The organism is Chondromyces crocatus, from assembly GCF_001189295.1.
GTDB classification, from domain to species: Bacteria; Myxococcota_A; Polyangia; order Polyangiales; family Polyangiaceae; genus Chondromyces; species Chondromyces crocatus.
Window position 1 is genome coordinate 4,316,076 of sequence record NZ_CP012159.1, and the last position, 57,671, is coordinate 4,373,746.

Genomic DNA, 57,671 nt, shown 5'->3' on the forward strand with positions numbered 1-57,671 from the left:
AGATCCCGGTCCCCCTGGCTGGTGAGGTCGCCCGCGCCGAGCTCGATGGTGTTGAAGAACATCCCCGCCACCACGGCGTCGTTCCCGTGCGCCGCGACGGCGCTCCCGAGCTGCTCTCCGGCCCCGCCGACGGTCCACGGGCACACGAATTCCCCCGCCGCGTTCATCCGCACCAGGAACATGTCGTGATCCATCGAGCCATCGAGCTCCATGGTCTCGAAGCCCAGCTCTCCTCGGTAGGTCCCGGTCAGGATCGCGCCCCCCTGGCTGTCCACCGCGACGCCGTACGCCCGCTGCTCCCCGGCTCCTCCGATGCGCCGGCCCCAGAGCAGCGCCCCGCTCGGGTCCAGCTTGAGCACGTAGGCGTCGCGCTCGCCCTCCGAGGTCAGGACCACCACCCCGTCGAGCTTCAGCTCCCCCTCGAAGGTCCCGGCCACGAACACGTTGCCGCTCCCGTCCACGGCCACCGCCGGCGGCGGCGTGTCGTCCGCGTCGTCCGTCAGCGCCCGCCCCCAGAGCACCTCTCCGGTCGCCGGCGTCCCCCCTTCGCCTCCCTGACCGCCACCTCCCACACCCGGGCTCGACCCGCCCGCGGCGCCGGCGCCCGGACCCATCCCCCCTGGCCCGGCCATCCCGGTCCCCGTATCGCCGCCCCTGGGATCGAACGCATCCCAGTCATGGCCGCACGCCGCGATGATCAAGGCGCCCACCACGGCGCCGCTCCAGGATGCGCAGGAAGGGAACGTTCGCATCGGACGCCGGCATGCTATCAGGCCCCATGACCGCGAAGCACGACGTGGTGGGCGCCAAGGGCCGGACCACGACGATTTTGACGCTCGGGCTTCCGGTGATCGGCGGCATGGTCTCGCAGAACGTGCTGAACCTGGTCGACACGGCCTTCGTCGGCACGCTCGGCAACGCCGCCCTCGCGGCCGTGGGCACGGGCAGCTTCGCCTTCTTCATGACGACCGCCTTCGTCACGGGCCTCTCCGCGGGCGTGCAGGCCATCGCCGCCCGCCGCCACGGCGAAGGCCGCATGGACGAGACCGCCGTCCCCTTGAACGGTGGCCTCCTCCTCGCCATCGCCCTCGCCTTGCCCCTGACGTCCATCGCGTGGCTCGTCGCCCCCGCCCTGTTCCACGTGCTGAACCCCGACCCCGCCGTGATCGAACTCGGCGTCCCCTTCCTGCGCGTCCGCCTCCTCAGCGCCGTGTTCCTCGGGTGTAACTTCGCCTTCCGGGGCTACTGGAACGGCATCAACCGACCTGGCAACTACCTCCGCACCCTCGTGCTGATGCACGCGGTCAACATCGCCCTCTGCTGGCTGCTCATCTTCGGCAACCTCGGCGCCCCGCGCCTCGGCACCCTGGGCGCTGGCATCGCCAACTGCGTCGCCACCGGCGTCGGCACCCTCTACTACATGGGCCAGGGCCTCCGCTTCGCCCGCCCCGCCGGCTTCCTCCGCAAGCTCCCGGACGCCACCGCCCTCCGGACCATGCTCCGCATCTCGGTCCCGGCCGGCATCCAGCAGCTCCTCTACGCCGCGGGCCTCACCACCCTCTTCGCCATCGTCGGCCACGTCGGCACCGCGGAGGCTGCTGCTGCCAGCGTGCTCACCAACGTGATGCTCGTCGCCATCCTCCCGGGCCTCGCCTTCGGGATCGTCTCCGCCTCCCTCGTCGGCCAGTCCCTCGGCCGCAAGGATCGAGACGAAGCGCACCGCTGGGGCTGGGACGTGGTGAAGGTCGCCACCGTGGCCATGACGGTGCTCGGGCTGCCGATGCTCTTCCTCCCCGGGCCCGTGCTCTCCATCTTCATCCACGATCCCGAGACCCTCGCGCTGGCGGAGCCCGCCCTCCAGGTCTTCGGCGGGACCATCGCCGCCGAGTCCGTGGGCATGGTGCTGATGAACGCCCTGCTCGGCGCGGGCGCCGGCAAGCTCACGATGATGGTGAGCGTGGGCATGCAGTGGCTGGTGTTCCTGCCCATCGCCTGGCTGATCGGCCCGGTGCTCGGCTACGGCCTGCTCGGCATCTGGATCGCCCAGTCGGCCTACCGCTCCGTGCAAGCGCTGATCTACGCCGCGCTCTGGCAGCGTCGGGCCTGGGCGCGGGTCGAGGTGTAGCTGCGGCCACGCGGCCGGGGGGTCGGCCGGCTCCGACGCAACCCGCGCTTTCGTGGAGGCGACCCGCGCTTCCGTGGAGGTGGCGGGAGCAAGAGGGGGCGCGTGTGAGCGAGGTCACGAGGGCGTCTTCGCCGGGCGTCCCAGGCAGGCCCCCCAGCCAGTCGCTGGGTGCGCAGTCACCGTCGCGGGCTCGAAAACGCGTTGAGAGATGTGGGAATGGCGCGGGAACGGGTTGGGTGAGCGTTGAGAGATGTGGGAATGGCGCGGGAACGGGTTGGGTGACCGTTGAGAGATGTGGAAACGGCGTGGGAACGGGTTGGGTGACCGTTGAGAGATGTGGAAACGGCGTGGGAACGGGCTGGGTGAGCGTTGAGAGATGTGGAAACGGCGCGGGAACGGGTTGGGTGACCGTTGAGAGATGTGGGAATGGCGCGGGAACGGGTTGGGTGAGCGTTGAGAGATGTGGAAACGCGTTTTTCGGCGAGCGGCGACCCCTCCGCGCCGGCGGAGTGCGGTTTCCAGCAGGAGCGGAGCGCCCTGAAGTCGTCGGAGAGGGGTCCTGAGCGGGTTCGGCGCGCTTCGAAGTTGTCGGAGAGGTCGCTCCAGCGGGCTCAGTGCGCTCCGAAGTTGTCGGAGAGGTCGCTCCAGCAGGTTGGGTGCGCTCCGAAGTTGTCGGAGAGGTCGCTCCAGCAGGTTGGGTGCGCTCCGAAGTTGTCGGAGAGGTCGCTCCAGCAGGTTCGGCGCGCTTCGAACTTGTCGGAGAGGTCGCTCCAGCAGGCGCGGTGCGCTCCGAAGTTGCTGTACAGGGTGATCGCGCAGAGCCGAACACCTTGGACAGGGAGAACGGAATGCTGGAGACGCTCTGGGATCGGTACACGGCCTCGGGACTCGACGCCGCTGCCAGCGTGGAGGGGCTGACGCCCGAAGGCCTCTTCTACCTGGCGTTCCTCGCCTTCGCCGATGAGCGCTACGCCGAGGCAGAGGGCTTCGCGCGCCGCGCTGCGGCCGAGGCGCCAGGGGACGCGCTCTTCCGAGCGGGCGTGATGTACCTGGCTCGGGTCGTGCGCGAGGGGAAGCACCAGGTGTATGTGTCACCCGAGGGCTTCGGCGCATTCATCCGCGGCGGGGGGAACGTGGGGCTGTACGAGGCGACGAGCGCGGCGCTCGCGCGACACTACCCCGAGGCGGCGTTCGACCTCCTGGACGTGGGGCCAGGCGACGGGCTGGCGCTGCTGCCCGCGCTGACGCCCGCGGTGCGGAAGGTGAGCCTGGTGGAGCCCGCAGCGCCGCTGCTCGCGCAGTGTACGGAGGCGCTCGCGGCGCGCAGCGTGGCCTTCGAGGCGTTCAATGGGTCCGGTCAGGCGTTCGTCGCCGATCCGGCGGTGGCGTCACGGCGCTGGGGGATCGTGCAGGCGACGTTCAGCTTGCACGCGGTCCCGCCGGCCGAGCGCGTGGCGCTGCTGCGCTGGCTGCGGGAGCACGGAGAAGCGCTGCTCGTGGCGGAGTTCGACGCGCCGTCCATGGAGGCGCCGCTCTCGCCCGCGATCGTGCGCTACGTGCTGGATCACTACCGGAAGGGGATCGCCGAGTACGAGGGCGCCACATACGACACGGTGGTGCAGGGCTTCCTGATGCCGGTGATGTTCGGGTACGTGGACCGCGGCGTCACGCGGGTGACGTTCGAGGAGCCCATCGGGGCGTGGGAGGCGGTGCTGCGCGAGGCAGGGTTCGCCCAGGTGCAGCGCGTGCCGCTGTACCCGTACTGGTGGGCGGACGCGCACCTCCTGGTCGCGCGCTGAGGCGCCTCAGCCCGCGGATCTTTCGGTCGCGCGGGCGGCGAGGGCCTCGTGGTAGAGGCGCTCGGCTTCGGCGGCTCCAGCGGCGTCGCCGGTGGCGCGCAGGGCGAAGCGGAGGACGTCGAACGGACCTTCGTTGAGGGCGGCGAGGTTGCGGAAGCCGATGCGCTTCACCTTGCGGCCTTCGCCCATGAAGTGGCCCATGGGGATGGCGAGCCGGGCCCAGTAGACGGCTTGCTCGGCGCGGCCGGCCTTCCAGGAGGCGAAGGCGGCGAGCCAGGGCAGCTCGGCGATGCCGGCGTGGAGGGCCATGCCCGAGGCGCAGGTGTCGACGGCGTCGGTGTAGCGGCCGATGGTGATGAGGCACTCGGCGGCGCGGTAGCAGGCCCAGGCGGACTCTTCGTTCCAGCCGCGCAGGGCCGCGCAGGACTTGTAGGCGCGGATGGCCTCTTCGTAGCGCTTGAGGTTCTGGAGGGCGTCGCCGAGGTAGTAGAACCAGCGGGGATCGCGGGGGTGCGCTTTGGTGTGGCGGCGGAGGATGTCGGCGTCGCGCTCGAACTTGCGCTGGTAGGCGTCCGGGGTCTTGGCCAGCTCCGTGAAGCGGGCCTTCTCCAGGGTACGGGTGCCGACCTGGTACGAGGGGAAGGACTCGTGGGTGGGGCCGTTGAAGCGGGCCTTGGCCGGGAGGCGGAAGAAGCGTTCCTTGGCGTAGGTGCCCGACCCGTCCATGACCATGAGCACGCCTTCGGTGGCGGTCTCGAGGAGGGCGCGGAGGTCCTCGCCGCGGAGGTCGATGCGCTCGTCGGTGTCGAGGGTGAGCGCCCAGTCGCCCTGGATCTCGTGGGCCGCGTCGAGGGCGAAGTTGCGCGCCGCCGCGAAGTCGTTGACCCAGCGGAACGTGCGCAGGACGAGCTTGTCGCCGGCGATCTCGCGGGCGATCTCCAGGCTGCGGTCGGTGACGCCGGTGTCGATGACGAGGCAGGCGTCGACCCAGTCGACGACGCTGCGGAGGGCGTCGGCGAGGATGGCTTCGTTGTTTCCCGTGAGGGTGGTGGAGACGAGCTTCATGGCGCGCTGCGGTGGAGGGGGCGTGGAGCCCTCCGAGGTCCTAGCGCGTCAGGGGGACTGGCGGCAACAGAGCTTGGCAGGGTCCGTGGGCGCGACCGCGCCGCTGCCCTGGCCGCCGGTGCAGGTGACGTCGCCCGTCACGGTGGCGGCCTCGGAGCGGAAGGAAAAGGATTGGCCGAGAATCGACGTGATGTCGACACACTGATTGCTGTCGATGGTGATGGAGGAGCCGTTGCAGTTGGAGAAATCGTAGGCGCGGAACCCGCCACCGATGCACCCGAGCGCGCCGAGGTCACAGCCGCAGGCAGCGCATGCGCGTGTGTCGACGCCGGTCTCGAAGATCTGTTGTTCGAGATCGGTCCACCCCGCTGGGCAAGCCTCGTTTCCTGGCTTGAGCACGCAGGCCAGGTCCCCGAAGGCGGGGTCGTCATTCGTCCTGGGGAGGCACTCATGGCCGTCATCGCAGTGGCCACCATCGCGTGACGTGCCCGTACAGACGCGGATCACCTGGGCCCACGGCGAGGTTTGGAGCTGGCCACCGTCGGGCGCTGCGCTGCATTCTCCTCGGCGGCGGAGCGATGCGCCGTCCGTGATTCGGCACGACACGCTGTTCGGAACGCCGGTGATGAAGGACTCGCAGACGTTTCCTCGGTAATTGGGCCGCTCCGACGTGGGATTGCCGCTGCAGTCCGTGTTCGAGCTGGTTGACGAGTGGCAGCTGAGTGTGGGGGCGAAGCACTCGGCTTCATCGCGGTTCCAGGCGCAGCCGTCGCAGCTGCTGCACACGGCCTCGGTGGCGGGGCCGGCGAAGTAGTCGTGGGCTTCGGTGCCACCGGGACAGGCTGGAAGCGTGCTCGCCATCGCATGGTCGACGATGGCGACGCGGACGTTACGCGACCATCCAGAGGGCGCCGCGGGTACACACTCGTAATCGGCCGGCGAGCAGTCCTCGATGTCCTCGCAGTCGATCAGCCCGTCACCATCATTGTCGAGGCCATCCGTGCAGTCTTCGCTGGACGGGGAGCCTGTCCCTCCTGCACCCCCGCTGGTGCCTCCTGCACCCCCGCTGGTGCCTCCTGCACCCCCGCTGGTCTCCGCGGAGCTGGTCTCCACCTGGAACCCATCCAGGCCAGTGAGCTGCGCGCAACTCACCACGAGGGCCGTGGCGAAGAGTAATCCACCAGCACCGAAACTTGCTTGCGAGGAGGATCGAGCCATGTGTCATGGAGTACATGCTCGGCGCCTGGGCTGGCAACCTGGCCGCCAGCATCGAAGGACGCTTCCAGCGGCCGGAGCGCTCTCCTCGGAAGAGTTCATGCGCATCGGAGGAACTCACGCGAGCGGTCCAGATCGAGGTGCGCGAGCATCATCGACGCGTGGACGCAGCCGATTCAGTCGCTCGCGCGGCCCATCGACAGGCAGCAGAGCTTGGCAGGGCCCTCGGGGATCACGGCGCCGCTGCCCTCGCCGCCGGTGCAGGTGACGTCACCCGTCACGGTGGCGGCCTCGGTGCGGAAGGCGAAATTCTGGCCGAGCAGCGGCGTGATGTCGACGCACTGGGTGCTGTCGATGGTGACGTACGTGCCGCTGCATCCGGCCAGATCGTAGGCGAGGAACCCGCCACCGGTGCATCCGAGCGCGTCGAGGTCACAGCCGCAGGGAGCACAGGTGCGCGTGTCGACGCCGGTCTCGAAGAGCTGTCGCTCGAGATCGGTCCAGCCCGCTGGGCACGCGTCGTATCCAGGCTGGAGCACGCAGGCCCAGCCCTCGAACGCGGCGTCGTCGTTCGACCTGGGGAGGCACTGCCCGCCGTCGTCGCAGTGGCCACCGAGGCGTGGCGCGCCGATGCAGACGCGGGTCACCTGGCTCCATGGAGAGGTCTGGAGCTGGCCACCGTCGGGCGCGGCGTCGCAGGTCCCTCGGGTGCGCAGGGTGGCAGGTTGCGTGAGGCGGCACGAGGCGCTGTTCGGGATGCTGGAGGTGAGCGACTCGCAGGTGCCACCGAGGCGATCGGCGCGCTCGGAGGTGGGGTTGCCGTTGCAGGTCGTGTTCCCGTTGCCCGACGAGTGGCACGCGAGCGTGGGGGCGAAGCACGCGGCGGTGGCGCGGTCCCAGGTGCAGCCGTCGCAGGGCGTGCACTCGGCCTCGATGGCGGGGCCGGCGAAGTAGTCGAAGGTCTCGGTTCCGGCAGGACACGGCGGCAGTGTGTCGGCTGCCGCGTGGTCGACGATGGCGACGCGGACGTCACCCGTCCACCCGGGGGGCGTCGCCGGCACACAGACGTGATCGGTGGGAGCGCAGTCCTCGACGTCGGCGCAATCGATCAGGCCGTCGTCGTCATTGTCGAGGCCATCGGTGCAGTCTTCGCCGGAGGAGGGCCCCATCCCTCCGGAGCCCACGGTGGTCCCGGAGGAGCCGCTCCCCACCTCGAACCCATCCAGGCCGGTGAGCTGGGCGCAGCTCACCAGGAGGGTCGTGGCCAGGGTCAGTCCACTGGCGCCGAGTCTTGCTTGCCGACGGGATCGGGCCATGGGTCATGAGGTGCGGGCACGGTGTCTCTGGAGGCAGTCCGGCGACCGGTCGTCGAGCGATGCATTCGGCGTTCCGAGGCTCCCCTCGGGCGACTCCTGCGAGCGGTTCAGAGCGAGGTGGGTGGTGACGGTCGGCTCAGTTGCCGCCCGTCGACCGACAGCAGAGTTTGGCAGGGCCCGTGGGCGTGACCGCACCGCTGCCCTGGCCGCCGGTGCAGGCGACGTCACCGGTCACGGTGGCGGCCATGGCGCGGAAGGAGAAGGACTGGCCGAGAACCGGCGTGATGTCGACGCACTGGTTGCTGTCGATGGTGATGGAGGAGCCGTTGCAGTTGGAGAAATCGTGGGCGCGGAACCCTCCACCGTCGCACCCGAGCGCGCCGAGGTCGCAGCCGCAGGCGGCACAAGTGCGCGTGTCGTCGCCGCTCTGGAAGATCTGTTGTTCGAGATCGGTCCACCCCGCAGGGCAAGCCTCGTCTCCTGGCGTGAGCACGCAAGCCAGACCTCCGAACGCGGGGTCGTCATTCGTTTTGGGGAGGCACTGGCGGCCGTCATCGCAGTGGCCGCCCTCGCGTGGAGCGCCCGTACAGACGCGGATCGCCTGGGCCCACGGCGCGTTCTGGAGCTGGCCGCCGTCGGGCGCTGCGGTGCATTCCCCGCGGCGGCGGAGCGACGCGCCGCTCGTGATGCGGCACGAGACACTGTTCGGGACGCCGGTGATGAAGGACTCGCAGACGTTGCCGCGGTAATTGGGCCGAGCCGACGTGGGAGCGCCGCTGCAGTTCGTGTTCGAGCTGTTGGACGAGTAGCAGCTGAGCGTGGGCGCGTAGCACTCGGCGTCGTCGCGGTTCCAGGTGCAGCCGTCGCAGTTGCTGCACGCGGCTTCGGTGGCGGGGCCCGCGAAGTAGTCGGACGTCTCGGTGCCCTCAGGACATGCCGGGAGCGTGTCCGCAGCCGCGAAGTCGACGATGGCGACGCGGACGTTACCCGTCCATCCGGCGGGGACTGCGGGCGCGCACTCGTAGCTGGCGGGGGCGCAGTCCTCGACGTCGGCGCAGTCGATCAAGCCGTCGCCGTCGTTGTCGATGCCGTCGAGGCAGTCCTCGGTGCCGGGGTTCGTCTGCCCTCCCTGGCCGCCGATGCCGCCCGTGGGCTGGCTCAAGGTGCCCTCGGTGTCGAGGACGCAGGAGACGGGTACGAGTCCGATCGCTGCCATCCCACAGAGGGCGAAGAAGAACGTCGTCCTGGAGCGCTGGGGGGCGCGCAATCGTTCACTCATCCCGTGCAGGGTAGGCGGCTCAAGTGGAACCTGCCAGGGCCAGGAAGTGCAAGACCATGGAGATTTCAGCCTGGAAGTGAAGCTATCTGCCGACAGCAGAGCGTCACGGGGTTCCTGGTCGTCCTGGTACTCTGGTTCTCACGGCCGGTGTCGTGGATGCCAACGGAGCAGACGGTGGCGCGTCGTGCGGGGAGACGGTGGCGCAAGCGAAGGTTGGTGACGCGGGAGACATGCCGGCACCCTCGCATCTGTTGGAAGCCGCACAGGTGTGGCGTCGAAGGGCGAGGTCGGCTCTGGCGTCGGGTGGGCATGCGCAGGGACTGCACACGCGAGGCCTCGCCGGCGAGGAAGGCTTCCTCTGCCATGAAGGTGCGACTGCCATGAAGGTACGACCCGATGACAGCAGCGCTTGGCCCGGTCAGGTGCGAGTGCCGTCGTGCGGCGCGGTCAGCGGCGAAGAGAGGCCACCTGCCGGCAGCAGAGCTTCGTCGGGCCCTCGGTCACGACGGCCCCCTGGCCTTCGCCGCCAGTGCAGGTGACGTTGCCAGACAAGGTGCCCGGCGTGCCGCGGAAGCCGAGCGAGTCCCAGTCGCGGAGATCGGTGATGTTGGTGCAGCCAGAGGAGGACACGCTCCTGTTGTCGCCGGTGCAGTCGAGGTTGTCGTAGGCCTGCACGTTGCCACCCGTGCAGGTGATCGCGTCGAGGTTGCAGCCACACGCGGCGCAGCTCCGCCCGTCCTCACCGCTGACGTAGAGCTGCAGGTCGATGGTGGTCCAACCGGGTTCACAGGCGTCGGTGCCTTCCTTGAGGATGCAGGTCGTGGTGTCGTCGATGGCGGGGGTCCCGTCGACGACAGGGGGACGCGCGGCGCAGACGTGGTCCGGCTGGGCGCAGCCGAGGCCGGTGGGGAGGCTGCTGGTGCAGGTGCGCACCGTGTGCCTCCAGGGGCGCGCGTCGACGAGCTGAGCTCCCTCGCTGACGGCGCAGGTGCCGCGGTTGCGTACTCCGGGCGGGGCTGCGAGGCGACACGACAGTGGGTTCGGGGTGTTGCTCACGTTGGTGCACTGGTCGGTCAGCGTGGCGTAGGTGACGGACGAGGTGCCTGCACTGCAGTTGGCGCTGTTGTAGCAAGTGACGGTGGGCGCGTAGCAGGAGGCGCCGCTGGTGTCGTGAGAGCATGCGCAGGGGGTGCAGGTGGCATCACTTGGCTCTGCGACGAAGTCGCGCTCCGTGGTGCCCTCGGGGCAGCCGGGCGGCGCGTCGGTGCTGCCGAAGTCGCCGATCAGCGCGTGGATGTTGCCCGTCCAGCCGTCGGGTGGCGTCGGGATGCAGGCGTAGTCGGCGGGCGCGCAGTCTTCCACGTCGGCGCAGTCGACGAGGCCATCGAGGTCGTTGTCGATGCCGTCGAGGCAGTTCTCGGGCTCTGGCTGGAGCTGTCCACCGCCTCCGCCTTCGCCCGCATTGCCACCGGCGCCGCCCGAGCTGATCGAGCCACCTGTGCCCGTACTGCTGGTCGAGATCACCTCGAACTGGTCGAGGCCAGTGAGCACCCCGCAGCTTCCTGCAGCGGCGATGATGAGTAAGAGACCAAGCGTGGTGTGCAACAGTCGCCAGGGCGTCATGCCATCTGGCGTACCGTGGATGCGTGGTTTGCAGCAACGGGGCTCGTGCCCGCTCCCTGGCGCGAGGAGCGAGGCAGCTGCGCAGGGCTTCGCAGCGGATGCGAGGCGTTCGGCGTGATCAGTGCGGAGGGGGCGCGACCTGCTGGCAGCAGAGCTTCGTCGGGCCCTCGGGCGCCACGGCGCCCTGGCCTTCGCCGCCGGTGCAGGCGACGTTGCCCGTCAAGGTGCCGACCTCGCTGCGGAAGCCGAGGGTGTCCCAGTCGCGGAGATCGGTGATGTTGGTGCAGGTGGGGGTGGAGACGCTCCTGTTGTCGCCGCTGCAATTGTTGTTGTCGTAGGCTTGCACGTTGCCGCCCGTGCAGGTGATCGCATCGAGGTTGCAGCCACACGCGGTGCAGCTCCGCCCGTCCTCACCGCCGTCGTAGAGCTGCAGGTCGATGTGGGTCCAGCCGGTGTCACAGGCGTCGGCGCCTTCCTTGAGGATGCAGGTCGTGGTGTCGTCGATGGCAGGGGTCCCGTCGACGACCGGGGGACGCGCGGCGCAGACGTGGCCCGGCTGGGCGCAGCCGAGGCCGGTGGGGAGGCTGCTGGTGCAGGTGCGCACGGTATGCCTCCAGGGGAGCGCCTCGACGAGCTGGGCTTCCGTGCCGACGGCGCAGGTGCCGCGGTCGCGAACGCTGGAGGGGGCCACGAGGCGACACGACAGCGGGTTCGGGGTGTTGCTCACGCTGCCACACCCGTTGGTCAGCGTGGCGTAGGTGACGGACGATGCGCCTACATTGCAGTTTGCGCTGTTGTAGCAAGTGATGGCGGGCGCGTAGCAGGAGGCGTTGCTGGTGTCGTGAGAGCACCCGCAGGGGGTGCAGGTAGCGTCACTGGGCTCGGCGACGAAGTCGCGCTCCGCGGTGCCTTCGGGGCAGGCCGGTGGCGCGTCGGTGCTGTCGAAGTCGCCGATCAGGGCGTGGACGTTGCCCGTCCAGCCGTCGGGGGGAGCCGGGATGCAGGCGTAGTCGGCAGGGGCGCAGTCGTCGACGTCGGCGCAATCGACGAAGCCGTCGAGATCGTTGTCGATGCCGTCGAGGCAGTTCTCGGGCTCTGGCTGGAGCTGGCCTCCCTGTCCGCCTTCCCCTCCGCTTCCGCCAGCGCTGGTCGAGCTGCTGGTCGGTCCGTTTCCGGCGCTGCCCGTCGCGCTGGGCAAGGTGCCCTGCGTATCGAGGACGCAGGAGGCTGCGAGGAGGGTGGTGGAGGCCAGTCCAAGGGCCGTCATCAGCCACGTGATGCCGCTTCGGTGTCGGCGCGCGGAATCCCCAATCATGAGCTGGATGATAGGCGGGCGTCACCGGGAATGGAATGCGGCGGAGCGGCCAGAACGGGAGTGATGAGCCTGGAATAGAGCAGTCGCCGGGTGGCGTTCGTGGGGCGTCGCGTCCACCTGGTCGCGCTCGAGGAGGCTTCTTTCCATGGTTGATCGGCCCCATTCACGGCCCGCGCAGGCGGCGCGTCGACCCGCACCGCGGCGCAGCGAACAGCGATTCGCGGTACGACAGGTAGGCACGACGTCGTGCGGGGAACCTTGCGGGAGAAGTGGACGTTTGCGGCGTCGGTGGTTCTTCGCGGCGAGCTTCCTGCTGGCGTCGCTGGGACTCGTCGGCGCGGGCGCAAGTTCGTGTGGGGGCGCGGGTTCGGCGATGTCGGGGGGCGCTTCGTCGGGGGAGTCGGCGTCACCGCTCCTGGTGCGCGAGGTCTCCGTGCCGGAGGGGGAGCTGGTGTTCCCGCCGCCGAGTGCACAGCGCGTGGTGCGTGATCCGCTGGAGGGCGTGCTGGGGGTGGCGGTGCCCAGGCATGCGCGGGCCGAGGTGGTCGCCGAGTCGCCCGAGGTGACGTTGCCGATGCTCGATCAGAACCGGAAGTTCGTGAGCGTCGGGCAGAGCTTCCGGATCCGGTTCGATCAGGACATGGAGCTGCCGCCGAAGGTCGGCGGATGGGAGCGCAAGGGGCTGCTCGCAGCGAAGGGGACGCTGCGCTTGACGCCCGAGGTGAAGGGCGAGGCGCGGTGGATCAACGCGTTCACGCTGGAGTTCACGGCGGCGGGGCAGTTCGCGGGAGACCAGGACTACGAGGTGGCGCTGGGGGCGCTGAAGGGGAAGTCGGGACAGGCACTCGCGCCCTGGAGCGCGAGGCTGCGTGTGACGCCGAGCGTGACCCTCGCGGGGAAGGTGCTGGGGTATGTGCCGGACCCGGAGACGATCCGCTCCGTCGCGGTGTACCCGTCGGGCGAGACGATCATCGCGCGGTCCCAGGGGATGAGCGTGCTCTACGATCAGCCGATCGCGCTCACCGAGGCGCGCAAGGTGATCTCGCTGGTGGGGGAGGACGAGCGTCCGATCCCGCTGGTGTTCGATCGGCCGCGCGGGAGGACGTTCCAGGGGGTGGAGGTGGATCCGCGGCTGGTGGTGCTGGCGCGGCCCGCGGCGCCGCTGCGGGCGGGGCAGAAGGTGACGCTGCGGGTGCGGGACGGGGGGACCGTCGGCGGGGTGAAGACGGCAGCAGAGACGCGGACGATGTCGGTGGCCGAGCCGCTCGCGCTGAAGTCGCCGATGTGCGGGAGCCGGTGGGACGAAGAAGCGTGCGTCGCGGAGGACGGGCAGCTCTGGGTGGACACCCAGGGGATCCATCTCCAGTTCAACCACGCCATCGCGCTGTCCGAGCGGGCGTTGCGGGGCCTGATCTCGGTGACGCCGCCGGTGCGCAACCTGTCGATCCAGAACGTGAGCTGGATGAACATGGTGTCGATCGGCGGTGGGTTCGAGGCGTCGAGGTCGTATCGGATCGTCGTGTCGGGGCTCGTGGACGACTACGGTGGGCGCATCGCGCAGCCCATCCAGCTCGCGGTGCGCAGGCGGCCGCTGGGGGCGAGCGCGACCCTGCCGGAGGGGCTGCTCGTGCTCGATCCGGCGATGTCGAAGCAGTTCCCGCTGACGACGCGGAACGTGCTGGAGGCGGAGCTGTGGGCCTGGCCGATCGCCTCGGGGGACGCGGAGGCCTTCGAGGCGGCGCGTACGCAAGCGCGGACGCACAAGGTGCCTGACGGCGCGCCGCCGGTGCGGGTGCCAGTGTCGATCAAGGAGGCGAAGGCGGATGCGCTGGTGACGAGCGTGGTGGATCTGCAGAAGGCGTTGCCCGCCGGGGGAAGCTTTCTGACGACGGTGCGGGCGACGAAGTTCGCGCCGGGCGCCGAGCCGATGAAGTTCCCGCGCGGGAGCGAGGCGGAGCGGCCGAGCGTGGCGCTCCTCCAGCCGGCGAGGGAAGGGTCGCTCGCGGTGCATGCGCGTTCGCTCGATGGGTCGACGCTGGTCCACGTGTCGAGGCTTCTGGGCGGGGAGCCGGTCGCTCAGGCGAGCGTGCGGTTCGAGGGGAAGGAGGGGCCGGCGGTGACGACGGACGCGCAAGGGATCGCGCTGCTCGGGGCGGGGTCGGGGCAGGTGCGCGTGGAGAAGGACGGGGTGATCTCGTTCCTGTCCCTCGATGAGGGCGGGGTGAGCGCGAAGCACCTGTTCCCGGAGATGGCGGGCGGCAACGCGGGGAGCCGCGATGACGACGAGGAAGGTGAGGGCGAGGGCGACGCTGCGGTGTCGAGCGCGGAGCGGGCGCTGCTGCTGACGGATCGAGGGATCTACCGGCCTGGTGCGACGGTGTGGCTGAAGGGGAGTCTGCGCCGGCCCGAGGGGGATCGGCTGGTGCCAGTGGCCGGCTCGGAGGTGGAGCTGCGGGTGGTGGGGCCGACGGGGGAGGAGGTGCACCGGGCGCGGCACACGACGAACGAGCTGGGGAGCGTGGCGACGCGGGTGGACCTTCCGGCCGACAGCAAGGTGGGTCCGCACCAGGTGCTGCTGGGCGCGGCGGGCGCAGGGGGGGAGAGCGCGCCGCTGGCGTCGACGATGGTGCAGGTGGCGGAGTTCGAGGCGCCGCGGTTCGCGGTGGACGTGGACGCTGCCGAGACGCCGGTGGGGCTGCGGGCGACGGTGCGGGGGCGCTACCTGTTCGGCGCGGCGATGGATGGAGGCCGGGTGAGCTGGACGCTGAAGCGGGAGGCGGCGGCGTTCCCGGACGGGCCGCTGACCGAGGCGGGGCTCGTGTTCAGGCGGTCGCGGTCGTGGTGGGAGGATCGCGACGGAGAGGCGCGGTGGAGTCGGGCAGGGGACGGGACGCTGGGGCCGGACGGGACGGTGGTCGTCGAGCAGGCGCTGTCGATGGCCGGGGTCGAGGGGCCGCAGGCGTTCGTGCTGGAGGCGGACGTGACGGACAGCTCGAACCGTCACATCGCGAACCGGAGCCGGGTGGTGAAGCACCCGGTGGCGCGCTACGCGGGGCTGCGGTTGCCGTCGTCGTGGGTCGGGGTGGGTGAGGCGATCCCGGTGGAGCTGGGGGTGAGCGATACGTCGGGGCGGCCGGTGGTGGGGGCGAGCGTGAGCGCGCGGATGACGCGGGTGAGCTGGGCCTACACGCAGCAGCGAGGGCCAGGAGGGGCGCTGCGGTGGCGCTGGACGCGGTCGCTCAGCGAGGCGGGGCGCTGCGAGGTGAAGAGCGCGGCGGCGCCGGTGCGCTGCACGCTGACGGCGCCGCACAGCGGGGACTACGAGATCCATGCGGAGGTCGATGGCCGCAAGGGCGGGAGGACGTCGATCTGGGCGTGGCGCGATGGGTCGAGAGAGCAGGTGAGCTTTCCGGATCGGGGGCGAACGGTGCAGGTGGCGACCGACAAGGCGCGCTACGCGCCCGGGGAGACGGCGAAGATCCTGGTGCGGAGCCCGTACAAGGCGGCGACGGCGGTGCTGACGGTGGAGCAGGGGCGGCTCCTGTCGCACCGGAGCCAGCGGGTGGAGGGGAGCTCGGCGGTGTTCGAGGTGCCGATCGACGCAGCCCACGCGCCGCACGCGCACGTGGCGGTGACGCTGTTGCCGGTGGGGGAGACGGGCTCGGCGGCGGTGGACTACAAGGTGGGGGCGGTGCGGATCCCCGTGTCGCTCGCGGCGTCGCGGTTGGACCTGGCGGTGAAGTCGGACCGGGCGTCGTTCGAGCCGGGCGAGGAGGTGGGGATCTCGCTGGAGCTGAAGGAGCGCGGGGCGCCCGTGGAGGGGGCGGAGATCGCGCTGGCCGTGGTGGACGAGGGGATCCTGCGGCTGACGAACTTCCATCTGCCAGATCCGGTGACGGCGCTGCGGCCCGGGATGCCGCTGCGGTTTCACCTGCGCGATAGCCGGGAGGGGCTCGCGGAGCTGTACGAGCGGAGCCATGTGGCGGGTGACGGCGGGGGATCGGAGCGAACGATGGTGAGCCAGACGCGGAAGGACTTCGTGGAGACGGCGCTGTGGCGGCCGGATCTGCGGACGGACGCGGAGGGGCGCGCGAGCGTGCGGTTCAAGCTGCCGGATAACCTGACGCGGTTCCGGATGATGGCGGTGGCGCTCGATCGGGGCGGCAAGGGGGCGATGGCGGAGAGCGACTTCACGGTGCGCAAGCCGCTGATGCTGGTGCCGGTGGTGCCGCGGTTCGCGGCGCGCGGGGATCGCTTCGAACTCTCGGCGATGGTGCACAACAACACGGAGGCGCCCGTGGCAGCGACGGTGCGGCTCGGGGAGAAGACGGCGCCGGTGACGGTGCCGGCCGGGGGGCACAGCCGGGTGGCGTTCCCATTCGAGGCGCGCGAGGGGGGGGAGCAGGCGCTCTCGTTCGCGGTGGCGGACGGGACGGGCAAGGTGCGCGACGCGGTGGACTTGAAGCTCCGGGTGGATGAGCCAGGCCTCACGGAGCGGCCTCACCTGGACGGGGCGTTCCAGGCGTCGCGGGAGATCGCGCTGGCGGTGCCGGCGAGCGTGGATGGGCGCGGTGGGGCGCTGCGGGTGCGGGTCGGCCAGAACTTGTGGCCCGAGCTGGGGCCGCGGGTGGCGTTCTTGCTGGGCTATCCGCACGGCTGCGTGGAGCAGACGACGTCGAGCACGCTGCCGCTCATCGCGGCGCGGACGATCTTGCCGCGGATCGGGGTGGCGAAGCTGAGCGACGCGGAGATCGCGACGCGGATCAAGGCCGGGCTCACGCGGCTGTCGTTGATGAAGACGATGTCGGGAGGGCTCGGGTACTGGCCAGGGGACCGGGAGCCGAACGTGTACGGGACGGCGTACGCGATGCGGGCGGTGGTGCTGGCCAAGGCGGCCGGGATCGAGGCGCCCCCGGGCTTGCTCGAGGGAATGCAGCGGTATCTCGGGGAGCGGCTGCTCGACGGGGATCTGGAGCCCGAGGTGCGGGCGGCCATCGCGGAGAGCCTCGCGGAGTTGCGCGCGCTGCCGGAGAGTGCGGCCGATGCGCTCTACGACACGCGGGAGCGCCAGAGCTTGTTCGGGAAGGCGAGCCTGGCGATGGCGCTGTCGAGCTTGTCAGGGCAGGAGGACCGGGTGGCGACGCTGCTCGACGCGGTCGAGGACGGTCTCGACGCGGACGGGAAGCTGGCGTCGGCGCCGAAGACGAACGACTTCCACTACTACGGGTCGCCGACGCGCAGCCGCGCGCAGGCGGCGATGGCGCTGACGCGGCTGCGGCGAGGCGCGCCGGTGCTCCCGCGGCTTCTGTCGGCGCTGGTGCGAGAGACCGAGGCGTACACCACGCAAGCGACGTCGTTCGCACTCCTGGCGGTGGCCGGTCAGATCGCGGCGACCACCGTGGAGGGAAGCCCGGTGCAGGTCTTCCTGGACGGGGAAGCGCTCGCGGTGGATCGGGATCTGGGGTTCGGGAGCAAGGAGTTCGCGATCCCGATCGAGAAGGTGAAGGGGCGCCGGGCGACGCTGCGGCTCACGGCCGAGGGGCCTGCGGCGGTGGCGTACCAGGTGGAGGCCGCGTGGCGGAGGCCGCTGTTCGAGGAGGGGTCCGAGGCGCTCGTGGCGACGCGCGCCGCGCTGGGGCCGAGCGTGCACCGGGTGTACACGGATCCGCAGGGGAAGCCGATCGAGCTGGGCGCGGTGCGTGCGGGGGACCTGGTGCGGGTAGCGCTCCTGGTGGGGGTGCCGAGCGGGCTTTCGCACGAGCGGCGTGGGTACCTGGCGATCACCGATCGGTTGCCGGGAGGATTCGAGCCGGTGCAGCCCGACCTGGCCACGGTGGCCTCGGCGCCGGAGCTCGACGGGGAACACCCGCTGTCCGGGGTGCTGCGGTACGGGAGCGAGGCGAGCCACGTGGAGCTGCGCGACGATCGGGTGCTCGTGTACTTCGACAAGCTCTGGGGAGAGCGGGTCGCCGCGACGTACCTGGCGCGGGCCACGACGGCAGGCTCGTTCGTGGTGCCGCCAGCCGCGGCAGAGTTCATGTACGAGGGCGACTCGACCGGCTACTCCGAGGCAGAGCGGGTCGTGATCCGCTGAAGCGCAACCCGCAATCCGCAACCCGCAACCCGCAACCCGTAACCTGCGATTCGCGGCACACCTCGCGAGACTGTGGGAGAGCCCGCCGCTGTGATCGCCCCGGATGCATGGGCCGTATCGCTGGATGGTCTTATCGGGTGCATCCCTGACAGCAGAATTCGGTGCATCCCTGCCGGACAAGGTGACGGGGCGTGGCTAGATTTTCCCCGGAAACCAGCCGCGACGATGCTTCCGTCGTGCGCGGTGCCATCCATGGTCAGGGTGATGTCGGTGCGTCCGGCAGCCGCGCTGGCCCACCTGCGAGGAGCGTTCGTGTCCCACGAGACCAGCGTCCCGGAGAGCTTCGGCCAGCGACCGCGAGGGGAGAGCAAGCGCCTCGGGCGGCGTCGCGAGGTGGAGCTGCTCGACGAGAAGCCGCTGGGGCCGCGCGAGGCCTTCCTTTCGGCCTACGAGCGCATGCGAGGGCTCGCGGCGCTCACGCGGCGGCCTGCCGTGGTGGCGATCGCCGTGGCGCCCGACGGGCGGGTCCTGGAGGCGACCCTGGTCGAGGACGGGCACGCGCTCGTGGTGGGGCGACATCCGCGCTGCGGGCTCCGGTTGAGCTCTCCCAAGGTCGCGCTGCGCCAGCTCGTGGTCTTCGCGCGTCGGGAAGCGGGGGCGATGATCTCGCGGGTGTGGGATCTCGATACCGGGGTGCCGTTCGTCACGGAGGATGGGCAGCGCAACGCGGCGGTCATCGCCGACGGGCCGCTGCACGTCACCGTCCACGGGTTCGGGATCTGGCTGATCCCGGCGGCGCTCTGCGCGGGGTGGGGGGCCTGCGGGCGCGAGGCGTGGTCGACGCTGCCACCTCGGGTCTTCGTCGACCGGCGCTCGCCGGGCCAGGGGCGGGGGGTGATCCAGGAGGGCCTCGCGTGCGCCTCGTCCGTGGGCACGGCGCGGAGCCACGAGGAGGTGTCGCATGTCACGGGCGTCGGGCCCGCGCTCGCGCTGGGAGAGCCCGACAACGTGGAGATCGGCTGGGGCAGTCTGGTCCTCACGCACCGTGGGCGACGGATGCGGCACGAGGTGAGCCTGGAGCGGCTGGAGCGGGGGGTGCTCGTCGGTCGCTACGAGCGCTGCGGCCTGGAGATCAAGGCCGAGCCCGAGATCTCCCGGGTCCACGGGCTGCTCGTGAAGATCGGGGGCGAGGTGTGGGCGATCGATGCGGCGAGCACGAACGGGCTGTGGCGTGCCGATGGACCGGTGAAGGCCGCCCCCCTGCGCGACGACGACCTGCTTCGTCTGGGCCGTACGGTGACGCTCGGCTGGACCCGTCGCCTGCTGCCGGAAGCCTAGCTCCGTGCGGTGACGCTCGGCTGGACCCGTCGGGCGCTGCCAGGAGCCTCGCTCCATCGAAATCGTGAGCAGCTCCACGCCGTCATCGTGAGCAGCTCCACGGCGTCATCCCGACCTGGGCCGGGGTGTATGCCCTGGTACCCTCGTCATTCCGACCTGGCCGGTATGGCGACGTGGTCGCGCGATGGGCTAAGTTATTCTCGTGCAGGCCCAGGATTCGGATCCGATCGAACCGATCGAGCCATTCGACGTGATCATCGTGGGAGGTCGCCCCGCCGGCGCATCCCTGGCCGCGCGGCTCGGACAGCGCGGGTTGCGTGTGCTCGTCGTCGACAAGGCGACGTTTCCATCGCAGCCCGAGGTCCCGTCCTGTCCGGTCATCTACCCCTCGGCGATCCAGCTCCTCGACGAGCTCGGGATCGATGAGTCGACGTACGAGGGGTCCTGCACGCGGCTGGTCACGGGGTTCATCGAGTTCGAGGGGCACTTCAGGGCGCAGCTGGTGTCCCCGGAGCTCTACGGGCGGCGGTACTTCTACTACGTCGACCGGGGGGGGTTCGATCTCGCGCTCTGGGACAACCTCGCGCGATACCCGTCGGTGACGGCGCTCTCGGGGGTCACGGTGTCCGATGTGGTCCGCGCCGAGGACGGGCGGGTGACGGGGGTCGTGGCGTCGGAGCGAGGTGGGCCCAAGGTGACCTACCAGGCGAGGATCTGCGTGGTGGGGGCCGACGGTCGGCACAGCCGCGTGGCGCGCAAGGTGGGGGCCCGGGTGATCGAGGATCGGTCGCAGCAGACGAGCACGGTGTACTCCGCGGAGTGGGAAGGGGTGCTGCCCGTGACCGAGGATGGGTCGCCCGCGCTCCACGTGGTCAGCGGTGGGCAAGGGGGGACGTTGATGTTCTTCCCGCTGGCCAGTGGACGGACGGTGGTGGCGACGCAGCTCCGCTCCGATCGCGTGCAGCTCGACGGGGACGCGGTGGGGTTCTACGAGCGGCGGGTGCGGTCGTTCGCGACGGGGCGGCGGCGTCTCGCCGAGGCGCAGCGGGTGAGTGGGTTGATCGGGGTGAGTCGCATCGCGAACCGGTACCTGGACGCCGGGGGGGCCGGCTGGGTGCTGGTGGGGGACGCGCTCCACCACAAGGATCCGCTGGATGGGCAGGGGATCTACGATGCGCTGATCGGGGCGAAGCGGCTGTCGGAGGTGCTGGTCGCCGTGCACGAGGGGCGCACGCGCTGGGAGGAGGGGCTCGCGGTCTACCGGCGTCAGGTCGACGAGGAGACGCGGCCGATGTTCCGGTCGACGATGCAGCGGCTGAAGACGGAGCTGTTCGAGGGGCCGTCGCCGCTGTTCATCCGGACGATGCTGCGCTGGATGCTGAACGATCCGGAGTACCAGCGGCGGTACTTCATGTACCTGGGGCGGGTGCTGCCGCCGGATCGGTGGATGACGCCGTGGTTGATGGTGTCGGCCGTGGCGCGCGGGATGGCGAGCGATGTGGGGCGGGCGCTGGGGTTCAAGTCGCAGGCGGCTTGAGGGGGCGGTCTTCGGGGCGGTTCGGGGCGTGAGATGAGGCGGGTGGGCGCGATGTCGTCGCGGCCGTGAGGGCGGCGAGTACGGTGGTCTGCTCGCCGATGCCGCCGTAGCGCAGCGCGGCGTAGCGGGTGATGGCTTCGCTCGCGGCGGTGTGGCCTGCCTTCGCGAGGCGCTGTGCGAAGCGCTCCAGGGTCTCGGTGGGGGCGCGCGTGATGCTGCCCTGGGTGAGGGAAGCGAGGTGAGCGAAGAGGCGCGTCAGCTCGGGGGGCGGGGGCTCCTCGGGGGAGCGCAGCGCGGGCCGGGGGCGAGGAGGCTTCCGGAGACGTCGCAGCATCCGGAAGGCGACGGGCGCGGTGAGGACGGCGGCGAGGCCGGCGAGGGTGGAGGCGAGGTGGTCGGTGAGGGCGGTGGTGAGCGATGCCCAGGCCGAGGCGAGGCGCTCCTGGAGGGCCGCGAAGAAGGGGGTGCTCCTGGGCTCCGGGGTGGCGCTCGCGGGGGTGGCGTCGAGGGTGATCCAGCCGCGCGTCGGGAGGTGGACCTCGGCCCAGGCGTGGGCGTCGCGTTCGCGGACCAGCGCGTGGCCGCCGAGGGGGCTGCGTTCGGCGACCTGGTAGCCGACGACGAGGCGCGCCGGGACGCCGGCCACGCGGGTGAGCAAGACGGTCGCGGTGGCGAAGTACTCGCAGTGGCCGCTGCGGCCGCGGAGCAGGAAGTCCAGCAGGGGATCGGTGCCCTGGGCGCGGGTGAACGAGAGGGAATAGGTGTAGTCGCGCTGGAGGTGGTCGGCGATGGCGGTCACCTTGGCTGCGGGGGACTGGGCGTCGCTCGTCCAGGAAGCGACGAGGCGCTCCAGGTCGGGGCGCAGCTCGGGGGGGACGTCGAGGTCCTGAGGAGCGGGAGGGGCTGATGGCGGTGGGGATGCCAAGGCAGAAGCGGGGCGGGGCTTCGGGTCGAAGTCGACGGCCGTCGCGTCGCCGATGGGGAGGCGGAGGACGCCGAAACGGTCGATGGTGGCGGCGTCGTCGCGGGGGGCGATGCGGTCCGCGCCAAGGGGCAGGAAGTACCTGTCGCGGCTTCCGTGAAGGAGGGTGGCGCGCAGCGTGCGCGTCGCGCCCGGCGAGGCAGGGGGGGCAGGGACGACGTCGAGGCGGGTGGCGTTGGTCCATCGGCCGCGCTCGTAGTGGTCGTAGACGACGCCGCGGAGGTGGCTGATCGTGGCCAGGGGGTCCCGGGGCTCGGCGTCGTTGGGTCCTTCCGTAGGGGAGGAGGGGTCGAGCGCTTCGAGGCGCAGGACGAGGGTGTCGGACTGGAGCATGCCCTCCATCGAGCCGAGCCAGAGCCGCTCGCCGAAGCCGGTCATGACCTCGTCGGTGCCGAGGAGCTGGGCCTGGGACCACACGGCGAGCGGAGGGAGCAGGCGGGACAGCCCCACGCCGACGCAGGCCCCGAGGAGCAGGAGCGCCGCGCCGATGGCGAGGCTGCGCCGGGGGATCTCCCGCCAGGCTGGGCGCCCTGGATCGGCTGCGCGAAGAGCGAGCAGGACGAGGAGCAGGTGGGCGACGACGGCCGCGCTGTAGGCGGGGCCGAGGGGCGCCTTGCCGGCGGTGGTGAGCGCGAGCAGGGCGAGGGAGGTGGTGACGATGACGCCTCCCTCGGGGGCGTGCAGGCACAGCCGGCCCGCGGCCGGGAAGAGCAGGCCGAGCGTGGCAGCGAGCCAGAAGCGGCCGAGGGCGTTGTCGCTGGCGTCGTGCGGGAGGTGGAGCGCCGTGGCGATGCCCAGGCCGAAGAGGATCAGCAGGAAGAGGCGCTGGGCGAGGGGACCGGCGGTGATGCGGGGGCCGATGGCGAGCGCGCCAAGGGTGCTCAGCGCAGCGAGGGCGCCGCCGAGCGGGGCGCGGCCCAGGACCAGGACGCCTGCCACGAGGAGCAGCGCCGCGGCGATGGCGCGGCGTGCAGCGGGGGCGCTGGCGGGGTGGGGGGCGGCGGTGTTCACAGGAAGAGCGCCTCTTCGTTCACCGCGCGAAGGGAGATCTCCGACTCGTCCGGATTGCCGGCAGCGTGCGCGGCGGTGTGTCGAGCGGGTCGGGGGCTCTGCTGAGGAGTTCGACGCGGTTCACGGACGACGAGGAAGGTCCGGCAACGGACGCCGGTGCGATGGAGGGACGCGGCGAGGGCGCTTCCACGTTGGGTGGCAGTGACGAGGACGAGGCAAGAGAGGTTCGCGAGGTGAGGGGAGAGGCGGGCGAGGAGCGTGTCGATGGCGGTCGGGCGCGTGGCCGCGGTGGAGGGGACGCACGCCAGGAGATCCAGGGCTTGTTCGAGGAAGCCGAGGTGGCGGCCCAGGGTCATGTCATGCACCTGGTCGCCGACGACGAGGAGATCGATGAGGGCTTCTCCTCGGCTCAGATGCGCGACCACGCCCGCGGTGAGCGAGAGCAGCGCTTCGAGCTGCTCGGGGTCGGCGTCGGCCGGGTCGACGAGGACGCCGACGCGGGTGAAGTGCTCTTCCTGGTACTCGCGGACGATCGGGGTGCCAGTCCGCGCCGAGCTGCGCGCGTGGAGCTGGCGTACGGGATCGCCAGGGCGGTACGGTCTCACGCCGAGCAGGTCCATGGACTCGCCGGTCTTCGAGGCGAGCGAGACGCCGCCAGGCTGGTGGCGCTGGCCGAGGGGCAGCGAGAGGCGCTGGACCCGCGCGATGCGAGGGACGACGAGGAAGCGTGTGCCGGCGGAGGCGACGGGGCTACCTTGTGACAGGCCGAGGGGGGCCAGGGCGGCGACCTCGAAGGGGTCGAGGTGATGCTCGCCGCGCTCGATGAAGCGTGCGCGCACCTCGAGGCGCGCGCTTCCGCCTGCCGGAACGCGCGGGACGCGGGGGGCGGTGCCGATCCAGCGTCCGTCCCAGGGGAGGAAGGGGCCCACGAGGCGCAAGGCGTGGGCGTCGCGCGGGCCCTGGTTGCGGAGCATCACCGTGAAGAGGATCTCTTCGCCCACGGAGACGCGCGGCGCGGAGAGGACCTCGACGCGGAAGGCGTCGAGCCGGTAGTGGCGCTGCGCGAAGATGGAGCCGAAGAGCAGGGCGGTGAGGCCGCACCAGACGAGGTGCGCCTCGGTGGACTGCACCTCGAGGCCGAGGCCGCCGACGAGAAAAGAGACGAGGGCGAGGATGCGCCCCTCGTCGGTGAGGGCGTTGTACAGCGCGGCGAAGGGGACCACCGCGCGGCCGAGGAGGCTCCGGCGGAAGCGATCACGCCCCTCCTTGGTGGTCGGGATGAGGGCGTGGTTGAGCTTGGCGAAGTTGATCTTCACGTCACGTCGGGATGGCGGTGGCCTCGACGATCTGCTCGGCGACGGCGGCGCCGGTGAGCCCTCCGTAGCGCGCCTGGGTGGTGAGGGTGAGGCGATGGGCCAGGACGGGGACGGTGAGGGCCTGGACGTCGTCCGGGCTGATGTAGCGCCTGCCAGCGAGGTAGGCGCGGGCCTGGGCGGCGCGGAAGAGGGCCAGGGCGCCGCGGGGGCTGACGCCGAGCGCCAGGGAGGGGTGCTCGCGGGTGGCGGTGACCACGGAGAGGAGGTAGCGCCCCACGGATTCCTTCATCTCGACCTCGCGGACCTCGGTCTGCAGGGCGAGGAGGTCGTCGGTGCTGGCCACGGGCTCCACGGTGGTCAGGGGATCCTGGTGCTGCCGGGCGTAGATCATGCGCAGCTCGTCCTCCGGGGAGGGGTAGCCGACGCCGATCCGCAGGAGGAACCGATCGAGCTGCGCTTCCGGCAGGGGGTAGGTGCCCTGGTAGTCGACGGGGTTCTGGGTGGCGATGACCAGGAAGGGGCGAGGAAGGGGGTGGGTCACGCCGTCGACGGTGGCCTGGGCTTCGCTCATGGCTTCGAGCAAGGCCGACTGGGTGCGCGGGGAGGCGCGGTTGATCTCGTCGGCGAGCAGGACGTGCGTGAAGACGGGGCCGCGATGGAACGAGAAGGTGCCTTCCTTGGGGTGCAGGACCTGGGCGCCGAGGATGTCGGAGGGGAGCAGATCAGGGGTGAACTGGACGCGCGTGAACGTGGCGCGGAAGGCGCGGGCGAGGGCCTTGGCGAGGGTGGTCTTGCCGACGCCGGGGACGTCCTCGACGAGGACGTGGCCGCCACCGAGCACGGCGACGAGGAGCAGCTCGATCACGTCGGCCTTGCCGTGCATCACGCGACCGAGCGCGTGACGCAGGGCGTCCACGGGGGCGGCGGACATCAAGGCGCGTCGGGTGAAGGTCGTCCCGCGTGCGTCGCGAGCCCGGTCGCCATCCGTGCGGCCTCCAGGAGCTGGCCCTGGGTGAGGTTCGCGCCATGGCGCTTCCACAGCGTGACACCGAGATCGATCGCGTTCTGATCGGCCGGGTCGTCGAGCGCGGGGAACAGCTCGAGTTCGAGCAAGCGCTCGGCGAGGCGCTCGAGGTAGCCGGGCGGGATCTTGCCGGTGATGAGGTGCGTTGCGCCCGCGCCCGAGCGGAGCAGACGCTCGGGGAAGCCAGACGCCTTGCCGACGTAGCCGAGGTGCAGGTTGGACCAGAGGTCGAAGCGGTAGGAGCGATCGCTCGCGGCGTCGTACGTCCAGCTGCCGAAGCGGCGCCGGAAGGTGGACTTGTGATCCCACTGGCTGACGTACGTCAGCTCTTCGTCGCTCGGATCGAGGATGTACCGGGTGAGGGTGTCGCGGTGGGTCTCGGGCCAGGTGAGGAGCGTGAAGCGCCGGATGGCACGGCCGATGCCGAGTCCGTAGATGGACGGCAGCGGGTTGTCCGGTTGCCAGGGGCCCCACTGCGTGCGCAGCTGGTTCACGTGAGCGCTGTGCACGCTGGCGATCATCCCGTGGGGGGGATCGCTGTGGATGGCGGCGATCAGATCTTCGAGCGTGGGGCTCCGGTCAGGGGCCATGAAGGGCAGACCTCCTCGCGGGGGAGGGTAACACTTGCTCGGGCTCTGTCGTGCGCCGTCTGCGCTCTCGGTGACCGTGGTCGCGCGAGGATCGGCGCCAGGCCGTCTGCCTGGAATATCCTGCTGGTGCGGGGTCGTTTCTTTGGTGCCCCATGCGCTCGACGCTTCCCAGCGGACGTTCCCCCCGCAATTCCCGCCTTCTCCTGGTAAGGGCTGCCGCCCTGGCCGCGCTCGTCGCAGGGGGGGTTGGCGTCACCTGGAGCACGTACCGGGGGGCGGTCGGCGAGCCGTCGGCACACCTCGACGACCACTGGCACGAGGGGCGTGTCGTGGTCGACAGGAAGGGGCGTGCGCTGCGGGAGATCCCCTCGGAGGCGGGTCACCGGGGTCGAAGTCTGCCTCTGGAGGCGCTCGGTGATCGGGTGGTTCTCGCCACGCTGGTCAGCGAGGACCGTGGGTTCTTCACGCACGAGGGGGTGGACCCGGCCGCGATCCTCCGGGCGCTCGGTCAGAACGTGCGCCATGGGCGGCTCGTGTCGGGAGCGAGCACGATCACCCAGCAGCTCGTGAAGCTGCTCGACGCTGCGGCGCTGGCCGAGGTGAGCGGGGTGGTGCCTTCGGAGGGCCACGACGCGGCCGCCGGGGGGGAGGCGGGGAGACGGAAGCGGACGCTGGGGGTGAAGATCGAGGAGGCGGCCCGCGCGCAGAACCTGGAGCGCACGGTGGACAAGCGGACGATCCTCGAGGCCTACCTGAACCGCCTCAGCTACGGTCATGGGCTCACGGGGCCCGAGGCAGCAGCGCGTGGCTACTTCGGTGTCGGGGCCAGCGCGCTGTCCTGGGCCCAGGCCGCCTACCTGGCGGTGATCCCGCGCGCCCCCTCGGCGCTCGATCCGCACGCGCACCCGGAGCGTGTGCTGCTCCGGCAACGTGCGCTGCTGGATGCGCTGCGCAGCCACGGGCTGATGGGGGAGGCCGATCACGCGCGCGCGATGCAGGAGGTGGTGACGCCTCGGGGGCTGCAGCGCCCCTTCCTGGCACCCCACTTCGTTCAGGCGCTGCTCGCCGACGGGCGTCTGCCGGAGAGCGGCGTCTCGACCACGACGCTCGATCTGGATCTCCAGCGCGATGTCGAAGGGCTCACGCGGACGCACCTCGCGGCACTCGCCGGGTTCGGCGCCACGAGCGCGGCCGTGCTGGTGATCGATGGGGCGCGGGGCGAGGTGCTGGCCCACGTGGGGAGCGCGGACTTCCACGATGAGCGGCGCGCGGGGCAGGTGGATCTGGCGCGGGCGCGGCGGCAGCCGGGGTCGGCGCTGAAGCCGTTCGTCTATGCGCTCGCCTTTGCCGGGGGGCGGACGGGGGCCGAGCCCTTGCCGGACGTGCCGACGTCGTTCCCCGAGGCGAGCGGTGTCTACGCGCCAGGGAATTTCGACGGCACCTTCGAGGGGCCGATCAGCGCCCGCGAGGCGCTGGCCGGGAGTCTCAACGTGCCAGCGGTGCGCCTGGCGGCGGAGCTCGGACCAGGGCCACTGCTCGCGTCGCTGCGGCAGGTCGGCTTCGTGAGTTTGACGCGGGAGGCGGGGCACTACGGGCTCTCGCTTGCCCTGGGGAGCGGGGAGGTGACGCTGTGGGAGCTGGCCGAGGCGTACGTGGCGCTGAGCCGAGGGGGCCGTCGGATCCCGCTGCGCACGCTGCTGCCCGCGCCGGACGAGCCGCTGCCGGATGGAGAGCCGGTGCTGGATGCGGCTGCTGCCGCGCTGGTCACGGAGGCGCTGTCGGATCCACTGGCCAGGATCCGAGGGCTGCACGGGCGAGGGCCCTTCACCTTGGGCTTCCCGGTGGCGGTGAAGACGGGGACGAGTTCCGGGTATCGTGACACCTGGGCGGTGGGCTACACGCGCGAGCGCACCGTGGCGGTGTGGGTGGGGAACCCGGATGGCAGCCCCACGCGGGAGCTGACCGGGGCGAGCGGGGCCGGGCCGCTGTTCGCCGACGTGATGAAGCGCGCCATGGCCGATGTGCCGGTGCGTTCCCCTCTGTGGGAGGCTGCGCTTCTGGAGGAGGCGGAGGTCTGTCCTCTTTCGGGGCAGCTCCCAGGGCCCGCCTGTCCTGATCGGGCCACGCGTCGTTTCCGTCGAGGCGCGGCGCCGCACGAGGCGTGCGGGTGGCATGTGCACGCGCAGCCCGGGGCCGGTCGAGCGCACGTGGTGACGCGCGCCGGGAAGGTGATCGCAGCCCTTCCGGACGTCTACGAAGGGTGGCTCGCGAGCCAGCCCGAGGGCGCTCCCGGGAAGGATCCGCTCGGCGTGCCCTGGTTCGCGCAGCGGGACGTCACGGGGTTTGCCAGGGCCTCGCTGCAGGGACCCGCGGCGCTGCAGCTCGACAGCCCCGTGGCGGGGGCCGTCTTCGTTCGCTCTCGCCGGAGCGATGCGGGGGCGCAGGTGGTGCAGCTCTCCGCTTCGCTGGCCAGAGACGCCGTGAAGGAGGCAGGGGTGCGCGAGGTCGAGTTCCTGATCGATGGGGCCGTGGTGGCGCGTTCACGCCACCCGTTCCGGGCCTCCATCCCGGCCGCGCCAGGGGATCATGAGGTGATGGTGAGACCGAGCGACGCTGCCTCTCCGGTGCAAGGGGCCGTGGCGCGGTTCAGCGTCCGCTGACCATCGACCCCTCGGAGGCGCGTGGTTCGCGCTGCTTCTCGCTCAGCGCTCGACGTGACGGCGGCGGCGCGCGCGGCGAAGGGCCGCGATCGCGAGGCCGAGCGTCGACAGCCCGGCCCAGGCGGTGAGGGAGCCGGCGCTGCCGACCTGATAGGCGCAGAGACCGCCGCTGTCCGCGCTCCCGCCTTCGCCCTTGCCGGTGTTGCCATTGTTGCCTTCACCGCCGGCGCCGCCCTCGCCGCCCTCGCCGCCCTGGCCACCGCCGCTGCTGGAGCTGGAGGTCGTGGCTGGGATCACGAAACCGATGTTGGTCGACACGGTGACCCTCGAACTCGGGCAGCTGTCGTCCCCGATCACGATGTAATAGGTCTTGGCGGGATCGAACGGGGGATTGCTGTTCTCGTCGATGACCAGCTCTCCGTAGCTCGAGTTGATGTTCTCGAGCTTCCAGGTCGCATTTTGCGGCCTGAGGGACTGATCGCTGATGGAGACGGGGGAATCGGTCTGGACGTGGATGCTGTAGTTGGGGCTTCCACCGCCCATGGTCTGGAAATCGACCATGACCTTGAGGCTCTTGTCGACCGGGATGGGCTTGACCTTGAAGTGGAAGAGGCTGTGCAGGCCGATGTAACCCTGGAGGTCGAAGCAGCTGTAGCCGATCATGCTGCCGAAGAAGTTGAGCCCCATGCTCTGGAAGGTGCGCGGCTTGTTCTGGCCGATCTCCATCTCGTGATCACAGTCGTCGAGTCCGCGTGCGCGGAGGATCTCGTCCATCTGGAGCAGGTCCTGCGAGGTGAGCTTGCCGGCCGTCCGCAGGTTTTCCCCTGTCACCTTGAGGCCCCGTGCGAAGTCGCTGAAGCTCGAGCCATGGTTGAGCAAGGAGATGGCGCCCCACACGAGCTGATCGGCCACGGCCGCGTCGAACGCCGAGTGGAGGGACCAGCTCACGCTGCCGATGATCTCGCCGTCGAAATGCACCTCGCCGACCGTATCGTCAGGGCAGCGCTTGCTCGTGTCGGACAGGTCGCGGGCGTAGCTGCCGAGGGACGCCTCGCCGAGGACCTTGTCCCCGTTGATGGAACAGGCGAAGTAATCGGAGATGCCCTCGTCGATGCTGCCGCTCCAGGGGGTCAGCCCATACTGAGGGTGGAATGCAATCTGGCTGCCATTGTAATCGATGGCATTGTGGGTCACGTAGTGGCCGAATTCGTGAATGAAGACGTCCGAGTCCACGGCGAAGTCGACATTCGAGGCCTGTCCCAGGGCGATCAGGTTGGGCCAGCCGTTGAACCCCTGGCTGGAGAAGAAGGCATTCTCGAAGTAGTAGGCGTTGTCCTCCAACACGTTGGCGATGGCGTAAACGCGCCACGACGAGGGGGACATGTTGACCCCGAGCTGGTCCGCGAAGAACTGCCGTGCGCGGGTGAGGTGATAGAAGGTGTTCACCTGCGCGAAGGCATCCGTCGACGACTGGGGATCGTTCGGAGGATCGTAGAGGAAGTCGGCCCCCGAGTTGGGCCCCAGCGTCTGGGTTGCGGTCATGGTGCCGTTGGAGGGGCTCCCGCCGGAGTAGTTGGCGACCGCCAGGTTCCCATTCCATCCGTTGAGACGCTGGGGGTTCGAGGTATCCAGGAGAGAAAGCGTGAGGTCCTGGGTGTTCGGCGTCGATATGGGATTGATGGGATACACGCGGCCGAGCGCGTGGTGGGCGGTCGGGTACCAGCGGACCACCTCGGCTTGGTGTGCGTCGATGATGTACATCCGCTCGCGGCTGGAGCCTTGTAGAACGCCGACGAGGTAGACGAGGCGACCAGGGCCATCCTTCTGCGGCTGGACGGCGAGCTTCACGCCGGGCGCCAGGTGGATCGGTTCGCCCAGCGCTTCGAGGGCCAGAGAGATTGCGGTGGCCTCGTCGATGCTGGGGCGCGGGTCCACGGAGATGCCACGCGCGATGTCGAGCGCCGCGACCAGGGGGCGACCATCCGCGCCGAGACGCAGCGCCGCGGACCCGCCGATGACCGGCAGCCCAGCGTGGGTCTGCTCGAAGCGCACGGTGTGGTGGGAGGCCGCCGGGAGATCCTTGCTGAACGCGAGATCCACGCCCACCAGATCGAGCTCCTTGGTGGCGTTCGTGAGGTATGCGCGAGCCACGTCGCGTGGCCGTCCTGCCCTGAGAGCCGTCCCCGTGTCCTTCGCGACATGCCACTCGGTGGCGGATGAAGTGCTCGTCGCGAGCAACATGGACAGAGCGGTGAGCGGCGTAACGAAGAGCAGTCGGCGCATGTAGTCCCTCATTTCGTTTCGTCTAGGAAGGCCCGCAGGCTACCACTGGAGGCACTCTTCCTGGTGAAGACTCCATCACCACCGCGGCACTCTGCCACCTCATCAATAGTGAATCGAACCGTTGGCTCCCTGCTTCAACGGAGAAATCGAGGCATGCTGGTGCTACAGCTCGCTGCGACGATGGCGCCGTTCGGTTCGAGAAGTCGAGGCTGGGAAGCGTCGGTGTAGCTCGGTGCGTCATGTGCTGCGGCGCAGTGCGGCTGTGTCGTCGATGACGGTCTCGCCTCGACGGTGTCGACCGGCGCACCCTCGCGGCCACCTTCGCGTTCCGCGGCGACCACGGTATAGACGTGGGGCTCGTTCAGAGAGGAGCCTTCTCATGGACATCTCGCTCGGTTCGTTGATCCAGCTCCACGTGTTTCCCACGGGCCGCCGACTCTGGGCGATGCAGCAGGTCGAGCGTCGCGCGAACGAGCGAGCGTTCCCGGAGCTCTCGGCGCACGCGCAGCGTGCCCTGGAGCATGATCGGGTGACGCGCCAGCTCGACGCTCGCTGGGCAGCGAGACAGCTGGGGCAGGTCGGTGACCCGGTGCAGCGGATCGATGCGGTGGTCGACCGCACGCTGGTGGCGCTGCGCGATGGCGCCGAATCTCAGGCTGCCGTGGCGCGGCCTGGGGACGGCACCATCGAGAAGGTCGGGGAGCTGTTGCAAGCTCTCTTCCCGATGGGCGTGGCGGCGGTCGCGTCGATGAACTACGCGGACGAGCTTGCGGCGGTGCAGCGAATCGCCACGCGCCTGAGGGGGGATCTGGCGCCTCTCATCGCGGATCTCGGTCTGGGTCGTCACGCCGAGCGTCTCGCGGAACTCTCTGCGGAGTACCAGGCGGCTTTCACGGGTCCCCGTCCAGAGCCCATCGATTTCGGGCTGGTCCGCGCCGCTCGGGCGCGCGGCCAGGAGATGTTGCTTCAGGCCGTGGCCATGACCCTGGGACGCCATCCCGGCAGCGGTCCCGCCGATCTCGAGGGGCGCACCGCGCTGCTCGGGCCAGTGCTGGAGCAAGAGGAGGCGATCCGGAAGTACTTCCGAGCCCGGCGCATGGTCGAAGACGTGGATCCAGAGTCGGGTGACATCGACGCCGACGCGCCGCCGTCGCTGCCTGCCTCGGCAATGATCGTCATCTCCTAGGGGACGGCTCAGACCCCTGCGTGCGCTTCATGCCACATCTGTCTACCTGACTGCTACCTGGCTGACGCGGTGCGGTCAGGGCAGTCGCCCCTCGCCCACCTTGCGCATACCTCGTGACGGATCGTAGGAGTACCCCGATGCACCCCCGGGATGATACGCAGGGGCCTCTGGAGATCGCCGTCTTCGCCGCAGGTGGCGTGACGAGGCACGCGCTGCCCGCACAGGGGTCGCTGTCTCTCGGCCGTTCGGAGGAGAACGACGTTCGTATCGACGACAGCTCGGTCTCACGGCGGCACGCCGTGATCCATGTGGGGCCACCGCTGCGTATCGAGGACCTGGGCAGCGCGAACGGGACGCGGCTCCGTCGGGAGCTCGACGCTCAGGAGACCGCCAAGCTGCTCGACACGCGTATCCAGCGTGGGACGGCGGTGGAGTTCAAGCTGGGTGACCCGATCAACCTCGGCTCGACGCTGGTGGTGGTCCGGCGACGCGAGCCGCGGAGTGTGACGTCCAGCGGCGATGGGAAGTGGGAGCCCATCGTGCGCGACGAGGCAATGGTGAAGCTCTACGCGCTGGCAGAGCGTGTGGCGAGCGCGCCCTTGAGCGTCCTTCTGCTCGGCGAGACGGGGAGCGGCAAGGAGGTCTTGGCGGAGCACGTGCATCGCTCGTCTCCCCGCGCGGCTGGCCCGTTCCTGCGGCTCAACTGCGCAGCGCTCTCCGAGTCACTCCTGGAGAGCGAGCTGTTCGGGCACGAGAAGGGGGCGTTCACGAGCGCGGTGCGATCGAAGCCTGGTCTGCTGGAGACGGCGGAGAAGGGTACGGTCTTCCTGGATGAAGTGGGGGAGCTGCCCGCGAGCATCCAGGTGAAGCTGCTGCGTGTGCTGGAGGATCGTCAGGTCACGCGGGTGGGAGGGCTCAGCCCCAGGCCGATCGATGTGCGGTTCGTCTCGGCGACGAACCGCGATCTGGCCCATGAGGTGAAGAAGGGAGCGTTCAGGGAAGACCTCTTCTTCAGGCTCAACGGGATCGCGCTCACGATCCCCCCCTTGCGAGCGCGTCTCAATGAGATCGAGCCGCTCGTGCGGACGTTCGTGGGGCGTGCGGCGAGCGCGCTGGGGCGGGAGGCGCCCGATGTGGCCGCGGAGACGATCGCAGCGCTGAAGGGGCACCGGTGGCCCGGGAACGTCCGCGAGCTCCGGAACGTCATCGATCGGGCGGTGGTGCTGAGCGGAGGCGATACAGTGCTCTCCGAGCACCTCTTGCTCGACAGCGGGGCGGCCGTCACTCCCGCTCCGGCACCCGTGTCGCCAACGGTCCCTGGCATCCCGGAAGGGTCGTCGGATGCTGGCGGCTCGGCCGGCGATGGAGACGGGAGCGCGGGTGATCTGCGGGCCCAGCTCAGCGATCTCGAGCGGCGACGTATCCTCGACGCGCTGGAGAAGTGTGCGGGCAATCAGACTCAGGCCGCCGCGTTGCTGGGGATGCCACGCCGCACCTTCGTGGCACGACTGACGGCCTACGGCATTCCGCGCCCCCGGAAGAAGCCGGGCTGAGCCCCTGCCAGCCCCTCCGCCGTCCGATCGACAAGGCGTACCACCTGGTCGCGCCTCATGGTTCACGGGGCCTGGTGCGTCGCAAACAACCCGCAGAGGTAGGTCATGCGCTCGGGGTCGCGGGTGCCGAAGTCATGGATGGCTGCGGCGACCGCGATGGGAGCGCCACCGACGGCTGGACCCTCCAGAACGGAGGATGCGGCTGCGAACGCGGGCTCCAGTAGCTCGGCGTCGAGACGGAGTCGCACGATGCGCTGGGGGAGGAGGGCTGGCTCCCGGTAGCTCTGCGGCTGATCCTGATCCACGAGGGGAGGCTGCAAGCGCTCCTCCGCTGCCTGGAGGGCGGTCAGGAGCTTGCGCTCCACTTCGCCGCCGTCCTCGCCCTCGCGACAGCGCTCGATGGTGAACGTCAGCTCCGGCTTCTCACTGCAAGGCTTGCGCAGCCACTCCTTGCGCCAGCGGAGCTGGCGCGCGCGGCTGATGGTCGCGGTGCCTCGGGCCGCCAACCCCGCCATGGTGGCGAGCATCAACGCGTCGAACGCCCGCAAAGCGCCCTGTTCGCGGCCGCTGCGCAGCTTCGACAGGTAGGAGGCGACCGCTCCAGCACCCGCGCCGAGCGCGTCCAGGGAGCTCAGGGGGGTGCGGCCAGCCTCGGTCGACGTGAAGGCGGTGAGGCAGACGCCGTCACCTGCGACGTACCAGCCGAACAGGGCATGCACCGTCCCCCATCTTGTCCCATCTCGTGCGATGAACTGCCAGCGCTTCCCCCACAGCGTGAACATGTGGCGCGTGGTCCAGCGGAACAACGGGTGCCCGAGGGCTCCGAGCGCCACCACGGCGAGCCACGCACTAGCGCCACCAGGGGAGAGCGCCGTCATCACGAGTTCAGGGAGCGCGAATCCAAGGCAGAACAGCGCAGGCGAGACGACGAAGGCGCTCGTCAGCAAGCTCACGGCTTTCTCCGCGCCCGACTTCGGGCCCCCCTCGCTGCGCGTCCACGTCACCGCGATTTCGGGCTCGCCACAGTGACGACACGGTCCGGTGGTCCCGCGGCGCGTCTCGCCGCACCCGCAGCAGACGTCGAACGGCGGTCTCAGGGGATTCACCTGGTGAACATAGCGGTTCTCCCCACGGTCGCCCAGAGGGGGGCCGGTTCCGCGCTGCGGCTGCGTGCTCACGGTGTAACGCCGTCGAGGAGTGATCTCTTGCAGGCCAGTGTGGCGCTCCGCACCGAGGACAGGTCAGCTCGTGAGTGCCCTCGCAGCGTCTGAACAGACGGCTCTGAGTTCTTGGCCCACCTGGGGAGGGGAGGATATCCCACAAGGTGTGTACCGATCCATCCTAGTTGTATGTCTGAGCGCAGCCCTCCTCGGGCCTGGCACGCGATCAGCGGCGGCAGCACCTGGACAGGGGAAAGAGGTCTCGGTCGCAAGCAAGAGTGATGGGCGAGGGAAGGCATCGGCCGGGACGAGCAAGCCTCGCAGCGCGCAGGCGAGCGCCAAGCCGGAGGCCGCCAGGGCCCGGCAGGGGGCGACCTCGAAGCCCGCCTCGGGTGAAGGGAAGGTCGCCCTCCCCACGAAGGCTGAGGGGGCGAAGCCCGCGACCGGCGCGAAGGGGGCAGCGAAGCCCGACGCCAGCAAGGCAGAGGTCAGGAAAGCGAAGCTGGCGCCCGTGAAGGCGCAGTCCATCGGGTATCCGAACGCTGGGCACCTGGATGGGGGAATCCGGCTCGATACGGCGCGGAAGGACATCCGGGTCGTGCCTGCCTATGCCCACAACGATGTGCGCTGGGGCATGCCGGAGCTGGTGCACGCCATCGAGCGCGCGGCCCGTGAGGTGGCGAAGCGCTACCCGGGATCCGTGCTCGATGTCGGCGATCTCTCCCGCAAAGGTGGGGGGGACGTGCCGGGGCACGGCTCTCACGAGAGCGGACGTGACGCGGATATCGGTCTTTACGCCGTGGATGCGAAGGGTCGACAGGTCCACGCCCCGCGTTTCATCCAGTTCGGCTCCGATCTGCGTGCCCTCAACGTGCAAGGCGCACGCCTCGACGTGGCCCGCAGCTGGCTGCTGATCCAGCACCTCCTGACGGATCCGAAGGCGCGGGTGAGCCACATTTTCGTCGCCGATCCGGTGCGTCAGGCCCTGATCGCCGAGGCGAAGCGGCGTGGCGTGTCGCGAGAGATCGTGACGCGGGCGCAGCTGTCGATGATGCAGCCGACGGGCGCCGAGGCGCACGATGATCATCTGCACGTGCGGATCTCGTGCCCTCGCGGCAAGGACAGCCCTTGCATCGAGATCGCGAAGAACGCGCCGATGGGTGGGAAGCCGGCACACCTTGCGGCCAAGCCCGAGACCAAGGGGGAGAAGGCGAAGCAGGAGCGTGCCGCTGCGCGAGGGAGCAAGGCCGCTCAGGGCAGCAAGGCCGCTCAGGGCAGCAAGGCCGCTCAGGGCAGCAAGGCCGCTCAGGGCAGCAAGGCCGCTCAGGGCAGCAAGGATGCGCAGAGCCGCAAGACCCGAGGCTCCACGTCTGCGAAGAGGGCTCGCGCTGAAGAGGGCTCCCGAAAGGTAGCGAGCGAGGGTGAGGCTGGCGGCTCGACGGCGCGGGGAGGAAGCATCGCCGACGCTCGGTTGCGGCCGACCTCGCACGAGATCGACGCGCCCGCAGCGTCAGGGAGGGCATCTCAGGTACCGATGATGCTCGATGCCATCGACGATGTGATCCTGCGCCCCCTCGGACTGGCGCCCATCACCCGACAGGCGGAAGCCGCGACAGACGGAATGGAAGCTCGCGAACCAGGCGACGAGAACGGTTCGTCCAAGATAACGGATTGACCGGCGCCCGGGTGGGCTATCCTCGGGGCCCTCCGAGGAAACCACATGGCGAAGATCTATCAGGACAACTCGAAGAGCATCGGCCGCACGCCCCTCGTGCAGATCAACCGGTTGACGAAGGGGATGGGGGGGCGCGTACTCGCCAAGATCGAGGGACGCAATCCGGCCTACTCGGTCAAATGCCGCATCGGCGCGGCGATGGTGTGGGACGCGGAAGAGCGGGGGGCGCTCAAGCCGGGAGGGGGCATCGTCGAGGCGACGAGCGGCAACACCGGCATCGCCCTCGCCTTCGCCGCCGCGTCCAGAGGCTACCGCTGCGTGCTCACGATGCCCGAGACGATGAGCATGGAGCGGCGCAAGGTGCTCATCGCCTTCGGCGCGGAGCTGGTGCTGACGCCCGGCGCGCAGGGCATGCGGGGCGCGATCGCGAAGGCGGAGGAGCTCGCCGCCAAGGACCCGAGCCTCTACCTGACCCGGCAGTTCGACAACCCGGCGAACCCGCTCATCCACGAGCAGACCACGGGCCCCGAGATCTGGGAAGACACGGATGGCGAGGTCGACGTGTTCGTGGGCGGTGTCGGGACCGGTGGGACGATCACCGGCGTGTCGCGCTACATCAAGAAGACGAGAGGCAAGCAGATCCTGACGGTCGCGGTGGAGCCGATCCACTCTCCGGTGATCAGCCAGACGCGTGAAGGCAAAGAGCCGTCGCCCGGGCCGCACAAGATCCAGGGGATCGGTGCGGGCTTCGTGCCCAAGAACCTCGATCTCGAGCTGGTGGATCGCGTGGAGACGGTCACCAATGACGAGTCCATCGCGATGGCACGCCGCCTCGCGCGCGAGGAGGGGATCCTCTGCGGCATCTCGTGTGGGGCTGCCATGACCGCGGCTCTCCGGCTGGCTGCGGAGCCGGCGCTCGATGGTAAGAACATCGTCGTGGTGCTACCGGACGCAGGCGAGCGCTATCTGTCGGGCGCGCTGTTCGAGGGCATGTTCGATCATGTGGAGAAGATGACGGCATGAGTGAGCGCTGGGTCGGCGAGGACGCGCTGGGAGCAGGCCAGCGTCCAGAGGCAGGATGCGGTAATGGCGCCTCCGTTCCGGTGCCGACCCAGCCGCTCGATGCGATCGTGCTGGAGGTCGTGAAGAGCTATCGGGCGGACGCGCGTGGGCATTTCATCGGGCGTCACTTTCGGCCGTCACGCGACGAAATCATCGAGTGTATCCAGCTCTTCCTTCAGATCTTCTTCCCCGGTTATTTCGGGCGGCTCGACCTGACCGACGAGGATCTCGTCTACCATGTCGGTGGGCTCGTGGGGTCGCTGCGCCAGAAGCTCGCCTGGCAGATCGAGCAGTGCTTGTGCCATGTCGCCGAGGGGGAAGGGGCCAACCTGCGCCCTTGCGCTGGGCATGCGCGGAACCTCGCCGATCGGGTGCTGGCGCGGGTGCCCGTGCTGCGGGAGATCCTCATCGAGGACGTGCAAGCGGCCTACGATGGTGATCCTGCCGCGACGAACCACGACGAGATCCTGATGGCCTACCCCGGAATGCTCGCGGTCGCGGTCTACCGGGTCGCTCACGAGCTGCACCAGATGGGCGTGCCGCTCTTGCCGCGGATCATGACGGAGTGGGCGCACGCGCAGACGGGTGCCGACATTCACCCTGGCGCCGAGATCGGGCGGCGGTTCTTCATCGATCACGCGACGGGTGTCGTCATCGGTGAGACGACCACCATCGGAAACGGCGTGAAGCTCTATCAGGGGGTGACGCTGGGGGCGCTTTCGCACCCGCGGGACGAGAAGGGCCGGGTCATCCGGAACACGAAGCGTCATCCAACGGTCGAGGACAATGTGACGCTCTATGCGCACGCGACGGTGCTGGGGGGTAGCACCGTGGTCGGCGCTGGCAGCGTGGTCGGTGGTTCGGTCTTTCTCACGCGGAGCGTGCCCCCCGGGTCACGCGTGGTGATGAAGGCGCCCGAGCTGAGCGTGCGGACGAGCAATCCACCGCCGGGGTGGGTGCTCGATTTCGATATCTGATGCCGTGAGGTCCGCGGAGGGAGCCATCGAGGCTCCCTCGCAGGACGATGGCAGAGGGCAGGGGAGAGCCCGCGGTTCAGGGAGAAGCGGCCGCTTCCGCTTCCACCCAGGGGAGCACGGCGGTGCGGAACTGCTCGAACATCGCGGCATCGCCGTTGAAGTTGAAGGGGTGGTTGGCGCCACCTGCAGGATCCGAGTTCCTGAAGATCTGGCTGTTGGCCGGCGTGACCTTGTCGGTGCGAGCCTTGATGATGCGGCAGGTCTTCTCCGGATCGCCCTGGGGGTTGACCAGGTTCATGACGACCGACGCCGTGGATGCGTTGCCGCCGTGGCAGGCGGCAGTTGCACAGTTGGTCTGAATCTGTCCGAGCGCTGCGCTCTCGAAGAGGGCTTGCTCGACGCAATCGGTCCCACCGACGTCCGTGGATGGCTTGAGCGAGCCGAAGAGGATGCCGATCTGCATGCCGTTGGTGTAGTTCGGGATGGCCACGCTCGAAGGCTCGAATGGCTCCGAGTCCCCTGCGAGGACCGTGCGGCTGTACCCACCATAAGGATTGGCTGGGATGGTGGCCCCTTTCCCTGCCTGGAAGACCTGCACCTGGGGATTGCTCAGCTCCACGCCCAGCGTCGTGGTGGTGTTCACGGTGATGTTTTCGAGGACGAGCTCGTTGGCGTCGTTCACCGCGGCCGTGAAGGTGAGGCCGATGCCGAGGTAGGTGTCTCCCAGGTACGTGTCGAAGCGAACGGCATTGAATGCGCCGGCCACGCGGACCGCGAACGGCCCGACGAGCGGGATGGCGGGATCGGGGACTGATGCTTCCATCGCGTCCGACTCGGCTTTGAGCCAGGTCTCCAGATGGTCCCTGAGACCTTCGACGTCCTCGATGGGCGTGCCGGTGTGCGGTCCTCCTCTGGTCGAGTGGACGAGGAGCCGGCTTCGCTCCCAGTCCTTGATCACGAAGGCGTTCCAGTTCCTGACCGTGTCGTAAATCGCTCCGCTATCAGGGGCGGGCGCCATGAAGTAGTAGCTGCTGCTGCCGTTCGCTTTGTGACAGACGTCGCAGCCACTCATCATCAAAGGCTCGACATTCGTCTCGAAGTACCCCTTGAGGTCGATCGAGGAGCTGGCCCCTGCACCCTCGCTGGACGAACCGCTGCTGTTGTCAGCGCCGCTCCCTCCTTCGCCTGGTGCTCCACCGATGGTGCCCGTGCAGCCCGATGTTGCCGACAGGGTGAGACCTACAGCCGCGGCCAGCGCGGGCAGGAGAAAGGCGTAGCGCGCCATGTAGGGGTTCGACGTTCGCATGTCCGGCCGTCTCCTGCGGGCGAAGCGCCCGCTCCAAGCGTCAAGCTTTCTCCGGGCGTCACTCCGTCCGGAGAATGAGATGAAATCCGTACTTCGTTTCAACCACGTCGCTGACCTGGTTCGCCTCGAGTTCGAATGCGGCATCCGCAAATGGAGGGAGCACGTCGCCGCGTTCGATGGACCCCAGAGAGCCTGCACGCGAGGCTGCGCCGGCTTCGTCACTATAGTCGCTGACGAGCGCGTCGAAATCAGCGCCTTCTTGCAGCTTTCCACGTGCTTCGAGCACCCGGAGACACGCCTCTTCCCGGGTTCGTGGGGTATCCCCGCCCCGCTCGGCATCTCGATGTCGGACAAGGATGTGCTTCACGCCGATGTGGGCAGGTTCGTCCGAGCGGCGCGCACGCGAAGCATTGGCGGCGTCGAGGCACCGCGTGCCGGGGGTGTCTCCCTCCGGAGGAGCCGAGGTGACCTTTGCGGGGGTGGAAGCTTCACCTGGCGAAGCGGCAGCGCCGCCACAGCCAGCAGCCATGAGGAGTATCCACGACCACCTGCAAAAGACGCGCATCCCAGGCCAACGTAGCTCATGCGGTGTGGATGTGGGAGGGATACCACATCCGGTGAAACTTTCTGCGAGGGTGTCTGCGGCGAGTGCCGGCGACCGCATCTGGCAGAGGTTCACGGGCAGGCGAGTCGACAGCGAGAGGCGGCGCGCAAGCAGGTCGACAGACAGTCCTGATACACCTTGTACTGGGTGCTCTGCATGGGCTCACTCCCACACTGATTGGCTTTGCACGCGCGGTGCTCACGTTCGCACGCCCCGAGGCACGCTCCTCCTGGATCAGGAGGGGGCTGAGGGGGCGGAGCCACCGGACGGAGGCGGGGTGGCTCGGAAGCGGGAGCATCGGCGGGAATCTCGGGAGGAAGACGATCGCGCATCCCGTTCGGTGAGGCGCCAGGGTCGGAGGGGCGCATGCGATCCGGGAAGCCGGATGGCGGAGGGACCGGACCACACTGCTGGTAGGCGCGTCGCATCACATCCACGGCGCCTCCGGAGCTGATCTCGCACGCTCGCGCGGCGCTCTCGGCGCGGCGAGCGATCGCCATGACGGCGCGGGTGGCCATGCTGTCAGAGTGTCCAGCTGCAGCAAGATCCGGGTTGGCATCCGAGCCCGGCGTGGAACCACGACCCACGAGGTAGGCGAGGAGGACCGTCACCATCATGAGCGTTGCGAACGCGAGCAGCAGCCGTGGATCGAGCCCCCGAGATGCTCTCTCCTGGAGGGGAGGCTCGGTCCCTGGCCAGCCAGCGCTCCCGGTTCTATACGGGTCGAGCAGTGGAGGGCCCGTGTCGGTGGTTCGCGAGCTGTCACCAGCAGCGGGGCGCGTGGGTGACGTTGGTGTCAGGGATGGCGCATGGGCTGTCGTCGCAGCAGAGGGAGGGATGGGGCGTGGGGGCGTGCTTGCGGGTGAGGGGGCCTGTGTCGGGGTCGTGAGCGGAAGGGCGGCATCGGAGCCCACTGTCGGCTCAGTTCCCGCAGCCGTGCGTGCAGGCGACGGGACCGCCCCTTCGCCGGGAAGGCTGCCGTCTGCGAGCAACTCCGCAGGTGTTTCACGTGGTTCCAGCGAGGGAGGCGAGGAGGGCTGGGAGGGCTCGGGAGCTGTTTCCACGGCGGGCAGGGGGACCACCTCGGAGAGAGGTGACGGGGAGCCGTGCAACGTGGTGGGTGGTGGGAGAGGCGCTGGCCACTCCACGAGAGGCTGTGCTCGTCGGAGGGAGTCCACGAGCAGCTCCAGCTCATTACGACGCTCGAACGACCGCACGAGATCTCGTGCTGCTTCGGACGCTGACCGATCGAGCGAGGCGTCTGTCACCCCGAGGGTTTCGGCCAGTTTCCGTAGCTCGCGCAAGCTGAGGCATGCAGCCATGCGGCCGCGAAGCTCGGCTGTATCGTAGCGAGGAACCAGCTGGGCTGGGTCGGAACCCTCGGTCGTACCGACATCCGTCTCATCTCCGCTCACCGGCGGAGCTTACCCCAGGACGGCCCAGTGTCCGAAGCCGGCGTGAGCCGGGTCCCTGCACTTTGGCGCCGGCGGGCCTTGGTGCTACGCCGGTCACGTGAACAGCGCATCTCACGACCCGGCATCTCCGCCGCCCCCCGCGCCGCTCGGTGCGCGCCGACCTGGCGACTCCATCACGACCATGACCGAGTATGTGCTCCCGACGCATGCCAATGCACTCGGGACCATCTTTGGTGGACAGGTCCTGGCGTGGATCGATCTCTGCGCTGCGATCTGCGCGCAGCGACACACCGGGCGCACCGTCATCACCGCGGGCATCGATGACCTGTCGTTCGATCGATCGATCCTGGTGGGGCAAGTGGTCCGGTTGCGCGCCCAGGTCACGGCCACATTCCGTACGTCCCTCGAGATTCTCGTGACGGTACATGGTGAGGATGCGACGCGGGGGGACGTGTGGCCGACGGTGACCGCTTTCGTGACCTTCGTGGCGGTCGACGCATCCATGCGTCCTGCGCAGGTGCCACCGTTGCTCGTCGAGAGTCCCGAGGAGCGAGCGCTGGCCGAGGCAGCGGCGGAGCGCAGGCAGCGCCGTCTGGCTCGACGCGGGCGGCCGGAGCGCTCGGCGTGACGCTGGGCAGGCCAAAGAGAGGCGGGCGCGATGTGTGTCACGTTTGCGCTGGAGCGAGCGCGTGAGCGCTCTCGTCGACGAGGTCGTCACCGAACTCCTGGCCCGCAATCGCGACGGGCGCCGTGTGGAGCTCGAGGACATCGATGAGATTGTCGGTGATCGTGCCGTCAGTTACGACGAGATCGAGGAGATCATCGCACGGCTCGAAGGCCACGGGCTACGGGTAGGTGAGCCGCTCGACGAGGAAGACATCGCGGCCCTTCAAGAAGTCTTCGCGGTGGCTCGGCGCTTGCGTTCAGAGCTCGGTCGTCGCCCCAGCCTGGACGAGATTGCCCGGGCAAGTGGCCGCTCGCCCCACGCCGTCCGGCGTGCGCTCGAGCATGGGCAACGAGCGGGCCAACCTCCAGCGCTGCCCAGGCCGCGAACTCCGGAATAGGGCTTCACGGAGACCGGTTGCTTCCATGCACCTCGACTCATCCGCGCAGCGCTGCCGTCCGAGGTGACGGCGCGCCGCGTTGCGTCGTGAGCGACTCCTGGCAAGCGCAGAATGAACGGTAGGAGCAACTGACATGGAGACTCACGCGCGAGGAGAGGTGTACGATGGCCGCTGGGACCTGCGAGTGCGGGTGCCCATGCCGTACCAAAGAATGGAGGCTCGATACCGATGAACATCGCGATCACGTTCCGGCACATGGCAGGTAGCGACGCTGTCAGGACGTATGCGGAAGAAAAGGTAGCGAAGCTGCAGAAGTTCCTGCGTCAGGCCATGTCGGCCCATGTGACCATCGCGGTTGAAGGGTTGGAGCACATTGCGGACGTGCGAATCTCGGCTGGGGGCGTGTCTCACCAGGCAAACGAGCGGAGCGCAGACATGTATGCGTCCATCGATGCCGTGATCGATAAGCTCGAGCGCCAGATTCGTGATGGTAAGGGACACAATCTCGCCCGGAAGCGGGGCGGAACGAGCGCCGGAGAGTACGCAGCGGATGTGATGAGGATGGCTGGGGACCCTGCCACCCCAGTGCGTACCCGCTCCTAGCGTACGCCTCTCCCACGCGCAGGCGGCCAGAATCGGATAGACTGGCCGCCCCCGAGCGCTTCGCCCGTGCTCGGGGCTTCCCCAGCCCTGGAGAGCCCCGATTCGAATGCAATTCTGTGAAATCCTGACCGCGCACCAGGTATCCGTCGCTGGCGAGCAGGAGGGGGTCGTTGGCACGAAGGCGGATGCGTTGCTCCGCTTGGCGACGCTGCTTGCCGCTGGGGTCGGCGCGTCGCGAGGAAGTCATGACCTCGCTGGTGAGATCGAGCGGGTCCTCGTGGAACGGGAGCGCTTGCAGTCGACGGGGGTCGGGGGGGGCGTGGCGATTCCCCACGGTGTCCTCGAGGCGGCCGAGCGTCAGGTCGGAGCGGTGTTGTTGTGTCCTCGCTCCATCGAGTTCGATGCCATCGATGGTGAGCCAGTATCCATTCTGTGCGCGGTCATCGGGCCCACGCGCGCGACCGGGGAGCATCTGAAGATGCTGGCGCGGATTTCGAGGCTTCTTCGTGACCCTGGCTTTCGTCGCCGTCTCCTCTCGTCACCCAGTGGCAGGCTGGCCTTCGACATGATCGTGGCCGAAGAGGGGCGAGGGCAGCTGTGAGCCGCAATGGGGGAGGGAGAGGCGCTGCTGCGTCGCGCACCGCCATCCAGGTGAGAGAGCTGATTCATGACCAGGGGCTGGGTCTCCGGCTGACACTGGTTGGAGGGGCCGCGGGGCTGAATCGCGGGATCGATCACACCCGGATCCAGAAATCTGGGCTGGCATTGGCTGGGCATTTTCACGGCATCGTGCCCACGCGCGTGCAGATCCTCGGGCAGACCGAGCAGTCCTATCTCGCTCGCCTCGGGCACGAGGAGCGCGTGCGAGCGCTCCATGGGTTCTTCGGGCTCGACCTGTCGTGCGTGATCATCACCGGAGGAGAAGCCGGCGGGTCAGCCTTCGCCATGGGCGAGATGCCCGAGCTCGCGGCATGTGCAGAGGAGACGGGGACGCCCTTGCTATCGTCTCCTGTGCGGTCGAGCGCCACGATCGCGGCCCTGCACACGTTGCTCGACGACAGGCTTGCTCCTCGGGTGCGGTTGCACGGCGTGCTGGTCGATGTGTTCGGCGTTGGCCTGCTTCTGGTGGGGCCGAGCGGTATCGGCAAGAGTGAGTGCGCACTGGATCTGGTGATGCGTGGACACCGGCTCGTCGCGGATGATGCGGTGGAATGTGATTTCCGGCCTCCGCGAATGGTCTTCGGCGCTCCTGCCGAACTCCTCCGTCATCATCTGGAGGTGCGTGGGCTTGGCGTCTTGAATGTGAAGGATCTCTTCGGGGTGACTTCCATCCGGGAGCGGAAGCGGATCGACGTGGTGGTCAAGCTGGTGGCGTGGTCCGAGAACACGGAGTACGACCGGCTCGGGCTCGATGAGCGGTCGCACGTCATCCTCGGTGTGTCCATTCGTGAGCTGTGCATTCCAGTGCAGCCAGGGCGCGACATGGCGTCCATTCTCGAGGTCGCCGCACGTAACGAGCTGCTGAAGCACGCTGGGCACCACGCCGCTCGAGAGTTCTTCAACAGGCTGGAGGGCTCGCTGCTGAGCGAGCGCAGCTCGGATGAATCGGTGGTCCCGCCCTCGGTGCGTGGCGAGGCGTCGTCGGAGAGGTGGGGCGAATGAGCGAGGGGCGTAGTTCGGATGAGCCGGGCCGGGTAGCGGTCGTCACGGGGCTGAGCGGAGCGGGCAAATCCACCGCAATCCGAGCCCTGGAGGACCTGGGTTTTTTCTGCGTCGACAACATGCCGCCCCCCCTCGTGGAGCGCGCAGTGGAGGTCTGCGAGGCAGGTGGGGTCAACCGGATCGGTCTGGGCATCGACGTCCGCGTCGGTGCCTTCATCGATGGGGCGAGCGCTGCTCTGAAGGCGCTGCGAGCGCGGCGCGACGTCTTCGTGCTGTTCCTCGATGCGAGCGACGACGTCCTCATCCGACGCTTCAGCGAGACCCGACGCCCTCACCCATTGATTGCACGTGGGCACGGGGAGATGGCGATGCTGGACGGGCTCGTCCTGGAGCGAGAGCGTCTCGCATCACTCCGCGCTCAAGCCACCATCGAGCTCGATACCTCACGGCTGTCGGTACACGAACTGCGCCGCCTGGTCATCGAGCGCGTCGGATCCGTGAAACAGGCCGATACGCAGATGGCCACGCGCGTCGTATCGTTCGGTTACAAGTACGGCGTCCCGCTCGACGCCGATCTGCTCTTCGACGTTCGATTCCTCGACAACCCCTATTTCGTGCCGGAGCTGCGGCCATTGACGGGGAATGACGCTGCCGTTCGGGACTACATCCTGCAGAACCCGGATGCGCTCGCCTATGTCGAGCGCGTGGAGCAGCTGCTTCTGTTTTCCGTGCCTCGCTATGCTCGTGAAGGGAAGAGTTACCTCACCATCGGCATCGGCTGCACGGGGGGACGCCATCGCTCGGTGGCTCTCGCGGTGCTGCTGGGAGAGCGCCTCCGCGGGAAGACGGGCCTCCCTGTCGCCGTGATCCATCGGGACCTGTCCCGTGGGGTGACGGCGGCCGCGCCGAGCTCGGGCAGCGTGCCGTCGGACCTCGAGCCCAGCGCAGGGCTCGACGGAGCGCACGTCGCTCGGGGGCCATCTCGGAGCATCGTGGCAGCTGGCGACCAGGTACTCTCACACAAGGATGCGGCGGGGAGAGACTCGTGATGCCACATGAGGTGACGCGGCAGTTCACAATCATCAATGCGCGAGGCCTGCATGCCCGTGCGGCGACGAAGCTTGTCCAGCTTGCTGGCAAGTTCGACTGCAGCATTCTTCTGACGGGGCCAGACGGCCAGAGCGCAAACGCCAAGAGCGTGATGGGCGTGCTCCTGCTTTGCGGGTGCGTGGGCACTGTCCTCGAGGCACGTGCGACGGGGCCCCAGGCGGAGGCCGCCATCGAGGCCATCGGTCAGCTCATCACGAGCCGCTTCGGGGAGCCGGAGTGAACGGGAAGCGGTCCACCGATGCGCCTCCTGCCTCGCAGCAGGTCCCTGTCGCACGCGCGAATGCCCTCGTAGGTATCGCCGGCGCTCCCGGAGTCGCGATCGGGACCGCGATCGTGCTCGGCACCGAGAAGCTCGCTTATCCTCGACGCCACATCGAGCAAGAAGAAGTCGGTGCAGAGATCGCTCGCTTCGAGGACGCCGTCGCGCGTGCTCAGCGCGAACTTTGTGATGTGGCGAAGCAGGTCGAGGGGCGCAGGGTGGAGGCCTCGATCCTCGAGGCGTACCTGCTCATGTTCGGCGACGAGGCGCTCGCCGAGGCGGTCAAGGTCCAGATCACCGAGGACCGCCGATCCGCGGAGTGGGCCGTTGCCGCGGTCTGCGAGACCTTCGCAGCGCGGCTCGCGTCGGTGAACGACCCGTATCTCCGCGAGCGGAGCCACGACATCGAGTTCGTCGGCGAGCGGCTGCTTCGGGCTTTCGACAGCGTGCCCTCGCCACGAACGATCCCGCGCATCAACGGGCCATCCATTCTCATCGCGCACGATCTCTCTCCTGCAGACACCGCGTCGCTGGTCGACCAGCCCGTGATCGGCTTCATCACGGAGGTCGGTACCCGCACGAGTCACACATCGATCATGGCGCGCGCGCTGGAGATCCCGGCGGTCGTCGGGGTGAGCGACGCCACGCAGCGAATCGCCACGGGCGACGTCGTGGTCGTCGACGGCTTGCGGGGTATGGTGCTGATCCACCCCGATACCGAGGAGCTGAAGGCGTCACACGCGCGAGCCGACCGACACCTCGCACACGCACGCGGACTCTCGGAAGCTCGTGATCGCGCAGCCGTGACGACCGATGGTCTGCAGGTGCAACTCTGGGCCAATGTGGAGCTACCCGCAGAGGCGCTCCTGGCCAGGGACCAAGGCGCTGACGGGATCGGCCTCTATCGCACCGAGTTTCTTTACATCGATCGAGCATCCCCTCCGACCGAGGAGCAGCAGTTCGAGATCTTCCGGACCGTGGTGAAGGCCATGGCTCCGAAACCCGTGACCCTGCGGACGTTCGACATCGGCGGTGACAAGTTCGTTTCCACCTTTCAGCTCCCGCCGGAGATGAACCCCATGCTCGGCCTGCGTGCCGTTCGCCTCGCGCTGTCGCGTCCGGAGGTTTTTCTCGAGCACCTCAGGGCGATGGTGCGAGCTTCCGCCTATGGCGATGTCCGGATCATGATCCCCATGGTGGCGGGCTTGAACGAGCTGCGTCAGGTGAAGACGTTGCTGCAGAGGGCACACGAGGAAGTGCGTGCCCGTGGGCTGCCGTGCGCCGACGAGATCCCCCTCGGCGTCATGATCGAGGTCCCCGCTGCGGCGGTGCTGGTGGATCACTTCGCGCGGGAAGCTGCATTTCTCAGCCTGGGGACGAATGATCTCATCCAGTATGCGCTCGCCGTGGACAGGAGCAGTCGCTCGCTGGCCTACCTGGCTTCACCGTTCGATCCTTCGATTCTGCGCTTGATCGTCAACGTGATCCGCGCAGGGCAGGAGTTCCGCCGACCCGTATGTATCTGCGGCGCGATGGCGAGTGATCCGCTGGCTGCCGTCTTGCTCTGTGGCCTGGGGATGCGTGACTTCTCGATGGAAGCCGCAGCGATCCCGGAGATCAAAGAGGCCATCCGCCGCATCTCGCTGGCAGAGGCAGAGCAGGTCGCTGCGGAAGCGCTCGCCTGTGCGACCGCAGAGGAAGTGGAGGCATGTGTGGCTGGTGCCTTTGCTCCCCTACTATGCGATCTCCTAGCTGGCGAGCCCTGACACGCTCCCGTCACGCGTTGCGTAATGCAAGGTCCGGGTTCCCGACATCACGCCGCGATGGAGCATTTTCCCCTTGAGCCGGTCGACATGGCTCTCTAGCGTGGCGCCCGCCACGGATGCAGAAGCAACAAACCGCCCCGCTGCGCCGCGCCACTGCGCTCATCCCCTTCGCAGCGTCGGTGATCGCCGGCGCCGTCGCCCTCGGTACCAGCCCTGGGTGTGTGACCAAGCAGGCACCACCGCGGCTTGATGGTCAGGTTCATCTGACGCTGCTTCACACGTCGGATATCCACTCGCGACTGCTCCCTTACAACCTGCAGCTCGGTCAAGTCGACGCTGGGCTCGGTCTTGGACAGGTCCAGAGCATCGTCAACGTGGGTGGAGCCGCACGCATCTCGCACATCGTCGGGCGCGAGCGTGCTCGCTCATCCCGCGTGCTCCACCTCGACGGTGGTGACTGCTTCCAGGGAGCGCCCATCTTCAACTTCTACTCGGGAGAGGCGGAGATCAAGACGCTCGCCGCCATGGGCGTCGACGCGATGATCGTCGCCAACCACGAGTTCGATAAAGGCGCGCTGAACCTCGGCATTCAGCTCCAGCAGAACTCGAACTTCCCCATCCTGGCCGCCAACTACATTCTGGAAGACCCCGCGCAGCCAGGTGCCTCGCCGCTCGGGAGCATCATCCAGCCCTACACGGTGTTCAATCTGGATGGGCTGCGGGTGGGCATCATCGGGATGGGCAACCTTTCCAGCATGACGTCCATCTTCGACGCGCCGAACCGCCTCGGGATCACCCCGTTGAACACCACCGAGGTGGCGCAGTTCTACGTCGACCTCCTCCGCCCCTCGGTCGATCTCGTCGTGTTCGTCACCCACCTCGGCCTCGACGTCGACGAGCGGATGATCCAGACCACGACCGGCATCGATGTGGTGCTGGGCGGGCACAACCACATCGTCCTCCAGCCGCCGAAGCGGGTGCAGGACTGCTCGCGGTACTACGACGAGGAGAAGCAGAGTTACTACATCCTCCTGAACGACGAGCAGAACCCGGAAGCGGGAGAGAAGTCGCGACGCTATTGCAAGCCAAGGGACGTCGTGCTCGCTCACTCCGGAGCGTTCGCCAAGTATGTCGGTCGGCTCGACCTCGTGGTGTCCAACCTGCCCGAGGATCTCGGCCCCGACTACGATCCGAACGACGGCTTCGAGGTATTGAGCAGCGTCTACGACCTGTTCCCCGTGAACGCTCAGGTCCCCGACGATCCGATCGTCGCCGCCGTGCTCGAGCCCTACGAACAAGGGCTCGATGCGCTGGCAGACCTCGATCTTTTCGTCGGCTACGCGCGGGATGGATCGCGTCGCTTCTCCACCAGTGGTGGGGACTCGCCGCTCGGCAACATGGTGGCCGCGGCGATGTGGCTGCGGCTCGGCGTGCAGACCGACTTCTCGCTGACCAACTCCACCGGGATCCGGGCCGATCTCGTACCCGGGCCGGTGACGATCGAGCAGCTCTACAACATCTTCCCGTTCGACAACGCCATCACGAAGATGCAGCTCTCGGGCGTCGAGGTGCAGGACCTCTTCGACTTCGTGGCGCGTCGTTCGACGGGGCGTGGCTGCGTGTCACAGGTGCAGATCGCGGGAGCCCGCGTCGTCATCAACTGCAGCGCCCAGCAGACACCCGGTGGGCCTCCGGGGCTCGCGACCAACATCTACATCGGTACCTACGAGCCCCCCATCACCTGCCCCAATGGTGACGCCGATTGCCCGGGCCAAGCGTTCGGGAGCTGTGATCCGGAGGCGAACCGCTGCTGGAGGCCGCTCGATGGGTTCTCCATGTACGAGCTGGCCACGTCGGACTACCTGGGGGCCGGTGGAAGCGGCTTCCGCGTGCTCCAGCGCAACACCACCCAGTTCAACACGCAAATCCAGCAGCGCGACGCGCTGGGCGACTACATCCGCGCGGGTAAGCCCTGCGGCGCAGGCCAGGACGGACGACCCGTCTCGTGCAGCACCGATGCGGACTGTGAGTCCACGGTGGGCGAGGACTTCGTGTGCGCTTGCCCAGGGCAGGTGGAAGAGGGGCTCCAGTGCCAGACGAAGGAAGGGGGGTCCTGCAACAACGCGGGCGCATGCGTCTTGAGGCAGTGTCGTATCGACCTCGCCACGCATCGCCGTGAGACGTGCAACGCGGCTTCGGAGGATTACTTGCGAGAGCAGTGCCTGCGTACGCTGTCTCCCTGCGCAACGGGAGGTGAAACCTGCAAGTACCTCGCGTGCGTCGACCGGCGGATCGGGAATTATTCGGATGGTCGACTCCGGATGGTGGGGCAGTGATGCGCACCATGTTCACGCGCTCCGCCCTGCTCCTCTCGGCCCTTCCCTGTCTGTCGAGCTGCGTGACTGAGGGCTTCTCGCTGGACGGCGCCTCCACATTCAGGGTGGAGGTGGTGCGTGTGAACGGCGAGGACCCTCCCTCTCCGGACGCGCGTCTGCCGGCGAACCTGGGCAATGTCGACGAGACGTGGGAAATCGTCATCGAGGCGCGTGATGGCCGCGGCCAACCCACGGCATTCGAGGGGGTCGTTCGACTCCGTGCCGAGCCGGGAGCGGTGCAGGCCGTGGAAGGTGAAGGCGGGATGGGCCGCAACCTCCGCGTCCGTGGGGGGCGCGCCACGGCGACGGTGCGCGTCACAGGTGTGTTCGGCGATTCGCGGATCTGGGCAGAAGACCTCGGGTATCTGCCCGCCGAGGATCCCACCAAAGCGGCCTGCTCGAACGGCATCAACGACGATCCGCACGAAGACATGCTGATCGATTTCCCTGCGGATCCAGGGTGTGCCTACGCGGACGACGACACGGAGGAAGGCGGGACCTTCGCCGCTGGTGTCTCCCCGCCCGTGGCCTATGCCCTCCCACGGATCTCCGACATCCAGGGGCGAGGCTCGGAGACGCCTTACAAGTTCGAATCGATGGAGGTGAATTCAGCGCCTCCTCAGCGAATCGTGGTGACGCGCATCTCGAGCGATGGCTTCTACGTCACCGACCTGGCCGAGCAGGATCTTGGTTACAACCACCTGTACGCCTTCAACTTCTCGACGCCGCCAGGCATGCGGGTCTGCGATCGGATCGAGTACCTCGCCGGCACCGTGAACGAGTTCTTCGGTGGGACGCAGATTGCTTTCCCGTCCTACCGTGTGCGACCGCCCGCCCGCGGAGAGGATTGCGAGGTCCCCGAGCCCGCGATCATCGAGCCATTCATGGTCGGCAATCCCGTGGCCATGGAGAAGCTCGAGTCGGGCCTGGTGCGCATCGAGGGCTTCCACATCACGGCCAACTTCGGGAAGAACCGCGCCACGGTGAGCAAGCAGTTCCCTGGCATCTACGAGTTCAAGGCCGATCAGTCGAACTGCGACCTCAACGAGGATGGGCAGGTCGACTTCACGAGCCCCACGGAGGGGCGTTGCTCCGAGCAGTGTACGAGCAGCACCGAGTGCAGCGAATGGACCAGCTATTCGGCTCGGGGTAACTACAAAGTGTCGAACGGCGCGGTGATGATCCAGGTCAACACCAGCACCGTCGGGGGGTTCGATCCGACGTCGCACCGTGGGGAGGTGCTCGATGTCGTGACCGGGACGCTGCGCAATTTCTCGGGCGGCTCCCTCAACTGGACGGTGGAAACCCGCTGCTCCGACGACCTTGCTTGCCAGGCGACCGGCTGCGTACCCGCGCCGAAGTCCTCAAAAGAAGCGTGCGTGCGCCTGCGCACCGAGACCGAAAACGAAGCGACGAATTAGGGACGTCGGAGACCAACTTCGACTCTCCTCGCCCGGCGACCACCGGGCGGCCGCCCCAGGAGACTGAACGCCCGCCATGCATCGAAGCGCGCCCCTCGCCACCGCTGCCGCAGCCTTGCTTGCCACGTTTGCCTCGTCGGCATGGGCTCAACCTCAGCCTCCTCCGCCCGACGCGGAGCGCCCGGCTGCACCGACCCCGGATGCTCCTGCCGTCGACACGCCGGAGCAGATCCGAGAGAAAGCCCGCACCGCGCTCGCAAGCAACGATGTCGGCGGCGCGTGTTTGCTCTTCGAGCAGGCCTATGAGGGCGCCGTCAGAGCCTCTCGAGCAGGTAACCCCGGACCCGCGCCGAATGATGTCCTGTTCGAGCTCGCGGCATGTCACGAGCGACAGGGGCGACCCAACGTCGCCGTCGCGGAGTACGCGCAGGTCGCGTCCGCCGGAGGTCCCAACGCCGAGGCAGCGCGCCTTCGTGTGGAGGCACTGCAACCTCCGCCTCAACCCCCGGCCTCGATGGGCCCCCCCTCTGTTCCTGCCGTGACGCCCGCGCCAGCCTCGCCGCCCGTGCCGTCGATTGCTCCGGTCGTCGACGGACCGAAAGAAGAGCCTGGGGTTCTGTTCGGCGACTTCATGGATACGCGCCTCACCTGGACCTTCGGTGACGACGACATCCTCCACGAGACGGGCCAGGCCCTGCCGATCTCACCGAACGCCAGCGTCGGAGATCGCCGTCAGTATCGCCTCTTCTTCGACAACCTGAACTCTCGCTTCGCCGGTCGCGAGAACCTGACGCACCTCGTCCTCTACAAGAAGATGCCGGGGTTCATCCGCAACCTCGACACCGAAGCCTCCGTCGTCTTGCGCTTCGACATGGCCTCGCTCTCGAGGAACGCCAACAACGTCAACCAGGCGCTCTACGATTCCGGCTCGTTCCTGCGCATTTTCTATCACACCGACGGCAAGGCCGACGGAAAGCAGGGCATCGGGCTGACCTTCTTCCCCCTCGACACCGACCGTATGCGGCTCGGCTACCTGTACGACATCTCCTGGGGTGGTACGGCGGGTTCGATCAACCAGTCCATCTTCCCCCGCATCGTCGGCAGCTCTCCTGGTGCGAAGATCCAGTTCGATCACGAGCGCTTCAGCGTGTACGCCGGCTTCAAGACGGCGAACATCATCGAGGTCACCGAGGTCCTCACCCCGGGAACGAGCGAGGTCGAGGAACTCCGTGTCGGCGAGACGAACTACGGCGTCCTCGGCGGCGTGGGGGTCGACATCAACGACTACATGCACGTCGACGCGGGCGGCGGTTACTTCCAGCAAGGCAAGTTCGACCTCCCCGATGTCCGGGGAGAGCCCGTCTACACCGCGGGTCTGTCTGCGCGTGCCGTGGTGCATCACCCGGACATGCCGACGCCCCAGTCGATCGACTTCCAGCTCTACCGGAACGACCCGAACAAGCCGCAGGTCTTCTTCCGGCCGGAGACGTACACCGAAGGCAAGACCACCTGGGCGGTGAGCCTCGAGTACACGAACCTGTTCCAGCACCTCAGCGACTTCGAGGTCGCTGGCGCCACGAACATCCAGCAGGCACGTGCCGCGGCGCTCCAGGCCAACCTGAAGACCGGCTACCTTCGCGCGAGCTTCACGGGCATCTACCGCGATCTCCCGTACGTGCTGCGCAACCAGCCCAGCCTCATCCCCTTCCAGACCATCCCCAGCAGCGAGTCCGTCAAGACGAGCGACGAACTCTTCTTCTCGGTCGCCGCGGACTACTACATCCCTTCGGCACGCTTGACCCCCGGCATCGGTGCCGGTCTCCAGCTCCCGGCGACGTTTGAGTCCAACACCGTGGACAGGGCCAGCTCGCCCATCAGCCGCACCATCGTGGTCCGGGAGCAGGGCAACATCTCCATCCTCCCGGTCAACACGGGCGCTGTGCCCATCATCCAGGCCCGCGCCAGCTTGAAGTGGGACCTGAGCCGCATCATGTCGGCGGTGATCTGGGCTCAGTACGTGCGTGACAACAACGCCACGTTCGTCGAGCGCGATCCCAACGAGGGGACCACCTCCCTCCGCACGTTCATCAGCCCCGACTTCCTCGGCTTCGGCGCCATGGTGCAGGCGCGCTTCTGATCAGGCCTCTCGGCGAGGGCGCGCTCCTTGGAGAGCGCGCCCCCCACCCGCCTCAGTACCCCTTCGTCACCTGCAGCTGATCCGCGAACACCGCTGGATCGGTGGTCGGCGCTTCACAGCGACCACGCTCGCATACGAAGACCGTGGGCGCTCCTCCCAGTGCCCGCTTGCCCTCCACCAAGGGCACCTGCGCGGTGAGCTCACCGAGCGCTCGCTCCGTGCCCCCCACCACGATGCGATTGGGAAGAAACGTCTTGCGGAGTACGTCGACGAGCGCCTTCGGCGTCTCATCGCCATCCGGCCAGACCAGCACGATCTCCCGAGGCGCATCCGTCCAGAAGTCCAGCGCCAGCAGCATGTCGCTGAGCGCCAGCGGTCGCTCCGTGAGCTGAGGAGCGAACGCTTTGAACGCTCGCTCTCCGAGCGTCCGGAACCTGTCCTCGGACGTCAGTTCTCCCAGACGCAACACATTGAGGAGGTGCACCGAGTTCCCGGAAGGCTCGGCTCCATCGTAGGCCGGCTTCTCGCGCGCAAGGAGCTGCTCATGATCATCGCTGGTCATGAACCAGCCTCCCGTCTGCGGGTCGGCATGATGCGTCTCGACCACCTCTGCGAGGGCCAGCGCCTCCCGAAGCCAGCGCCCCTCGAAGGTCACCTCGTACAGATCGAGGAGCCCCTGGATCAGGAACGCATAGTCATCGAGGTAAGCGTTGAACTGAGACTTGCCGTTCAGGAAGCTCCGGCGCAGCCTCCCTGACTCGCGCAGGTGCGTCAGCAGGAAGTCGGCGGCCCGGCTGCCGGCCTGTGCATACCGCGCGTCTCCGAGGGCGAGCGCGCCCGCTGCGAACCCGGAGATCATCAGCCCGTTCCAGGACGTCAGGATCTTGTCGTCGCGGAGTGGTGCGATGCGCTGTTCACGGAGCGCGTACAGCTTGCTCCGGGCAGCGGCGAGCGCAGCGTGTTCTGCCTCGTCCGGCTCACGGACATGCAGGATGTTGCGACCCTCGAAATTGCCGCTCTCCGTCACGCCGTAGTAGCGCATGAACCGCTCCGCTTCGGAGCCGAGCGCCTCCTTCAGTTCGGCGGGCGTCCAGACGAAGAAGCGCCCCTCTTCTCCTTCCGAGTCCGCATCGGTGGCCGAGTAGAACCCACCCTCGGGCGCCGTCATCTCCCGCAGTACGTAATCGAGCACCTCGCGGGTGACGCGTGCAAAATCCGGACGACCCGTTGCCTGATGCGCCTCGGCGTAGGCCACCGCCAGCAGCGCGTTGTCATAGAGCATCTTCTCGAAATGAGGGACCAGCCACTCCGGGTCGGTCGAGTAACGGTGGAACCCACCCCCGACCTGGTCGTACATCCCACCCGAGGCCATCTTCTCGAGCGTGAGCGTCGCCATCTGGAGCACATCCGCGTCTCCCGTCCGCCTGCTCACGCGCAGCAGCAGCCGGAGTGGGAGCTGCGAAGGGAACTTCGGTGCCCGCGCGAGCCCGCCATGGGTCCCATCGAAGCTCCGCTTGTAAGCGCTCATGGCCGCGGCGATGGGCGAGGCGTCCGGCGCGTCGACGTCGGCGGGCACCGCCTGCGCTGACAGCAGGTCGCGGACGATCCCCGACAGATCCGACGCAGCACGTTCGATCCGCTCGCGATCCTGGTGATACACGGTGAGCAGCTCGGCGAGGATGGAGAGGAACCCCTTCCGCATCCCCCGCGCCCCGTCCCGCGGCGGGAAGTAGGTTCCGCCGAAGAACGGCGCCCTGCCCGGCGTGAGGAACACGTTCAGCGGCCAGCCACCGGAGCCGGTGAGCGCCTGGACTGCGCTCATGTAGATCGCGTCGACGTCCGGGCGCTCCTCGCGATCCACCTTGATGCACACGTAGTTCTCGTTGAGGAACTGCGCGATCTGCACGTCCTCGAACGACTCCCCTTCCATGACGTGACACCAGTGGCAGGTGGAGTAGCCGATCGAGATCAGCACCGGCCGATCGAGCCTCCGCGCGTCCTCGAACGCCTCGTCGCCCCACGGATACCAGTTCACGGGGTTGTGCGCGTGCTGGAGCAGGTACGGGCTGCCTTCCAGCAGGAGCCGGTTGGTGTACTCGGGCCGCCCCTCCTTCAGGTGGTGGGTGCGTGGCACGTACCCGGGCCCCTTCGCGGTGAGTGCCTCCGCGAGGCGTCTGGTCAGGTCTGCGGGCAGCTCAGCGGCGCCCGGCAATGCACTCACAAGGGTGGCGTTCTGCACCTCGGACACGTACCACGGGCCAGGACCACTGTCGCGGAACGGCCAGCCTGGACCTACTTGGGCCGGAAATGCCGGAATGCCTCGCGCGCACGCGCCGACACGCTGACCGTCTCGAGGATCCGGAAGCCTCCACGCAGGTAGAACCCCTCGAAGTGGAGCACGCTCTCTCCCTCTGCAGGCTCGATCTCCCAGAACCGTGCGCGCTCTTTCGACGTGCCGAGCACACCGATCCGGTGCCACCCGCCCGGGATCGTTCCGACCCATTCGGCGCCGTGCTTCTCCTCGACCTCGAACTCCTCGCGCGTGTGCTTCACGCGGAAGCTCGCGTCTGGCGCAGAGCCGATCCGGGCCTCCAGGATGCCGCCGGGGAAGCTCCTCCCGCCGGCGTCCCGCCGCCGTGGACCGCGTCGGCTCACGCGGTAGCTGCCGACCGAGATCGGGTCCAGGTAGTAGGTCCCGCCCTCCTTGTGCGCGCGAAGTCGCCCCGAGTAGATCGCCTGCCGCACCGCGCTCTCGGAGATCCCGAGCTGCGTCGCCGTCTCGGGCACCGTCAGCGTGAACCGTGCGCGTGCCGTGGCGACGCTCGTTCCTGGCGGCATCCGCTTCCTGGCGATGCAGTCGAGCATCACGTGGAACATCGGGTCGCGGTACGTCTCGCTCGTCGCGACCACCTTCCCAGGGACGACGGTCGCGTCGAGCAGCGGGTTCTCGGGCCCGTGAACCAGCTCGGTGAGCTCGGCGTCGGTCACCGCGGGGTCTTTCGTCGCTGCGATGACGCGCCGCATGAAGGCGCCCAGCTCGCCAGCGGGCGCGATGAACTCGACGGTCTCCCCGGAAAGCAGCGTGTATTGCGTCTTCATGCTCGACTCTTCACCGCTCGTGGCGCGAAACCCGCCGCACCTTCGGCCCTGAAGCGACCTTCACCGCACCGCTGGATCCGAGAACGAGCGCTCCCCTCGCGGGACGCACGACTCCCCAGGCCCCACCTGGGGGCTCGAAGGCATGCCTCGCGTTGAAGCGCGACCCGACGTGGCGACACCCCGGCCTAACGCCCGGGCCGCCAGGCCGTCGTCCCTGAATCCGTGACGTTCAGCGTCGCGTAGGAGTAATACTGTACGCGCGAGCAGTTGGGGGCGTCCAGCAGCTTCCGCGACAGATCGGACAGACTGCGTCTCAGCAACCTGCGCGGCCCTCCGGACGCGCGCTGCTGGGACGCAACAAGCGCCACGAGGCTAGCTTCTGTGCAGGCGTTGCGGGGGGACTTGGAAGGGATCTGACGCCGCCGGGCGTCGCATGAGGCCGTACTAGCTCGTGACGCCTGCGAGCAACTCGGCGAACTCGCGCGATTCGTCGCGGATCTGGTCCACACCGTGCGCGGCGAAGCGCAGCGCTGCGGCCGTGGGACGGGCGTCGCTCGCGTGCTCCTGCGCCCAGGCCGCGTGGTGCACCAGCAGCGCCAGCTCGAGGGAGCGGCCCAGCGTCAGCGCGAAGCGGCGCGCGCCAGCCTCGATGCCCAGCGGATCCT

42 protein-coding genes (2 of these 42 cut by a window edge) are annotated in these 57,671 nt (G+C 68.7%); 22 read left to right on the top strand and 20 right to left on the bottom strand.

The features are described 5' to 3' along the window. Positions 1–752 carry the start of an NHL repeat-containing protein gene (locus CMC5_RS15965; protein ID WP_156338625.1) on the bottom strand. Its footprint begins 754 nt before the window's first position, so the window shows 752 of its 1,506 coding nt (coding positions 1–752); its start codon is at positions 750–752; the stop codon falls past the left edge of the window. A gap of 26 nt (positions 753–778) precedes the next feature. Between CMC5_RS15965 and CMC5_RS15970 the strand changes: the two genes are divergently transcribed. Then, on the top strand, positions 779–2,125 hold the full coding sequence (locus CMC5_RS15970; RefSeq protein ID WP_050431243.1) for an MATE family efflux transporter: 1,347 nt from the start codon (positions 779–781) through the stop codon (positions 2,123–2,125). A gap of 830 nt (positions 2,126–2,955) precedes the next feature. Continuing rightward, entirely contained in the window at positions 2,956–3,924 is a 969-nt protein-coding gene (locus tag CMC5_RS15975) for a class I SAM-dependent methyltransferase (RefSeq protein ID WP_245678463.1), read from the top strand. Between the two features lie 6 nt (positions 3,925–3,930). Here CMC5_RS15975 and CMC5_RS15980 read toward each other — a convergent pair whose 3' ends face one another. The 6 genes from CMC5_RS15980 to CMC5_RS16005 form a co-directional block, all read right to left on the bottom strand. Then, complete coding sequence (locus CMC5_RS15980) at positions 3,931–4,989, bottom strand: glycosyltransferase (RefSeq protein WP_050431245.1); 1,059 nt, start codon at positions 4,987–4,989, stop codon at positions 3,931–3,933. A gap of 48 nt (positions 4,990–5,037) precedes the next feature. After that, the gene (locus CMC5_RS15985; protein WP_156338626.1) at positions 5,038–6,141 is read right to left on the bottom strand and encodes a hypothetical protein; all 1,104 of its coding nucleotides are present in this window, start codon (positions 6,139–6,141) and stop codon (positions 5,038–5,040) included. A 239-nt stretch (positions 6,142–6,380) separates the two neighbouring features. Next, entirely contained in the window at positions 6,381–7,520 is a 1,140-nt protein-coding gene (locus CMC5_RS15990) for a hypothetical protein (RefSeq protein ID WP_156338627.1), read from the bottom strand. 136 nt (positions 7,521–7,656) lie between these two features. Further along, a complete protein-coding gene (locus CMC5_RS15995) occupies positions 7,657–8,799 on the bottom strand; it encodes a hypothetical protein (protein ID WP_156338628.1) in 1,143 nt (380 codons plus the stop codon). Positions 8,800–9,246: 447 nt separating this feature from the next. Then, entirely contained in the window at positions 9,247–10,422 is a 1,176-nt protein-coding gene (locus CMC5_RS16000; RefSeq protein WP_218920273.1) for a hypothetical protein, read from the bottom strand. A gap of 118 nt (positions 10,423–10,540) precedes the next feature. Then, positions 10,541–11,737, bottom strand: coding sequence for a hypothetical protein (locus CMC5_RS16005; protein ID WP_156338629.1), 1,197 nt, complete (start codon positions 11,735–11,737; stop codon positions 10,541–10,543). Positions 11,738–12,014: 277 nt separating this feature from the next. Between CMC5_RS16005 and CMC5_RS16010 the strand changes: the two genes are divergently transcribed. The 3 genes from CMC5_RS16010 (at position 12,015) to CMC5_RS16020 (ending at position 20,706) form a co-directional block, all read left to right on the top strand. After that, complete coding sequence (locus tag CMC5_RS16010) at positions 12,015–17,831, top strand: alpha-2-macroglobulin family protein (RefSeq protein ID WP_050431251.1); 5,817 nt, start codon at positions 12,015–12,017, stop codon at positions 17,829–17,831. A 312-nt stretch (positions 17,832–18,143) separates the two neighbouring features. Next, on the top strand, positions 18,144–19,169 hold the full coding sequence (locus CMC5_RS16015; RefSeq protein ID WP_156338630.1) for an FHA domain-containing protein: 1,026 nt from the start codon (positions 18,144–18,146) through the stop codon (positions 19,167–19,169). Positions 19,170–19,371: 202 nt separating this feature from the next. Further along, entirely contained in the window at positions 19,372–20,706 is a 1,335-nt protein-coding gene (locus CMC5_RS16020; RefSeq protein WP_050431253.1) for an NAD(P)/FAD-dependent oxidoreductase, read from the top strand. Here the strand turns inward: CMC5_RS16020 and CMC5_RS16025 are convergent. From CMC5_RS16025 to CMC5_RS16040, 4 genes are read right to left on the bottom strand one after another with little or no spacing between them, the layout of a single operon-like run. Next, positions 20,687–22,699, bottom strand: a complete 2,013-nt coding sequence (locus CMC5_RS16025; protein WP_050431254.1) for a transglutaminase-like domain-containing protein — start codon at positions 22,697–22,699, stop codon at positions 20,687–20,689. The two genes, CMC5_RS16020 and CMC5_RS16025, sit on opposite strands and share 20 nt — an antisense overlap. Beyond that, on the bottom strand, positions 22,696–24,015 hold the full coding sequence (locus CMC5_RS16030) for a DUF58 domain-containing protein (protein WP_050431255.1): 1,320 nt from the start codon (positions 24,013–24,015) through the stop codon (positions 22,696–22,698). Before CMC5_RS16030 ends, CMC5_RS16025 begins: the two co-directional genes overlap by 4 nt. Position 24,016: 1 nt before the next feature. Beyond that, entirely contained in the window at positions 24,017–24,946 is a 930-nt protein-coding gene (locus CMC5_RS16035) for an AAA family ATPase (protein ID WP_050431256.1), read from the bottom strand. Continuing rightward, positions 24,946–25,629: a polymorphic toxin type 44 domain-containing protein gene (locus CMC5_RS16040; RefSeq protein ID WP_050431257.1), complete on the bottom strand. Its 684-nt coding sequence runs from the start codon at positions 25,627–25,629 to the stop codon at positions 24,946–24,948. Before CMC5_RS16040 ends, CMC5_RS16035 begins: the two co-directional genes overlap by 1 nt. Positions 25,630–25,781: 152 nt before the next feature. On the opposite strand from CMC5_RS16040, the gene pbpC reads away from it, so the two are divergent. Continuing rightward, positions 25,782–28,289: a penicillin-binding protein 1C gene (gene pbpC, locus CMC5_RS16045; RefSeq protein WP_082362527.1), complete on the top strand. Its 2,508-nt coding sequence runs from the start codon at positions 25,782–25,784 to the stop codon at positions 28,287–28,289. A 42-nt stretch (positions 28,290–28,331) separates the two neighbouring features. Here pbpC and CMC5_RS16050 read toward each other — a convergent pair whose 3' ends face one another. Further along, entirely contained in the window at positions 28,332–30,440 is a 2,109-nt protein-coding gene (locus tag CMC5_RS16050) for a gluzincin family metallopeptidase (RefSeq protein WP_156338631.1), read from the bottom strand. 511 nt (positions 30,441–30,951) lie between these two features. On the opposite strand from CMC5_RS16050, the gene CMC5_RS16055 reads away from it, so the two are divergent. Further along, positions 30,952–31,758: a hypothetical protein gene (locus CMC5_RS16055; RefSeq protein ID WP_050431260.1), complete on the top strand. Its 807-nt coding sequence runs from the start codon at positions 30,952–30,954 to the stop codon at positions 31,756–31,758. Between the two features lie 137 nt (positions 31,759–31,895). Further along, positions 31,896–33,311, top strand: coding sequence for a sigma-54-dependent Fis family transcriptional regulator (locus tag CMC5_RS16060; RefSeq protein ID WP_050431261.1), 1,416 nt, complete (start codon positions 31,896–31,898; stop codon positions 33,309–33,311). A gap of 62 nt (positions 33,312–33,373) precedes the next feature. On the opposite strand, the gene CMC5_RS16065 is transcribed toward CMC5_RS16060, so the two are convergent. Then, positions 33,374–34,417, bottom strand: a complete 1,044-nt coding sequence (locus CMC5_RS16065; protein WP_063796574.1) for a hypothetical protein — start codon at positions 34,415–34,417, stop codon at positions 33,374–33,376. Between the two features lie 220 nt (positions 34,418–34,637). Between CMC5_RS16065 and CMC5_RS16070 the strand changes: the two genes are divergently transcribed. Genes CMC5_RS16070 through CMC5_RS16080 form a run of 3 tightly spaced genes read left to right on the top strand, consistent with a single transcriptional unit; the run spans position 34,638 to position 38,185 of the window. Beyond that, positions 34,638–36,146, top strand: coding sequence for a penicillin-insensitive murein endopeptidase (locus CMC5_RS16070; protein ID WP_050431263.1), 1,509 nt, complete (start codon positions 34,638–34,640; stop codon positions 36,144–36,146). 45 nt (positions 36,147–36,191) lie between these two features. Then, positions 36,192–37,169: a cysteine synthase A gene (gene cysK, locus CMC5_RS16075; RefSeq protein ID WP_050431264.1), complete on the top strand. Its 978-nt coding sequence runs from the start codon at positions 36,192–36,194 to the stop codon at positions 37,167–37,169. Further along, entirely contained in the window at positions 37,166–38,185 is a 1,020-nt protein-coding gene (locus CMC5_RS16080; protein ID WP_156338632.1) for a serine O-acetyltransferase, read from the top strand. The genes cysK and CMC5_RS16080 overlap by 4 nt, the downstream gene beginning before the upstream one ends. Positions 38,186–38,261: 76 nt before the next feature. On the opposite strand, the gene CMC5_RS16085 is transcribed toward CMC5_RS16080, so the two are convergent. The 3 genes from CMC5_RS16085 to CMC5_RS16095 are packed head-to-tail and all read right to left on the bottom strand — an operon-like array spanning position 38,262 to position 40,712. Next, on the bottom strand, positions 38,262–39,491 hold the full coding sequence (locus CMC5_RS16085) for a hypothetical protein (RefSeq protein ID WP_050431265.1): 1,230 nt from the start codon (positions 39,489–39,491) through the stop codon (positions 38,262–38,264). A gap of 58 nt (positions 39,492–39,549) precedes the next feature. Next, on the bottom strand, positions 39,550–40,155 hold the full coding sequence (locus CMC5_RS16090; protein ID WP_342673949.1) for a peptidylprolyl isomerase: 606 nt from the start codon (positions 40,153–40,155) through the stop codon (positions 39,550–39,552). Positions 40,156–40,166: 11 nt separating this feature from the next. Further along, positions 40,167–40,712, bottom strand: coding sequence for a hypothetical protein (locus CMC5_RS16095; protein ID WP_050431267.1), 546 nt, complete (start codon positions 40,710–40,712; stop codon positions 40,167–40,169). Between the two features lie 895 nt (positions 40,713–41,607). On the opposite strand from CMC5_RS16095, the gene CMC5_RS16100 reads away from it, so the two are divergent. Then, complete coding sequence (locus tag CMC5_RS16100) at positions 41,608–42,138, top strand: acyl-CoA thioesterase (protein ID WP_245678465.1); 531 nt, start codon at positions 41,608–41,610, stop codon at positions 42,136–42,138. 37 nt (positions 42,139–42,175) lie between these two features. Here the strand turns inward: CMC5_RS16100 and CMC5_RS47565 are convergent, their stop codons facing one another. Next, entirely contained in the window at positions 42,176–42,352 is a 177-nt protein-coding gene (locus CMC5_RS47565; protein ID WP_245678466.1) for a hypothetical protein, read from the bottom strand. Between the two features lie 36 nt (positions 42,353–42,388). On the opposite strand from CMC5_RS47565, the gene CMC5_RS49180 reads away from it, so the two are divergent. From CMC5_RS49180 to CMC5_RS16145, 10 genes are all read left to right on the top strand, one after another. Then, positions 42,389–42,574: a sigma-70 domain-containing protein gene (locus CMC5_RS49180; RefSeq protein WP_425394837.1), complete on the top strand. Its 186-nt coding sequence runs from the start codon at positions 42,389–42,391 to the stop codon at positions 42,572–42,574. A 228-nt stretch (positions 42,575–42,802) separates the two neighbouring features. Beyond that, positions 42,803–43,177 (top strand): ribosome hibernation-promoting factor, HPF/YfiA family, encoded by a 375-nt coding sequence (gene hpf / locus CMC5_RS16105; RefSeq protein WP_050431269.1) that lies wholly within the window; start codon positions 42,803–42,805, stop codon positions 43,175–43,177. Between the two features lie 106 nt (positions 43,178–43,283). Next, positions 43,284–43,778: a PTS sugar transporter subunit IIA gene (locus CMC5_RS16110; protein WP_050431270.1), complete on the top strand. Its 495-nt coding sequence runs from the start codon at positions 43,284–43,286 to the stop codon at positions 43,776–43,778. Between the two features lie 50 nt (positions 43,779–43,828). Then, positions 43,829–44,839: an HPr(Ser) kinase/phosphatase gene (gene hprK / locus CMC5_RS16115; protein WP_245678569.1), complete on the top strand. Its 1,011-nt coding sequence runs from the start codon at positions 43,829–43,831 to the stop codon at positions 44,837–44,839. Continuing rightward, on the top strand, positions 44,836–45,888 hold the full coding sequence (gene rapZ, locus CMC5_RS16120) for an RNase adapter RapZ (protein WP_082362530.1): 1,053 nt from the start codon (positions 44,836–44,838) through the stop codon (positions 45,886–45,888). Before hprK ends, rapZ begins: the two co-directional genes overlap by 4 nt. Beyond that, on the top strand, positions 45,888–46,169 hold the full coding sequence (locus CMC5_RS16125) for an HPr family phosphocarrier protein (protein ID WP_050431271.1): 282 nt from the start codon (positions 45,888–45,890) through the stop codon (positions 46,167–46,169). The genes rapZ and CMC5_RS16125 overlap by 1 nt, the downstream gene beginning before the upstream one ends. After that, complete coding sequence (ptsP, locus tag CMC5_RS16130) at positions 46,166–47,974, top strand: phosphoenolpyruvate--protein phosphotransferase (protein ID WP_050431272.1); 1,809 nt, start codon at positions 46,166–46,168, stop codon at positions 47,972–47,974. The genes CMC5_RS16125 and ptsP overlap by 4 nt, the downstream gene beginning before the upstream one ends. A gap of 116 nt (positions 47,975–48,090) precedes the next feature. Further along, positions 48,091–50,310 carry a bifunctional metallophosphatase/5'-nucleotidase gene (locus CMC5_RS16135; RefSeq protein WP_050431273.1) on the top strand — a complete coding sequence of 740 codons (2,220 nt, stop codon included), beginning with the start codon at positions 48,091–48,093 and terminating at the stop codon, positions 50,308–50,310. A gap of 8 nt (positions 50,311–50,318) precedes the next feature. Next, complete coding sequence (locus CMC5_RS16140; protein ID WP_156338633.1) at positions 50,319–51,770, top strand: hypothetical protein; 1,452 nt, start codon at positions 50,319–50,321, stop codon at positions 51,768–51,770. 76 nt (positions 51,771–51,846) lie between these two features. Then, complete coding sequence (locus CMC5_RS16145) at positions 51,847–53,907, top strand: tetratricopeptide repeat protein (RefSeq protein WP_050431275.1); 2,061 nt, start codon at positions 51,847–51,849, stop codon at positions 53,905–53,907. A gap of 52 nt (positions 53,908–53,959) precedes the next feature. Here the strand turns inward: CMC5_RS16145 and CMC5_RS16150 are convergent, their stop codons facing one another. The 3 genes from CMC5_RS16150 to CMC5_RS16160 form a co-directional block, all read right to left on the bottom strand. Further along, on the bottom strand, positions 53,960–56,146 hold the full coding sequence (locus CMC5_RS16150) for a thioredoxin domain-containing protein (RefSeq protein ID WP_050435922.1): 2,187 nt from the start codon (positions 56,144–56,146) through the stop codon (positions 53,960–53,962). 53 nt (positions 56,147–56,199) lie between these two features. Next, positions 56,200–57,006: a helix-turn-helix domain-containing protein gene (locus CMC5_RS16155; RefSeq protein WP_050431276.1), complete on the bottom strand. Its 807-nt coding sequence runs from the start codon at positions 57,004–57,006 to the stop codon at positions 56,200–56,202. A 444-nt stretch (positions 57,007–57,450) separates the two neighbouring features. Continuing rightward, positions 57,451–57,671, bottom strand: the 3' portion of a protein-coding gene (locus CMC5_RS16160; RefSeq protein WP_050431277.1) for an acyl-CoA dehydrogenase family protein. Its footprint extends 1,456 nt past the window's final position; 221 of the gene's 1,677 nt are visible here — the last part of the coding sequence; its start codon lies beyond the right edge, outside the window — the gene reads right to left on this strand; it ends in the stop codon at positions 57,451–57,453.

What these genes read in the sequence shown, in the direction of transcription:
- CMC5_RS15970 (WP_050431243.1), top strand. Translation starts at nt 779, where the DNA reads ATGACCGCGAAGCACGACGTGGTGGGCGCCAAGGGCCGGACCACGACG.
- CMC5_RS15980 (WP_050431245.1), bottom strand. Translation starts at nt 4,989, where the DNA reads ATGAAGCTCGTCTCCACCACCCTCACGGGAAACAACGAAGCCATCCTC.
- CMC5_RS15990 (WP_156338627.1), bottom strand. Translation starts at nt 7,520, where the DNA reads ATGGCCCGATCCCGTCGGCAAGCAAGACTCGGCGCCAGTGGACTGACC.
- CMC5_RS15995 (WP_156338628.1), bottom strand. Translation starts at nt 8,799, where the DNA reads ATGAGTGAACGATTGCGCGCCCCCCAGCGCTCCAGGACGACGTTCTTC.
- CMC5_RS16000 (WP_218920273.1), bottom strand. Translation starts at nt 10,422, where the DNA reads ATGACGCCCTGGCGACTGTTGCACACCACGCTTGGTCTCTTACTCATC.
- CMC5_RS16005 (WP_156338629.1), bottom strand. Translation starts at nt 11,737, where the DNA reads ATGATTGGGGATTCCGCGCGCCGACACCGAAGCGGCATCACGTGGCTG.
- CMC5_RS16035 (WP_050431256.1), bottom strand. Translation starts at nt 24,946, where the DNA reads ATGTCCGCCGCCCCCGTGGACGCCCTGCGTCACGCGCTCGGTCGCGTG.
- CMC5_RS16040 (WP_050431257.1), bottom strand. Translation starts at nt 25,629, where the DNA reads ATGGCCCCTGACCGGAGCCCCACGCTCGAAGATCTGATCGCCGCCATC.
- pbpC (WP_082362527.1), top strand. Translation starts at nt 25,782, where the DNA reads ATGCGCTCGACGCTTCCCAGCGGACGTTCCCCCCGCAATTCCCGCCTT.
- CMC5_RS16055 (WP_050431260.1), top strand. Translation starts at nt 30,952, where the DNA reads ATGGACATCTCGCTCGGTTCGTTGATCCAGCTCCACGTGTTTCCCACG.
- CMC5_RS16060 (WP_050431261.1), top strand. Translation starts at nt 31,896, where the DNA reads ATGCACCCCCGGGATGATACGCAGGGGCCTCTGGAGATCGCCGTCTTC.
- cysK (WP_050431264.1), top strand. Translation starts at nt 36,192, where the DNA reads ATGGCGAAGATCTATCAGGACAACTCGAAGAGCATCGGCCGCACGCCC.
- CMC5_RS16080 (WP_156338632.1), top strand. Translation starts at nt 37,166, where the DNA reads ATGAGTGAGCGCTGGGTCGGCGAGGACGCGCTGGGAGCAGGCCAGCGT.
- CMC5_RS16085 (WP_050431265.1), bottom strand. Translation starts at nt 39,491, where the DNA reads ATGCGAACGTCGAACCCCTACATGGCGCGCTACGCCTTTCTCCTGCCC.
- CMC5_RS16090 (WP_342673949.1), bottom strand. Translation starts at nt 40,155, where the DNA reads ATGCGGTCGCCGGCACTCGCCGCAGACACCCTCGCAGAAAGTTTCACC.
- CMC5_RS16095 (WP_050431267.1), bottom strand. Translation starts at nt 40,712, where the DNA reads ATGATGGTGACGGTCCTCCTCGCCTACCTCGTGGGTCGTGGTTCCACG.
- hpf (WP_050431269.1), top strand. Translation starts at nt 42,803, where the DNA reads ATGAACATCGCGATCACGTTCCGGCACATGGCAGGTAGCGACGCTGTC.
- CMC5_RS16110 (WP_050431270.1), top strand. Translation starts at nt 43,284, where the DNA reads ATGCAATTCTGTGAAATCCTGACCGCGCACCAGGTATCCGTCGCTGGC.
- rapZ (WP_082362530.1), top strand. Translation starts at nt 44,836, where the DNA reads ATGAGCGAGGGGCGTAGTTCGGATGAGCCGGGCCGGGTAGCGGTCGTC.
- CMC5_RS16125 (WP_050431271.1), top strand. Translation starts at nt 45,888, where the DNA reads ATGCCACATGAGGTGACGCGGCAGTTCACAATCATCAATGCGCGAGGC.
- CMC5_RS16135 (WP_050431273.1), top strand. Translation starts at nt 48,091, where the DNA reads ATGCAGAAGCAACAAACCGCCCCGCTGCGCCGCGCCACTGCGCTCATC.
- CMC5_RS16140 (WP_156338633.1), top strand. Translation starts at nt 50,319, where the DNA reads ATGTTCACGCGCTCCGCCCTGCTCCTCTCGGCCCTTCCCTGTCTGTCG.
- CMC5_RS16145 (WP_050431275.1), top strand. Translation starts at nt 51,847, where the DNA reads ATGCATCGAAGCGCGCCCCTCGCCACCGCTGCCGCAGCCTTGCTTGCC.
- CMC5_RS16155 (WP_050431276.1), bottom strand. Translation starts at nt 57,006, where the DNA reads ATGAAGACGCAATACACGCTGCTTTCCGGGGAGACCGTCGAGTTCATC.